Below are 55807 nucleotides of genomic sequence, written 5' to 3'. Positions count from 1 at the left end.
GGCACGGCCGAGTGATTTACCCTCCCCCTTGTGGGGAGGGTCGATCCGCGAAGCGGAGCGGGGTGGGGGCAGCGCGGCAGTTCACCCCACCCCGGCGCTGCGCGCCGACCCTCCCCATCAAGGGGAGGGTGAACCACCGCCGCACCATATCAGGTGGAAAAGACATCTCCCAAAGGCAGCTTATGGGCAAATCTGGCCCTACACGCTACGTCTGGAACCGGCTAACCTCAGTTCATGAACCAGAACGCCAACCTCCGCATCGGCCATTCGGCCTGTCCGCATGATTGCCCGTCGACCTGCGCGCTCGAAGTCGAACTGCTCGACGGCAACCGCATCGGCCGCGTCCATGGCGCCAAGTCCAACAGCTATACGGCAGGTGTCGTCTGCGCCAAGGTCGCGCGCTATGCCGACCGCGTCCATCATCCCGACCGGCTTCTGAAGCCGCTGATCCGCGCCGGTGCCAAGGGCGATGGCGCCTGGAAAGAAGCGAGCTGGGAGGCCGCGCTCGATCTGGTCGCCGAGAAGTTCATCGCATCTGAGGAAAAATTCGGCTCGGAGACGGTCTGGCCTTATTACTATGCCGGCACGATGGGACTGGTGCAGCGCGACGGCATCGACCGGCTGCGCCATGCCAAGAAATATTCCGGCTTCTTCGGTTCGATCTGCACCAATCTGGCCTGGACCGGCTGGATGATGGGGGCAGGCGCGCTGCGTGGTCCCGATCCGCGCGAGATGGCGAAATCCGACTGCGTGGTGATCTGGGGCACCAATGCAGTGGTGACCCAAGTCAACGTCATGACCCACGCCATCAAGGCGCGCAAGGAGCGCGGCGCCAAGATCGTCGTCATAGATGTCTACGAGAACGCGACGATGAAGCAGGCCGATCTCGGCCTGGTGCTGAAGCCGGGCACCGATGGCGCGCTGGCCTGCGCGATCATGCATGTGCTGTTCCGCGACGGCCTCGCTGACCGGGCCTATCTCGAAAAATACACCGACAACCCGAAAGGGCTTGAGGCCCATCTGCGGACGCGCACGCCGGAGTGGGCGTCTGATATCACAGGTTTGACGGTCGCCGAGATCGAGGCCTTCGCCCGGCTCGTCGGCACGACCAAGAAAACCTATTTCCGCCTCGGTTATGGCTTCGCGCGTCAGCGCAATGGCGCCGTCAACATGCATGCCGCATCTTGCATCGCGGCTGTCACCGGCAGCTGGCAATATGAGGGCGGCGGCGCCTTCCATTCCAATTCCGGCATCTTCAAGCTCAACCAGGACGTGCTTGAAGGCACGAAGATGCGCGACCCCTCGATCCGCCATCTCGACCATTCACGCATCGGCCCGGTGTTGACCGGCGCCAGCGATGCGCTTTATGGCGGCCCGCCGGTAACGGCCATGCTGATCCAGAACACCAATCCGGTGAATGTCGCGCCCGAGCAGCGGCTGGTGAAGCAGGGCTTCCTGCGCGACGACCTGTTCACCTGCGTGCATGAGCAATTCATGACCGACACGGCCAAGCTCGCCGATGTCGTGCTGCCGGCGACGATGTTTCTGGAACATGACGACGTCTACAAGGGCGGCGGCAACCAGCACATCACGCTTGGCCCCAAATTGATCGAGCCACCGGAAGGGCCGCACACCAACCATCACGTCATCGAGGAATTGGCTGAGCGCCTCGGGGTCGCCGACCGTCCGGGTTTTGGTCTCACCGAGCAGCAGCATATCGACATCATCCTGGGCAAGCGCGGGCTGGGCAGCTTCGACAGCTTGAAGCAAGACAAATGGGTCGACCTGCAGCCGGATTTCGACACGGCGCATTTCATCAAGGGGTTTGGCCATGCCGATGGAAAATTCCGCTTCCGCGCCGACTGGACCGGGCAGGCGGCACCCAACCGACCGCCGAAAAGCATGGGCCTGTTCGGCCCAGTGGCGCGACTGCCAGAATTTCCCGACCATGTCGACTTGATCGAGGTCGCCGACGAGGCGCATCCGTTCCGGCTGGCGACGTCGCCGGCGCGCAACTTCCTCAACTCCACATTCTCGGAGACGCCGGTGTCGAAGGCCAGGGAAGGCCGGCCGGAACTCTTGTTGCATCCCGACGATGCCGCGGAACATGGGCTGGCCGACGGCGATCGCGTCGAAGTCGGCAATCAGCGTGGAGAAGTCGTGCTGCACGCAAAACTCTTCGAGGGCATCAAGCGAGGCGTGGTCATCGCCGAAGGCATCTGGCCAAACAGCGCGCACGAGCGTGGCGAAGGCATCAATGTGCTGACCGGCGCCGATGCGCCGGCACCCTATGGCGGTGCTGCCTTCCACGACAACAAGGTCTGGCTGCGCGCGGCAGGCTGAGAACTCAGTTCCTCACGCGTCAAATCATACCGGCAGGATTTCAGCCGCCTTCCTTCGGTTTCGTCGGTAGCTGATGTCGTCGGCGATCTGCTCTGCCTCGATCGAGATTTCGCGCAGCAGTCCGGTGACAGGATTGTGAAAGCCGATGAGATAAAGGCCGAGCTCCGAAGCCCTCGCATTGAGGGCGCTGCGGCCCGGCTGGATGCCCGGCTGCAACAATCTGGCATAGCCCGGCCGGAAGCCTGTGGCGAAGATGATCGCATCGAACTCGCAATGCTTGCCGTCGGTAAAAACGGGCGCCTTGGTTGTTGGTACGCTTTTAACGAAGACAATCCCCCGATGACGCTGGGGAAAGACTCAGCTACCTTCTGCTGCGCGGCGGACCTCATTATCCGCTTGGCCGGCGCTCCCTTCCTCCCAAGCGGCGCCGGCCTTCTTCCTCAAGAGCCTGCCGAACTGGAGCGCGAGCTGATGACGACCTCAGCTCCGAGGCCACAGGCGGCATGAGGCAGGACACGAATTTCGCTACGCCAAGTTCCGCCTGCAGTGCTTCGAGAAATGCATCGGAAAGCGCCAGCGAAGCCATCGCCGCCTTCGATCGTTGATCGCGCGTGGATGATCGGCAGGGAACCAAATGCCGTCTCCTCGGTTGGTCCTGCTCCAAAGGAGTGTTGCAACCATGTTCCGTCTGCTTGTTGCCGGCACCTTGGTCTATGTCGCCTATCGCATCGTCAGGAAGATGGTCGAAGACGTGCCCAATACAGTCGACCCGCTGCTGTTGCCGCCGTTGAAATATGATCGCGAGACCTTGCGCCGACAGTCAGCCGCCATGGGCGTCGATCCCCAGCGCTAGCGGTGACACGTTTCCTCGCTCCGTTAGGCTATGTCTGCTTCGCATCAACGTTGCGAACAAAGCAGAAACGATGCTTGATGGGCGATGAACCTCGCCACCGCTGATTCGACCTTCCGGGAACCGACCGTCCAGCCTGCCTATCTCGCCCGGCTGAACGATGCCCAACGCCTGGCCGTCGAGCATGGCGACGGCAAGATCGCCGGCCCGCTGCTGGTCATCGCCGGCGCCGGTTCGGGCAAGACCAACACGCTGGCGCATCGCGTCGCTCATCTGATCGTCAAGGGTGCCGACCCGCGCCGCATCCTGCTGATGACCTTCTCGCGCCGCGCCGCGTCCGAAATGGCCAAGCGCGTCGAACGCATTGCCGGCGAAGTGCTCGGCCGCGATGCCGCGGTCATCACCGATGCGCTGACCTGGGCCGGCACCTTTCACGGCATCGGTGCGCGGCTGCTACGCGACTATGCGCTCGAGATCGGCCTCGACCCAGCCTTCACCATCCATGACCGCGAGGATTCCGCCGACCTGATGAATCTGGTCCGCCACGAACTGGGTTTCTCGAAGACGGAAGCGCGTTTCCCCACCAAGGGCACCTGCCTTGCCATCTATTCCCGTGCCGTCAATGCGCAGGCGCCGCTCAACGAGGTATTGGGGTCTGCCTTTCCCTGGTGCGCCGGCTGGGCGGAGCAACTGAAGCAATTGTTCGCCGGTTATGTCGAGGCCAAGCAGGCGCAGAACGTGCTCGATTACGACGATTTGCTGCTCTACTGGGCGCAGATGGCGGCCGAGCCTGAAATAGCGGCGCATCTGAGCGGACGTTTCGATCATGTGCTGGTCGATGAGTATCAGGACACCAATCGCTTGCAGTCCTCCATCCTGCTGGCGCTGAAACCCGACGGCGCCGGGCTGACGGTGGTGGGCGACGATGCCCAGTCGATCTACTCGTTCCGTGCCGCCGAGGTGCGTAACATCCTCGACTTCCCCAAACAGTTCGCGCAGGCCGCCGACGTGGTGATGCTGGAGCGCAACTACCGCTCGACCGAAACCATTCTCGCCGCAGCCAATGCTGTGATCGGCGAGGCCTCGGAGCGCTTCACCAAAAACCTATGGTCGGAGCGCAAGTCGACCGACAGACCGAGGCTGGTGACCGTGCGCGACGAGGTCGAGCAGGCTAATTTCGTCTGCGATACGATCCTGGCCGAGCGCGAGGCCGGCACGGCGTTGAAATCCCAGGCGGTGCTGTTTCGCACCTCGCATCACAGCGGGCCGCTGGAAATCGAGCTGACCCGTCGCAACATTCCCTTCGTCAAGTTCGGCGGCCTGAAGTTCCTCGATGCCGCTCACGTCAAGGACGTGCTGGCGGTGTTGCGCTTCGCCGAAAATCCGCGCGACCGCGTCGCCGGCTTCCGCGTGCTGCAACTGATGCCGGGCATCGGCCCTTCGGCCGCCGCGCAGATAGTCGAGACAATGACGACGGCGCTCGACGAAGCGATGGGCCTGGCCGGTTGGCGCCCGCCGCAACGCGCGGCCGATGCCTGGCCGGGCTTCGTCTCGCTCTATTCCGGCCTGCGGGCCGGCGAAAAATGGCCGGCCGATCTCGAACAGATCAGGTTGTGGTACGAGCCCCATCTGGAGCGCATCCACGAAGATGCGACGACCAGGCGCGCCGACCTGTTGCAGCTTGAGCAGATCGGTTCGGGCTATGTCTCGCGCGAACGCTTTCTCACCGAACTGACGCTCGACCCGCCCGATGCGACCAGCGACCAGGCCGGCCCGCCGCATCGCGACGAGGACTATCTGATCCTCTCGACCATCCACTCGGCCAAGGGCCAGGAATGGAAGAATGTCTTCGTCCTGAACACGGTCGACGGCTGCATCCCGGCCGATCTCGGCGTCGGCACCAAGGAAGATATCGATGAGGAGCGCCGGCTGCTCTACGTGGCGATGACACGCGCCAAGGACAATCTCAACCTGGTCATGCCGCAACGCTTCTTTCCGCACGGCCAGGCGGCGCGCGGCGACCGCCATCTCTATGCCTCGCGCACGCGCTTCATCCCGGCTTCGATCCTTGCGGCATTCCAACAAGTATCTTGGCCGAGCGCGCAGGCGGCACAGGGCAGGGCGGCCCGGCCGGAGGTCCGCGTCGACATCGGTGCGCGCATGCGGGGCATGTGGAAATAGTCGCGGCAATGCTCCAGCCACCGATCAGGATAGCCCTCGCCGGCGCGCTGGGCCGCATGGGTCGGCAGATGACGGAAGCGGCGCAGGCAGATGCGCGGCTGGCGCTTGCCGCCCGATTCCACCGGCCGGGCATGGTCGGCGAAGGTCTGGTGAGCCGCGACGAGGCGCTTGCCATGGCCGATGTGGTGATCGATTTCACCACGCCGGCTGCGTCCGCCGCGCTCGCCGAAGCCTGCGCCGCGCGTAGCGGGCCAGCACTTGTGATCGGTTCGACCGGGTTCCACGCCGCCGAGCTTGCCGTTATTGCGGCCGCCGCGAAGAGCGTCGCCATCGTGCGCTCCGGCAGCTACTCGCTTGGGCTCAACATGCTGGCCGGATTGGTCGAGCAGGCGGCGAAAGCGCTCGATCCCGACTACTGGGATGTCGAGATTGTCGAGGCGCATCATCGCCACAAGATCGATGCGCCCTCGGGCACCGCCCTGATGCTGGGGCAAGCCGCAGCCGGCGGACGCGGTGTCGATCTGGAGACGGTCGCAAGGCGGGTCCGCAATGGCGTCGTCGGCCCGCGCCCAGCCGGCGAGATCGGCTTTGCGGCGATGCGCGGCGGCAGCATCATTGGCGAACACAGCGTCGGCTTCTGCGCCGAGGGCGAGACCGTGACCCTGTCGCATGCGGCCGGCGACCGCGTCATGTTCGCGCGCGGCGCCATCGCCGCCGCACTCTGGGTGGCGGGGCGCCCACCCGGCGAATATGACATGCGCGACGTGCTGGGACTGGGCGCCCCGGGACGGCATTGCGGCTAATCTTTTTCGCCCAGTGGCTGAAAGCCAGCTGAAAGCTTGGGCGTGCCATGACAGGGTCGCGGTGTCACCGCATGACCGGTCCTCAAGCGGCCGGCGAGGAGGAGAATGCGGCGCAGCTTCACGGCGCGTCGCCCAAGTGGAGGAAGTTTCGTGACCGGTTTCATCTCGAAGTGCGCCTTGCGCACAGCGGCGCTAACCCTTGTCATCGCTGCGACAGGCGCCACGGCGGCATCAGCGGCCGACAAGATCACCATCATCGTCGGCGGTATGGAGAAGCAAATCTATCTGCCGGCCGTGCTCACCCAACAGCTCGGCTACTTCAAGGACCAGGGACTCGATGTCGAACTGGTCAACTCGCGCGCCGGCGTCGAGGCTGAGAACGAACTACTGGCCGGCGCCGTGCAGGGCGTCGTTGGCTTCTACGACCACACCGTCGACCTGCAGTCGAAGGGCAAATACATCCAGTCGATCGTCCAGTTCAGCCAGGCGCCGGGCGAGGTCGAGCTGGTCTCCGCCAAGCATCCCGAAATCAAATCGCCGGCCGACTTCAAGGGCGCCACGCTCGGCGTCACCGGCCTCGGCTCGTCGACCGATTTCCTCAGTCAGTATCTGGCCGTGCGCAACGGCCTGAAGCCCGGCGACTATACGCTGCTGCCAGTCGGCGCCGGCAACACCTTCATTGCCGCCGTCAAGCAGGATCAGATCCAGGCCGGCATGACCACCGAGCCGACGATTGGCCGATTGCTGAAGACCGGTGAGGCCAGTGTCCTGGTCGACATGCGTACCCCTGAAAAGACCAAGGAAGCGCTGGGCGGCCCCTATCCGGCGGCGTCCTTCTACGTCCAGTCCGCCTGGCTCGAAGACCACAAGGATGAGGCACAGAAACTCGCCAATGCCTTCGTCATGACGATGAAGTTCATCGCCACGCATTCGGCCGAGGAGATCGCCGACAAGATGCCGAAGGACTACTACGCTGGCAACAGGGACCTCTACGTGCAGGGGCTGGCCGGCGGCAAGGCGATGTTCACGCCGGACGGCCGCATGCCGGCCGACGGCCCGCCAACCGTGCTCAAGGTCCTCTCGACATTCTCCAAGAGTCTGCAGGGCAAGCAGATCGACCTGTCGAAGACCTATACGACGACGTTCGTCGACGCCGCCAAGTAGCGTCGCCCGACGGGCACGGCTTCCCGTCTCCGCTCGTTGAAGAACAACGGCTTGCGCCGCTTGCTTGAATCTAGCCGGCAGCGGCACGGCCCTTGCCGGACCACCAGGAGACCCGCGGCAGCGTTGCGGGCTCCCTTGCCCATCGCGACAGGAGTGTGTCATGCAACTGCAACCCATGGCGGCCGAGAAGCTGTCTCAGGCCGCACTGCCAGCCGATGCGGCGATCGCCATCGACGACGTGACGTTGCGCTTCGTCACGCCGGACGGCCACATGATGACGGCGATCCGCGATTTCACCATGACGGTGGCGCGCGGCGAATTCGCTTGCGTCGTCGGGCCGACCGGCTGCGGCAAGTCGACGACGCTCAATCTCGTCACCGGGCTGCTGCGGCCGACGACTGGCAATGTCCGTGTCATGGGCAGCCCTGTCACCGATATCAGCCGCGACATCGGCTTCGTCTTCCAGGCTGACGCGCTGTTTCCCTGGCGCAGTGTCATCGACAATGTCGCCGCCGGCCCGCTCTATCGCGGCATGCCAAAGGCGCAGGCCTATGAGCTGGCGCGTGACTGGATCGCCCGTGTCGGCCTCGGCCGCTTCGAAAAGCACTATCCGCACCAGCTGTCCGGCGGCATGCGCAAGCGCGTCGCGCTCGCTCAGACCTTCATCAACCAGCCCAAGATCCTGCTGATGGACGAGCCGTTCAGCGCGCTCGACATGCAGACGCGCACCGCCATGCAGGACGAGCTGCTGGGTCTGTGGTCGCAGCAGAAGTCTTCCGTCGTGTTCGTCACTCACGACCTGGAGGAGGCAGTGGCACTGGCTGACAAGGTTTATGTGCTGACGGCCGGGCCGGGCACGGTCAAGAGCGTCTACCGCATCGACCTGCCGCGTCCGCGCGTCATGGCCGACATTCGCTACGACCCGAAATTCGTCGAGATCGCCAAAGTGATCTGGAACGACCTGCGCGAGGAAGTGCAACTCGGCCAGAGCCGCACCTTGCAAACCGGCCATTAAAGCGGGTCGCCGACCCGCTCTAATGGTTTTGTTTTTCGCAATTCCGGACGGAAAACCGCTTGGCACTTTTCCTGGAATTGCTCTGAGAGGAGACGCTGCCATGACCGCCATATCTCCCACCACTTCCCAAGCCGCCGTCCGCGATGCCTCCATTGCCGTTGCCGAAGGCCGGGCGAAGGCGCGGCTCCGCCGCCGGCATGCGCTGGTCATCGGCCTACGCCTGGCTATCCTGGTCGTCTTCCTCGGCCTATGGGAACTCGGTGCCGACCACAACATCATCGATCCGTTCTTCTTCGCCAGCCCGTCCGGTATCTGGGACCAGATCTGGGTGTGGGTCACCGAGGGCACGTCGCAAGGTCCGCTCTGGGTGCAAATTTATGTGACACTCGAGGAAACCTTCCTCGGCTTCGTCATAGGCGCCGTCGGAGGCATCGCCGCGGGCATCATCCTCGGCCGCAACCGGCTGCTGGCGGACGTCTTTTCGATCTACATCAAGATCGCCAACTCGGTGCCGCGCGTCGTGCTGGGCTCGGTGTTCATCATCGCGCTCGGCCTTGGCATGGCCTCCAAGGTGGCGCTCGCCGTGGTAATGGTGTTCTTCGTCGTTTTCGCCAACGCCTTCCAGGGCGTGCGCGAGGCCGACCGGGCGATGATCGCCAACGCCCAGATCCTCGGCGCTTCGCCGTTCCAGATCACCCGCACCGTCATCATCCCGTCGGCGATGAGCTGGATCCTGGCCAGCCTGCATGTCAGCTTCGGCTTTGCCCTGGTCGGCGCGGTGGTCGGCGAATTCCTCGGCGCCAAGCAAGGCATGGGGCTGCTGATCTCGACGGCGCAGGGCGCCTTCAACGCCAATGGTGTCTTTGCCGCCATGATCATCCTGGCGGTGATGGCGCTGGTGGTGGAGTTCATCATCACCCGCTTCGAGAACTATGTCGTCAAATGGCGGCCGGCGCCGTTCAACGAGCAGGGGACCTGATCCACTTCGGCATGCCGCGATCAGGCCAACGGCAATCTTACCTCAACCACCAGGCCACCGGTCGCGCCATCTCCAAGGGTGACGCGGCCGCCGGCATTTTCGATGACCTCGCGCACGATGGCGAGGCCAAGCCCACTGCCTTCCTCGGTTGAACCGGCAATGCGGTAGAAGCGTTCGAACACATGGTCTCGCTCGTCCGCCGGAATGCCGGGCCCATCATCGGCGACCGTCAGCACCGCTTCGCCGTCTGTGGCCGCCAGTTTCACCGTGACGCTGCCGCCGGCCGCCGAATAGCGAAGCGCATTGTCGACAAGATTGACGATCATCTCGCGCAGCATGGTGCCGTCGCCGATGACCGGTACGGGGCCAGCCTCCTCGAAGCCGAGATCGATCCTGCGAGCGATCGCCGCCGGCGCCTGGGTTTCCAGCACGTGCCGGGCGGCGTCGGTCAGGTCGATGCGGTCGGCGCGCGGCCGCCGGCTACCGGGTTCGGCTCGCGATAAGGTCAGCAACTGTTCGGCCAGCCGCGCCAGCTTGCCGGAGCTTGCCTGCAGCGCCACCAGGGCTTCCTGGCGCGCCTCCGTAGCACTTTCGCGAAGCGCGTAGCTTGCCTGTGTCGACAGCAGCGCCAGCGGTGTGCGCAACTGGTGCGCCGCATTGGCGATGAAGCGGCGTTGGGCCGCCATCTGCGCGCGCACCCGCTCCATGTAGGCGTTCAACGCATCGATCAGCGGCTGAATCTCGCTTTGCGCCCCCGGCACTTCGATCGGATCAAGCTTGCTGCGGCCTGGCGAGCGCACCGCGTCGCGCAACCGGATCAGCGGCGCCAGACCGCGACGCAGCCCGAGCAGCACGAAGATGCCGGCAATGGCCACCAGCGCCAGTTGCTGGGCAAAGGCGCTGAGCCACAGCCGTTTGACCATCGCATCATGCCCGGCCAGCGTGACACCAACGGTGACGGATATTGGCGAGTCAGCGCCGGCGCCGACCACCGCATGATTGAATGTCAGCAGCCGCAGCGCGTGGCCGCGATAGACCCCTTCTGTGCTGGGCTGCCTCGGACCTTCGGGCAGGTCGGGGTAGCCGGTCAGCAAACGCCCGCCAGCCGTCTCGACACGATAATAGACGCTGTCGCGATCGCCGGTGTCGAACATCTCGATCGCCGCCGGCGGCACCGTGGCGTCGAGCACGCCGTCGACGATGGCGACCTGCTCGGCGATGGCGCGTGCGGAACCCAACAGCATCCGGTCCGTGACCAGATCGGCGGTCGCCTGCGCGCCGCGGTGGCTTGTCCACAGGTTAATGGTGGCGAGCCCGGCGAGCGGCAACACCACCCAGGCCAGCAACTGCAAACGGAGGCTGCTAATCCTCATGGCGCCAAATCATCATGACGCAAGAGATAGCCGAGGCCACGCAAGGTGGCGATCTGGACACGAGATCCTTCTAGCTTCTTGCGTACACGGTGCACATAGATCTCGATGGCGCTGGGGTCGGCGTCGGTCTCGAAATCATAGATCGCGGCCAACAACGCCGCCTTGCTCACTGTGCGTCCGGCCTTGACCATCAATTGCTCCAGCACTGCGTGTTCGCGCGGCGTCAGCGCCAATGTCTCGCCAGCGAGCGAAAACAGCCGGGTATTGGTGTCGAAGACGAGATCGCCGCAGGCAACGACAGGCGCGGTGCGGTCATTGGCGCGGCGCAGCTGCACGCGGATGCGAGCCTCCAGCTCCTCGATCTGGAACGGCTTTGCCAGATAGTCGTCGGCGCCTTCATTGAGGCCCTTGACGCGGCCGTCGAGGCTGGCATTGGCGGTCAGCACGATCACCGGCACTCGGTTGCCGCGCGCCCGCAGCATGCGCAGCACTTCCAGCCCACCCATGCGCGGCAGCGCCAAGTCCAGGATGACAAGCGCGTGGTCGCCGGCGGCCAGCGCGTGCTCGACATCCTCGCCGTCATGAACGATGTCGACGACATAATTCGCCTGACGCAGAGTCTTGCCCAGCCAGTCAGCCAGTTCGCGATTGTCCTCGACGAGCAGCAGCCGCATTTCTATCGCTTTCCTGGAAAGCAGGTCACCCGGAATTCCGCCCGTTCTTCGACCGGCACAGCCAAGGTCGCGTCCGATTGATGGTCGTGCACAAGCGATAATATCGATCTGACGCCAAGGCAAATGCACGGCCGACGGGCACCGTGAACCTCAGCCTCCGAACCGACAGATTGGAAGCCGCGAAAACACAGCCGGCTGTCATCCGGCGTAGGTCAGGCCACACAATTGGAACCCTTTCGGCGCTCGGAAGAGAAAGCTTGAACCAGTCGATCCAGACAAATCGAACCGATCGGTTCGTTTTCCGTTGACGGACCGTGCAGCCCTTGGTGAACGACCGGCTCGCTGCACGGTCGCGCCTGCGGTGGTGACGTCTGTTAACAACTTGATTTTGAACGATAAAATTATGATTGCCAAGGCCATTTGTCGAGTTTCAAGGGCCGAAATCTCACAATCTTTGGAACATCTTCGTGATTGGAATCCGCGGCAGGGCAAACCCATCTCGGGGAGGTCCGAGCGACGCGAAATTCCTCCCAAGGGCACGCATTAGACGGACAGAACAGAGAACCATTGGAGTAAATAAGATGACCAAGATCGCACTCACCGCCGCCGCCATTCTCGTTGCCACGGGCACCGCTTTCGCCGGCAGCGACAATTACGGCTCTTACAACGCCAACCAGCCGGTTCCCAACCAGTCGACTTCGAGCCAGTCGATTTCGGGCCAGTCGACTTTCAACATCGACACCACGCGCACCGGCTCGATCCTGAAGCCCTCGAAGGCACAGGGCGACGCCAACGCCAAGGTGCCGGGTGAGTCTGGCCGGGGCATCTGGGGCCGCTAATCCAGGCAAGTCTTGACTACCAAGTCTTGACTACAAAGAGCGGTGGGCTTGGCCCGCCGCTCTTGTTTCTTGCGCAGAGTAGCACCAGTCGGGGGCGCTGCCCCAAGCGGCCAATTTTCGCTGTCGGCAACAAACAGTTCTCGGCCAAAAATAAAATCGGATTGACCGGGGTCCGCTGCATGGCAGGCTTGGTCTGGCGCGCCTGGATTCTAGTCCAGATCCTTCGGCCGCAGACAATGTGTCAGCCGGGCGCAAGACAAGGCCGACCAGTCGCCCTCGAAAACGAAGCGCACGACGGCTGCCGTCGGGAATTTTTCAGCGAGCTTCTTGCGCGCCTTGGCCTCCGACCCTGGCCCGGCAAGCTGGTTGGCCAGATCTTCCAGCCCCGGATTGTGTCCCACCACAAGCACGCTGCCGTCCGACGGATCGACCTGACGAATCTGGCTTAGGATATCCGCCGCCGAAGCATCGTAGAGCGCCTTGGCAAATGCGACCTTGGGATGCGCAGGCAGTTCCGCCGCCACCAGCCGCCAGGTGTCGCGGGTGCGCAAGGCCGGCGACACCAGCGCCAGTTCCGGCAGCCAGTCGCGCGACGCAAGCTCACGGCCCATCAAATGTGCTGCCTTCAATCCGCGGTCGGTGAGTGGACGGTCGAAATCATCGAGATCAGGGTCGTCCCAGCTCGATTTGGCGTGGCGAAGCAGGAGAAGCTGTTTCATCGCCACGCTCTCGACACTCACGGCGTGATGCGCGCCAGATGCTCGAGATCGGCTTCCTCGCGCAGCGGGTCGGGGGCCATCACCACCGAGGTGCTGTTGTCGGCATCGTCGGCAAAGTGGGCAAGCACGGTGCGGCCGGCCTCCATGCGCGCCTTGCCCTCGGCGACCAGCCCCAGCGCCAGCGGATAGAGCCGGTGCTCGGCCTTCAGCACACGGGCAGCCAGCGCGTCCGCGCTGTCGCCGACCATCACCGGCACGGCCGCCTGCGCGATGATCGGGCCGTCATCCATCTCGGAGGTGACGAAATGCACGGTGCAGCCATGGATGCGCATGCCGGCGGCGAGTGCACGCGCATGAGTATCGAGCCCCTTGAAAGCAGGCAGCAGGGCTGGATGGATGTTGATCATGCGGCCCTGCCATTTCTGGACGAAGCCGGGGGTGAGAATGCGCATGTAGCCGGCCAGCGCCACGATCTCGGCGTTGAATGCCGCGAGCGCTGCGTCGATGGCGGCGTCATGCGCCTGCTTGCTGCCATGATCGGCACGCGGAATGACCTGCGTGGCGATGCCGCGCGCCCTGGCGATGCCGAGGCCGGCAGCGTCGGCCTTGTCGGAAATGACGCCGACGATCTCGGCCGGGAAGGCCGGGTCGCTGGCTGCCGCTATCAGCGCGGTCATGTTGGAGCCGCGCCCCGAGATCAGGACGACGGTGCGTTTCCTCTGCGCGCTCATAGGCCGATCGAGCCCCGATAGATGACGCCGGCATCTCGGCGCGGCACGATGCGGCCGATCGGCGTCACCGTCTCGCCGGCCTCCTGCAGCACGGCGGCGACCTGCGCCGCCTGGCCGGACGCGACCGCCAAAATCATGCCGATGCCGCAATTGAAGGTGCGCATCATCTCTTCCGGCGCCACGCCGCCGGTCCTGGCCAGCCACGAGAACACTGGAGGGACGTCGATCGCCTCGAGGTCGAGCTCGGCCGAAAAATCCTTGGGCAGCACGCGCGGAATGTTTTCCGGGAAGCCGCCGCCGGTGATGTGCGCGAGCGCCTTGATGCCATGCGTGTTGCGGATAGCCTTGAGGATCGACTTGACGTAGATGCGGGTCGGCTCAAGCAGCGCCTCTGCAAGCGTGGCTTCGTCGTTGAATGGCGCCGGATCGCCCCACGCCAGGCCGCTGATGGCGACGATGCGGCGCACCAGCGAATATCCATTCGAATGCAGGCCCGAGGAGGCCAGGCCCAGCAGCACGTCGCCTTCGACGATATCGTCGGTGGGCAAGAGCTGGCCGCGTTCTGCCGCGCCCACCGCAAAGCCGGCAAGGTCGTAGTCGTTGCCGTGATACATGCCTGGCATCTCGGCCGTCTCGCCGCCGATCAGCGCGCAGCCGGCCTGGCGGCAGCCCTCGGCAATGCCGCCGACGATCGCGGCGCCCTGATCGGGATCGAGCTTGCCGGTGGCGAAATAGTCGAGGAAGAATAGGGGTTCGGCACCTTGCACGACGATGTCGTTGACGCACATGGCGACCAGATCGATACCGATCGTATCGTGCTTGCCGGCATCGATGGCGATCTTGAGCTTGGTGCCGACGCCGTCATTGGCCGCCACCAGCACCGGATCGATGAAGCCGGCGGCCTTGAGGTCGAACAGGCCGCCAAAACCGCCGATCTCGCCATCGGCGCCCGGCCGGCGCGTAGCGCGCACCAGCGGCTTGATCTTCTCGACCATGAGATTGCCCGCGTCGATATCGACGCCGGCCTCGGCATAGGTGAGCCCGTTGGTGAGCCCGTTCCTGCGCTTGCTCGTTTTGGGCTGGCCCGTTTTGGGCTGGCTTGTGTCGCGCTTGCTCATCGCAATTTTCCTGCTCGTTTGCGGGCTCTTCGCATGAACGGCTGCGCCTCGCAAGGATGACGACAGAATGGTTGGCTTTTGCCCCCGATAAAAGCGAGGCGATGGCGCCCTTGTGCAAAATCTCCTCCACCCTCGTTTCTCATCGGAGGCAAAACCTCGCGTCGCCATTTCGCCTCACCCCTTTGCATCCTTGTAAGTAGTTGTTGTTGGTGCTCTGTTGCCAGGCATCAGGCACCGGGGAACAAGCCATGCTCAATCCTTCGCAACAGATCATGAGGCTAGGCCTCGGATTCGCCGTGTCACAGGCGCTGCGCGTCATTATCGAACTCGGCATCCCCGATCTCCTGGCTGCCAGCGAGCGGTCGGTAGATGAACTGGCGGCTGCCACTCAATCCGATGCTGACTCGCTTTATCGTGTAATGCGACTTCTGGCGCCTGAAGGCGTGTTTAGCGAAGTGCTGCCCCGTCATTTCGAGTTGACGGAGGTTGGTGCGGTGCTGCGCTCCGATCGGCCGGGTCCCCGCGACTTCGTCCGTATGATCAACAGCGAAGCCTATCTTGCCTTCGAGCAGCTCCTGCATTCTGTTCGCACCGGAAAGCCGGCCTTCGACAAGGTTTTCGGGAGCCCAAGGTTTGACTGGCTGTCGGAACATCCGGAGCAGGCTGCCTTGTTTCAGCGTGCCATGGTGGCCTTGAGCCAAGGCAGTAACGAGGCCGTTGCCGAAGCCTATGATTTCAAGCCGTTCACGCGGATCGTCGACGTTGGCGGCGGACATGGCCAGCTTCTCTCGGCGATCCTGGCGCGCAACCCTCACCTGGACGGCGTGCTCTTCGATCTGCCTTCGGGCGTCGCGGCAGCACGCCAGGGTGCCGGAGGCGACCTGCCGCGCACCGAATTTGTCGCCGGTAATTTCTTTGAAAGCGTTCCCACCGGTGACGTCTACATCATCAAGAAGGTCGTTCACGATTGGGATGATGGGCGTGCCGCGGAGATCCTGCGAAATTGCCGCAAGGCAATGCTGCCGAACGGGAAGGTGCTTGTGGCCGAGACGCTCGTGCCGCCAGGTGACGAACCGAACCAGATCAAGGGTATCGACGTGGTCATGCTCGCCGTCACTGGCGGCCTGGAGAGAACGCGGACCCAATATGCAAGCTTGTTCGACGCCGCCGGGCTACGCCTTGAACGAGTGATCCAGACCCGAGGACCCATTTCCATCCTCGAGGCGTCTGCGGTCTGATCAAGCAAAGTGTCGCCGCACCTTTTCCGTGAAGGTTAGGGACATCGCATACGCGAGACTGTCGAGATGGCCGACCGGCAGGCGCAGGGGTGGTTCACACACAGACCTTTGCCATGTCTGGCGCGCTGCTCCCTTGCGATCCTCCTCCGTCTCCATCATGTATCAGAAGCAAACCCGGCAGGCACGCTTTGACCATCCCCAATCTGATCACCATCCTGCGCTTTGTTCTGGTGCCGGCGGTGGTGCTGGCAATGCTGCAGGCAAGCTGGGACTGGGCCTTTGCCGGGTTTCTCGTTGCCGGCATTTCCGACGGCGTCGACGGTTTTATCGCCCGCCGGTTCAACCAGCAGTCAAGGCTCGGCGCCTATCTCGACCCGATGGCCGACAAGCTGCTGCTGGTTTCGGTCTTCGTCGTCATGGGCTTTATCGGGCAATTGCCGCTGTGGCTGGTCATCACCATGGTGTCGCGCGATGCGTTGATCGTCTGCGCGGTCCTATTGTCCTCCGTCATGGCTCATCCGGTCGAGATGAAGCCGCTTTTCGTGTCGAAGGCCAACACCGCCATCCAGATCGTGCTGGCCTCGGTGGTGCTCGGCGAACTTGCCCTGTCGGTTCACCTCGACCCGCTAAGGCCAGTCCTCATATTGCTGTCCGGGGTCTTGACCGTGGCTTCGGCCGCGGCCTATCTCGTGGCTTGGCTGAGGCATATGAGCGGCTATGGCGAAGGCTCCAAACCGGACACCTGACCAGGAATCAATCGAAGCGGCCGCCGAGGCTGCGGCGGCAGGCGAAACTGCGTCTCTGGCGTTTCGCCGCCAGATCCGCTTCTGGTTGATCAGCGCCGTCCTGCTGGCCGTCTTCCTCTACGTCTTCTCAGGCATCCTTTTGCCGTTCGTCGCCGGCATGGTCCTGGCCTACTTCCTCGATCCGGTCGCTGACCGGCTGCAGCGGCTCGGCCTGTCCCGCTTCATGGCGACGGTGGTCATCCTCATCGCCTTCCTCATCGTGCTGGTGCTGGCCTTCGTCATCCTTATTCCGGTGCTGGCGACGCAGATGGCCGATTTCGCCGGCAAATTGCCGGAATACCTGACCCGGCTGCAGAGCCTGATCACGTCTTTCGATCCGAAATGGCTGGAACAAAAATTCGGTGTCAACGCTAATGGCCTGCGCGACGGGCTGAATTCGCTGCTGACCTCCGGCTTCGGCCTGCTCACCACGGTCTTCACCTCGATCTGGAGTTCCGGCGTGGCGCTGGTTTCGGTGGTCAGCCTGTTCGTGGTGACGCCGGTGGTCGCCTTCTACATGCTGCTCGACTGGGACCGCATGGTGGCGGTCATCGACAGCTGGGTGCCGCGCGACAATGTGGCGACGGTGCGCGCCATCGCCAAGGACATCAACACCGCTACCGCCGGCTTCGTGCGCGGCCAGGGCACGCTGTGCCTCGTGCTGGGCGCCATGTATGCCACCGGGCTGACGCTGACCGGGCTGAATTTCGGCATTCTCATCGGTCTGTTCGCCGGGCTGATCTCCTTCATTCCCTATGTCGGGTCGCTCACCGGACTGGTGCTCGCCGTCGGCGTAGCCTTCGTCCAGTTCTGGCCGGACTGGACGATGATCGTCGCCGTCGCGGTGGTGTTCTTCATCGGCCAGTTCATCGAAGGCAACATCCTGCAGCCGCGACTGGTCGGCAAAAGCGTCGGCCTGCATCCGGTGTGGTTGATGTTTTCGCTGTTTGCGTTCGGCGCGCTGTTCGGCTTCGTCGGCTTGTTGATCGCGGTGCCGGCTTCTGCTGCCGTTGCCGTGCTGGTGCGGTTTGCCATCGCCCGCTATCTCGAATCGCCGCTTTACAAGGGCCACGGCGCGGCGCCTGTGCCGAGGCTTCCGGCCGATCGCGGCGGCGGCCACCGCACGCAACCGCGTCGCTGAAGTGACTGCCCCGCCAACCGACCCGCCGCGCCAGTTGCCGCTCGATCTCGGCCATGGCACCGGCTACACGCGCGACGAGCTCGTCGTCTCCGGCACCAACAACCAGGCTGTAGCCTTGGTCGATCGCTGGCCGGACTGGCCTTCGCAGGTGGTGGTGCTGGCCGGTCCCGCCGGTTCGGGCAAGACACATCTGGCCTCCATATGGCGCAAACGCGCCAACGCGGTGGCGGTCGACGCCAAGCGTATCGGTGACAGCATCGCCAATCTCGGCGCCCGCGCGGCACTGATCGACGATGTCGATAAAGGAGCGATTGACGAACAAGGCTTGTTCCATCTGATCAACGCGGTGCGCGGTGCCGGCTCGACACTGCTCCTGACGGCGCGCCGCTTTCCGTCGGCCTGGGGTGTCAGGCTGCCTGACCTTTCCTCACGATTGAAGGCGGCGGCGACGGTCGAGATCCATGAGCCCGACGATCTCTTGCTCGCCGGCGTCATCACCAAGCTGTTCGCCGACCGCCAGGTCCAAGTCGAACCGAATGTCGTGCAGTATCTGGTGCGCCGCATCGAGCGCTCGCTGGCGACAGCGATGCGCGTGGTGGAAAGGCTGGACCGCACCGCGCTCGAGCGCAAGACGCCGATCACGCGCACGCTCGCCGCAGAAACCGTCAATGCCATGGATGAAGGGCAGGGCGAGTTCGAGATTTAGGCTTTTGGGAGGCTGATCTCACAGCATAGGCAAAGTAGGCCGGTCCAACAGCGACACCCAAGCATCGATCCCAAGCATCTGAAATTCCCTGTTTGCCGAAGTTCGATCGGGCAATGGCACCCGCATTGCTGCCCTCAGACTTGCACCGGCAACCTGTTGCGACAAGGCCGACTGCCGGAGTCGGCGTCGGGTGAACACGCATTTGCGCGCGGGGCATTTGCAATTTTTCAGGGAGTGGTCGGAGTGGAGAGATTCGAACTCCCGACCCTCTGGTCCCAAACCAGATGCGCTACCAGGCTGCGCTACACTCCGAACGGTCTGTTGCCTATTCATTTCAGTGCAGCATGGCAAGTGCAAAAACCTTGCCGCCATGCGCATTGCGCAGTAATGACGGTCGAAGGGCGGCGATGCTGCCTTGCACAATAACGAGGTGGCCATGTCCGCGCGCATTTTCAGCCCTGCCAAAACCGCGATGCAGTCCGGCACGGCCAAGACCGGCTACTGGGTGCTGGAATTCGACCCCGAGACGCGCAAGAAGATCGACCCGCTGATGGGCTATACGACGTCGCGAGACATGAGAAGCCAGATCAGGCTCACCTTCGATACGCGCGAAGAGGCGGTGGCTTATGCCGAAAAGGAAGGGCTCGCCTACCGCGTCGAGGAGCCGAAAGAGACCAAGCGCCGCCAGATTTCCTATGCGGAGAATTTCCGCTATGACCGCAGGACGCCCTGGACGCATTGAACGGCAGCCAGGGTCAAGTATCCAGCCGGCCCAACGGCCGGCCAGCGGTCCCGTAGCTCAGCTGGATAGAGCACCGGCCTTCTAAGCCGATGGTCACAGGTTCGAATCCTGTCGGGATCGCCAATAATTTCAAAGACTTGTGCCGGTGATCTGATCTACGCCGCAAGTCCTGTCATCCAGCGACTGCCAGCGCCGCACTCCATGCGGCAGGGAGCCTAGTCTGGGCTTGCAGCCGATTTGGCGCGGCGATGCGGAATTATTTCGTGATCTGGCGGGATTGGAACCTTAGCTCCCATAACGCGTTCGGGGCCTTGTATTCGCGGTGCCTCATAAAAAGGCAATGTGCGGGCCGGCGAATGGGCTGGGGCAAAACGAGCGCGGGTTGGGGTAGGAGAATCCAGGTTATGTCGAAACGTGAAATTGGAACGTCCCCTTCGTTGGGGCGGCGTATCGCTGAACTCAAGGCGAGAATGCGGGATGCGGAAATTTCCGACCATGAGATGAAAACGTTTCACAAGGTCGCCGCCATCATGGGGCCTGGCGACGGCTCCCTACGGCTGGATGCCGACGATCTAATCGCGGCATCCTTCGTCCTCGAGACGCTGGGCGAACAGGCCTCCAACCGCTGACATTTCCCTGCACCAGCCCAAAATTCTTATCGTGAGAGCGAGCGCGGCCGCCGTCGGCGGCCGTTGCCGCCCCGGTATTCAATTGGAGGGAAAGTCTTATCAATTTGTTTGCGTTGGTCCGTCATAGTCGCGTCGACTAACGGAGTTGAACGCGATGAGGATCGATCTGTCGCCGACGAGTTGGGGCAGGGTGATCGCTGTGACCACGGCCGGTACGGCATTCTTCATTGCCGTGGCGTTCTTCGTCGATTCCTTCAATTTCCGCTATCTGTCGCGCGAAGCCGTGTGGCGGGCACAGATGACGGACCTGCTGCTGCCTTTGGTGCTGGGCGGATCCTTCCTGTTTTTCCTCATGTGGAAGATACGCCAGCTGGCTATCGCGCAGCGCGACCTGAGCGTCATTGCCGCGACCGACAGCCTGACGGCGGTGCTGAACCGTGGTGCCTTCTCGATGCTGGTCGAGGCCTATTTGGAGCAGACCCGCAAGGAGGAGCAGACCCGTTCGGGGGCACTGCTGATCATCGACGCCGATCATTTCAAGTTGATCAATGATCGCCTGGGCCACGACTGCGGCGACCAAGCGCTCAAGCTGATAGCGCAAGCGATCAAGGGACAATTGCGTGGCGGCGATATTGTCGGCCGCATCGGCGGCGAAGAGTTCGGCGTGTTTCTTCCCGGCGTGGATCCCTCGCAATCCTGGATGGTTGCCGAAAGCATCCGCCGGCGTATCAGGGAGATGGACTTTTCGCCCGGTGGCAGACCTTGCCCGCTTTCCGTCAGCATCGGCGGCGCGAGTTTCACCGGCCCGATCACCTATGAGGAAATTTTCTCCGCCGCCGACAGAAGGCTTTACACGGCCAAGTCGAACGGGCGCGATCAGGTCAGCTTCGATCCGGCGGGGACCGCTCCGGTGCCTCAACCCAGCGTCACCACCGTGCATTGAGATTAGCCCAATTATGGGTGGTCATCGCAACCTGGAAACCGTCGCGTCGTGTCACAATTGTGGACAAGAACCTCGGACACCCCACTGATTTGTGAAGGCTTCGACGTAGACAGCGCTTTCGCTTTGCCGACATCGCGCTAAAAATAGTGTCCGCAGCCCTGCTGGGGCTGGACGAATCGAGCAGGGCCTCCTTCGCATGACATTGATGAGCGCGGCGGCTCTGCTGATCCTTGTCCTGACTTACGCCGGTGTCGCCGTTGGCCGTATCCCCGGCCTGCGTCTCGACCGTGCGGGGATCGCGTTGCTCGGCGGGGCCGCGATGATCGCCATCGGCGCGCTCAGCATGGAGGACGCCTACCGGGCGATCAATTTCGACACCATCACGCTTCTGCTCGGCATGATGATCGTGGTCGCGCATCTGAAGGTGTCGGGCGCCTTTCGCGGTCTTGGCGCCATCGCCATCGAGCATGCGCATGCGCCCTTCATGCTTTTGGTGATGGTGACGCTGCTGACCGGCGTGCTGTCGGCCTTCCTGGTCAACGACGCCATCTGCCTCGTCATGGCGCCGATCGTCGTCCACGTCACCCGCATCATCAAGCGCAACCCGATCCCCTATCTGATCGCCACCGCCACCGCGTCGAATTGCGGCAGCGTCGCCACCATCACCGGCAATCCGCAAAACATGGTCATCGGCGCGCTGTCGGGCATTTCCTATCCGGCCTTTTCGGCGGCACTCGCTCCGGTCGCCCTGTTCGGCCTCGTCGCGGTGGTTGTCATCATCCGCATCGTCTACCGGGCCGAATTCGCCCGCACGGTCCAACTGGCGCCCGAGGTCTCGCGCGGCCGCATGCATAAGCGGCAGGTGCTGAAGGCGGTGGTGGTCTGCATCGGACTGGCGATTGCCTTCTTCGCCGGCGTGCCCGTCGCCAAGGCCGCGCTCGTCGGCGGCGCCATCCTCTTGCTCACCCGCGCCATCAAGCCGGAACGCATCTACCGCGAGATCGACGGTCCGCTGCTGTTCATGTTCGCCGGCCTGTTCATTGTCGTCGCCGGCGCCGAAAAGACGCTTCTTACCTCAGATATGATTGCCTCGGCGAAGAACCTCGGTCTCGACGATGTCTGGCGCCTGTCCGGTTTCACCGCGGTGCTCTCCAACATCATGAGCAATGTCCCGGCCGTGCTGGCGCTCCGGCCATTCATACCCGGCCTCGCAAATCCCGAGCGCGCCTGGCTGGTTGTCGCCATGAGTTCGACGCTGGCCGGCAATTTCACGCTGCTTGGTTCGGTCGCCAATCTGATCGTCGCCGAACAGGCACGGGCCGCCGGCACGCCGCTGTCGTTCGGCGCCTTCTTCAAGATCGGCTTGCCGCTGACGCTGGTCACGCTTCTGGCTGGAACGGCATGGCTTGCATTGCGTTAAGGCGCCCCTTTCCCGATGCACAATAGGCTTTCCATACCGGAATTTCCGCTTCGACCTTGGGCGTCGCCTTTTCGAGCGCAACAGCCGATGAGGTTGGCCGGCAATCCGAGCCGCAATCGTATGCCCAAAAAGCAAACGCAGGTATATGCTCCGCAAGGCTGGCAGGGCTATCCTGGGGACTAGCTCTCACGCCGTATCCATCCATCCTTGGCAAGGGGGCCCCCAACGGATCGCCTGGTCATCTTGTCCAGCAGCAGATAGATCACCGGCGTCGTGAAAAGCGTCAACACCTGGCTGCCGACAAGGCCGCCGACGATGGCATAGCCTAGCGGCTGGCGCAGCTCCGACCCGGCCCCATGTCCGAGCATCAACGGAACGCCGCCGAGGATCGCCGCCATCGTGGTCATCAGGATTGGCCGGAATCTGAGCAACGCCGCCTGCCGGATGGCGTCTTCCCCCGATAGCCCTTGTTCGGCCTCCGCCTTGATGGCGAAGTCGACCAGCATGATGCCGTTTTTCTTGACGATGCCGATCAGCAGGATGACGCCGATCATCGCCACCAGCCCGAAATCGAAGCCGGCCACCATCAACGTGGCGAGAGCGCCAAGCGCTGCCGAGGGCAGTGTCGACAGGATCGTGATCGGGTGGATGAAGCTTTCGTAGAGAACGCCGAGGATGAGGTAGACGACGACCAGCGAGGCGCCGATCAGCAGCGGTACGGTCGAGAGGGACTCCTCGAACGCCTTGGCGCTGCCCGCAAAGCTTCCCTCCAACGAAGCCGGCGGCTTCAGCGCGGCCATGGCATTTCGCACCGCGGTCGTGGCAGTGCCGAGAGATGCACCAGTCGCAAGATTGAACGACATCGTCACCGCCGGAAACTGGCCTTGATGGTTGATGGAGACAGGCGCCACGCCGCGCGTCGTCCAGTGCGCGACATTGGCCAGCGGCACCAGGGTTCCCGACTGCGATTTGACGGAGAGGCGCTCCAGGGTCTCGACGTCCTGCTGCAGGTTTGGCAGCACCTCGAGAACGACATGGAACGTGTCGGTCTGCGTCGTGTACTGGCCGACCTGCCGCTGGCCAAAGGCGTCGTAGAGCGTTTCGTCGATAGTCTGCGGCAACACGCCGAACAGGGAGGCCGCTGCGCGGTCGACGGTCAGTGTCAGGGTCGGCGCCTGCTGTTGCTGGTCGCTGCCGACATCGGCAAGCTCGGGCAAGCCCTTGAAGGCCGCCAGCACCTTTGGCGCCCAGACGTTCAGTTCTTCGATATCGTTGTCCTCAAGCGTGTACTGGTACTGCGTCTTGGCCGGGCGTGCGCCGATGTTGATATCCTGAGCCGCCTGCATGAACAGGCGAATACCCTGCAGTTTGGCGACCTCCGGCCCGAGGCGGGCGATGACCTGCTGCGCCGAGACATCGCGCTGGCTCCTTGGCTTCAGCGTGATGTTGACATGACCCTGGCTGAGCGCGTTACCGCCATTGCCACCGCCTATGTCCATGAAAACGCTGTAGACGGCAGGATCCTTCATCACGACCGCGCTGACCTGTTCCTGCAATCTGGCCATCTCCGCGTAGGACACATCGGGCGCGGCTTGCGACAGGCCGCCGATAAAGCCCGTATCCTGCTCCGGAAAGAAGCCCTTGGGGATGATGATGAACAGATAGGCGGTTGCGGCCAGCGTCGCGAAGAAGACCGTCAGCGTCGCCCAGGGATGGCGAAGCACGACATCGAGACCTCGTCCATAGGGGGCCCGCAGCGCCTCGAAGGCGCGCTCGCTCCACTTGTAAAGCCGCCCGTGGCGGACGGCCCCGGCTGGCTTGAGCAGCTTTGACGCCATCATCGGCGTCATTGTCAGCGAGACGATTGTCGAAATGGCAATCGCGATGGTGAGCGTCAGGGCGAACTCGCGAAAGAGCCTGCCAACGATGCCGCCCATCGCCAGAACCGGAATAAGCACGGCGACGAGCGACAGGCTGATCGACACGATGGTGAAGCCGACTTCTTTCGACCCCTTGAGCGCTGCCTGGATCGGGCTCTCGCCCGCCTCGATGTGCCGGCTGATGTTTTCCAGCATGACGATGGCGTCGTCGACGACAAAACCGACAGCGACGACCAGCGCCATCAGTGACAGATTGTCGAGGCTGAAGCCGAACAGCCACATCGGCGCCAGCGCACCCAGCAGCGCCAGCGGCAGCGTCGCAGCCGGGATAAGCGTCGCCCGCACATTGCGCAGAAAGACGAATATCACCATGACCACCAGCAGGATGGTGATCAACAGCGTGAACTGGACATCAGACACCGCGGCCCGGATCGTGGTCGTGCGGTCCGTCACCAGCGCCAGCTTGATCGAGGGCGGCAACCCTGCCTGGAGTCGAGGCAGTTCAGCCTTGATGCGTTCCACCACCTGGATGACATTGGCGCCGGGCTGGCGGAAGACATCGACGGCGATGCCGCGTTTGCCGTTCGTCCAATGCGCCATCTTGGCATCCTCGGGACCATCGACGGCCTGGCCAATGTCGCGGATCCTGACCGGGCCGCCGTTGCGATAGGCAACGACCGCATCGCTCCAACCGGCGGCATCGGTGATCTGGTCGTTGTTGTAGATCGGGAAGGTTCGCTTGCCCTCATCGAGATTGCCCTTCGGACCGCTGACGCTCAGGCCCTCAATGGCGGTGCGCACATCCTCGAGCGTTACGCCCGCTGCCCCCAAGCGTCCCGGATCGACGGAAATACGGATCGCCGGCTTCTGCCGGCCACCGATATTGACCTGGGCGACGCCGCTGATCTGGCTGATGCGCTGGGCGACCCGGGTTTCGATGAACTCATCGACGTCCATCAGGGACAAGGTATCGGAGGTGGCAGACAGTTGGAGAACCGGCGCGTCGGCCGGATTGACCTTATGGAACGAAGGCGGCGAAGGCAGATCCTTTGGCAATTGTCCGCTTGCCGCGCTGATCGCCGTCTGGACATCGCTGGCCGCCGCGTCGATATCGCGATCGAGGTCGAACTGAATGGTGATCTGGGTCGTGCCCAGCGAACTCGACGAGGTCATCTCGGTGACGCCGCTGACCTTGGAGAGCTGCGTCTCCAAAGGCTGCGCCACCGACGAGGCCATAGTCTCCGGAGCCCCTCCTGGGAGATTTGCCGAGACCTGGATCGTCGGGAACGCAATCTCTGGTAGCGCCGAGACCGGAAGCCTCGGATAAGCGAAGAGGCCGATCAGCAGGATCCCGGCCATGCCGAGTGTCGTGGCGACCGGATGGCGAACGAAGTGGTCGGAGGGCCCCGCGCTCATGGCGCGGCTGTCGTCGCAACAGGGGTGCCACCACCGATGGCGTTGGCGGGTTGCTTTACGCCACCCGGATTGGCCAGATCCGGATTTGCGGAAACGGCCACCGCCGTCCCATCGCCAACCTGATCGCGTCCGTCAGAGACAATCTTGTCGCCCGCCGCAATCCCCCTGGTCACAAGCGCCATGCCGTCGGTCTCGACGCCGGATTCGACCAGACGCCGGCTGGCCTTGCCATCAGTGCCAACAACATAGGCATAAAGTCCGCCAACGCCGCGCGAAAGCACTTCGTCGGGAACGACAACACCATGCAGCACCGCCGTGGTCAGCCGGGTTGCGACGGGCAGACCGGGCCAGAGTTTTCCGTCCTGATTGTCGAAAGTGGCGCGCAATTTTATCGAGCCGTTGGCGGAATCGACATTGTTGTCCATCAACGTCAGTTTGCCGCGGGCGAGAACCGTTCGCGTGTCCGTAGATAGCGCCTCCACCGTAGCGACGTTGTCCTTCATCGCTTGGCGGATTTCGCCGAAGCGGTCCCCCGGCGCGACGAACACGACGCCAATCGGGTCGAATTGGGTAATCGTTACGATGCCTGTCGAGGAAGCAGTGCTGACTATGCCGCCGATATCGACGGACCGGAAGCCGGTCCGTCCCGTGATGGGCGCCCTGATCGTGGCATAGCCGAGTTGCGTAAGGGCGCTGCTCGCCGCCGCTTCGTCGGATTTTACAGCGGCGTTCAATTGCTCGACCGCCGCCGCCTTCTGGTCCAGCGTCTCGGCGGCGACAATATCTTTCTTGGCAAGCGCCGAATAGCGGGCAAGGTCGTTGCGCGCATTGTCGAGTTGAGACATGTCCTGCGTCTCCTTGGCCTCCGCCACCGCCAGCGCCGCCTGCAACTGTCGGGGGTCGATCTGCACGAGCACGTCGCCCTGGTGGACGACATCGCCTTCGGTAAAAGGCATGCTCAGGATTTCTCCGTCGATCTGGGTTCGAACTGTCACGGTTTGCAGCGGCGCGACTGTGCCGATACCCGCGATGACCTTTTGGACAGTGCCCACGGTCGCCGAAACGACGCTGACGTGAATGGCTGTTGGCCCGCTCGAAGCCTGACCGGCGGTCGTGGACGAAGCCCTTGGCTGAACGATGTCCTGGGCGGTCGACCCATGCATGGCGGCTCCTGCGGCTGCCAACAGGCAGGCAAAGCCGGCCCAAGCCACGAGCTTAGTCCGTATCCCCCACTTTATCATTGGATGCCCCTCTCGCGCGCAAGCACGTTCCGGAAACTGGGCTGGATGAGCACCGTGACCTCCATTCATTTCGGGCAGACGGCCGCTGGCTTACCGGCCGTGATGCCAGGCTCAGCCGGGTACGCCCGGCGCGACGATATCGACGTCACGGCCATGCAGGCGATCGAGCAGGCCGCGCGGACCTGGCCGTGGTGGCTTCAGGCTTTCGGCACGGCCGTCGGCATGGACGATGATGTCGCCGTGGATGAAGCCATCGTCGAAATGGCCCTGTACGGTCAGCGCCTCGCCGGCGGTGACGAGCTTGCCACCCTCGCCGCGCCGACCGGTCTCGACCAGCGCACGGCCGCTGCCGTCGTCGATGACGAACTTGTGCCGAAGATTTCGACGACCTTGCCCTTGACGGAAACGACGCTGTAGGGCGCGAGCGACGAAATGGGTATGGGCTGGATGAGCATGGTGGTGTCGCGGGGCGCGTCCACCGCCATGGCGCCGGCGCCGGCAATAACTCCCAGCGCAACCAGGCCGGCGGCGAAGATGCCGGTCAGATAGGGTCGACGAGCGCGCCGGCTATCGGCCGGCTTGCCGGGTCCGGCCGGATTTGAGCTGCTAGCTGTTTCAGTCATGACATTCGTCTTTCCTTGGCTGTGGTTGAATGGGAGACTTTTACCGCAGGTTCCGCGAATCCAGCCTGAACCAGGTCGTTCAGCTTCAGTTAAGCCGGCGGGCGTAGGACCCGATTCTGAGGCAGGCGTAAGGAAGCCGATTCAATGAAGGTGCTGCTCGTCGAGGACGACCTGTCGATCGCCGGCCAGTTGGCAGAAGCGCTGCGCGGCGAAAACTTCGTCGTCGATATCGCCCGCAATGGCGAGGACGGCCAGCATCTCGGCGACACCGGCGCCTATGATGTCGCCGTTCTCGATCTCGGCCTGCCGAAGATCGAGGGCAAGGCCGTGCTCAAGGCATGGCGGGCAGCGGGGCGCAACCTGCCAGTGCTTATCCTGACGGCGCGCGATGGATGGTCGGAAAAGGTCGAGGGTTTCAAGGCCGGCGCCGACGACTATCTGACAAAACCGTTCCGGACTGAGGAACTGATCATGCGGCTGCGCGCGCTGGTGCGGCGCGCTGCCGGTCATGCCCAGACAAAAGTTACCTGCGGCCCGCTCGCCTTCGACGCGCAACTCGGCACTTTCGAGTTCGATGGCCTGCCGCTGAAGCTGACAGCGCTGGAATGGCGCGTGCTGTCCAGCCTGATGCTGCGCAAGGAAGTGGTGGTGACGCGCGCCGACCTTCTGGAGCGGGTCTATGAAGGAGATTCCGATATCGATTCCAATTCGCTCGAGGTGATCGTTGCCAGGCTGCGCCGCAAGATCGGCCACCGACACATCGAAACCATACGTGGCCTCGGCTATCGGCTGACGGCGGGCGAAACATGAGGTTCATCCCGCGTTCGCTCGCCGGCAGGCTGCGGCTTGCAGCGGCTGCCGCTATCATCGTCGCATTGCTTCTGGCCGGCATCGCCATTGCGCTGATCCTGCAGCGCTTCGTCATCGGCCAGATCGACCAGCGGCTCGACGGCCAGGTCTTCGCCATAGCGGCGGCACTGCAGCACGACGGCGATGGGAAGATGACGGTGACGCCAATGCTCAACGGGCCGCCCTTCGATCGCCCGGGATCTGGCTGGGCATGGCAGGTCACAGGATCGGACGGCGAACTGGTGTCGGCCTCGCTGGCCGGCCTGGGCGCTCTACCGCTGCCGCCGGTCCATGGTAGCCGCTTCCACAATTTCCCAGGATTGTCGAAATTGCTCGGGTCGCTCGATACGTTCGGCCGGCCCGCGCCCGCGGACGGGCCGGGACCGGACGGCCAGGCCCTGCACTGGCGCATCCTTGCCGCGCCTTTCGACAAGCAAACTGTGACCGTGGCTGCGGCCGCGCCTTACCGCGCTATCTATGGGCCGCTGCGCGAAGCCCTGGTGCCGCTGGCGCTGGCGTTGATGGCGCTGGGGCTGTTGCTGTTCGGTGCCATGCTGGCGCAGGTGCGTCTCGGCCTGCGACCGCTAGCCGCTCTGCGAGCCGGCCTTGCCGATATCCGCGCCGGCAGGCGCACGTCGATTTCCACCGACCAGCCGAGCGAAATCCTGCCGCTGGTCGAGGAAGTCAACAGCCTGCTCGCCGACAATGCCGAAGGGCTGGCGCGCGCCAGGCGCCATGTCGCCAACCTTGCGCATGGATTGAAGACGCCGCTGGCAGCGCTTGGTCTCGCACTCGAGCGCCAGTCGACCAAGCCCGCCGACGGCATGATGCGCTCCCAACTCGACCTGATGGACCGGCTGATCCGCCACCACCTTTCACGCGCACGCACCGCAGTTCTATCCGGCCCGGCACGCGCCAGCACCAATGTTGCGGAAAGGTTGGCCGATCTCACCGGCATGATAGCCAACGTGCACCGAGAGCGCGGGCTCAGCTTTCATGTCGATGCTGCGACCGATGTTGCGGTTGCCGCCGAAACGCAGGATTTCGACGAAATCCTCGGCAACCTGCTCGACAATGCCTGCAAATGGGCGCGCTCAAGCGTCACCGTCACGGCAAGGGCCGATGCCGGCCACGTCACGATCGACATCGATGACGATGGCACTGGTCTCGACACGGCGGCGATGCCGGAGGTGATGCGGCCGGGGCGGCGCATCGACGAGGCGACATCAGGCTATGGCTTCGGCCTGCCGATCGCCGCTGAACTCGTGGAGCTTTATGGCGGCAGTCTTGAATTGTCGCGGGCAAATAGCGGCGGGCTGCGGGCGCGGGTGATTTTGCCGCAAGCACTCTGATTATTGAGAGCCAGCTTTCGGACCCTTTTTGCCGGCGCCGCGCCAAGGTTTGAAAAACCCCGAACGGGAGGAACCCGATCTGGGGAAAGGAATTTCGAACAGGGACTTTTGCGAATGACATTGATGAGCGCGGCGGCCCTGCTGATCCTTGTCCTGACTTACGCCGGTGTCGCCGTTGGCCGCATCCCCGGCCTGCGCCTCGACCGTGCGGGGATCGCGCTGCTCGGCGGGGCCGCGATGATCGCCATCGGCGCGCTCAGCATGGAGGACGCCTACCGGGCGATCAATTTCGACACCATCACGCTTCTGCTCGGCATGATGATCGTCGTCGCGCATCTGAAGGTGTCAGGCGCCTTTCGCGGTCTTGGCGCCATCGCCATCGAGCATGCGCATGCGCCCTTCATGCTTTTGGTGATGGTGACGCTGCTGACCGGCGTGCTGTCGGCCTTCCTGGTCAACGACGCCATCTGCCTTGTCATGGCGCCGATCGTCGTCCACGTCACCCGCATCATCAAGCGCAACCCGATCCCCTATCTGATCGCCACCGCCACCGCGTCGAATTGCGGCAGCGTCGCCACCATCACGGGCAATCCGCAAAACATGGTCATCGGCGCGCTGTCGGGCATTTCCTATCCGGCCTTTTCGGCGGCACTCGCTCCGGTCGCGTTGTTCGGCCTCGTCGCGGTGGTCGTCATCATCCGCGTCGTCTACAGGGCCGAATTCGCACGCACGGTCCAACTGACGCCCGAGGTCTCGCGCGGCCGCATGCATAAGGGGCAGGTGCTGAAGGCGGTGGTGGTCTGCATCGGACTGGCAATTGCCTTCTTCGCCGGCGTGCCCGTCGCCAAGGCAGCCCTCGTCGGCGGCGCCATCCTCTTGCTCACCCGTGCCATCAAGCCGGAACGCATCTACCGCGAGATCGACGGTCCGCTGCTGTTCATGTTCGCCGGCCTGTTCATTGTCGTTGCCGGCGCCGAAAAGACGCTTCTTACCTCAGATATGATTGCCTCGGCGAAGAACCTCGGTCTCGACGATGTCTGGCGCCTGTCCGGTTTCACCGCGGTGCTCTCCAACATCATGAGCAATGTCCCGGCCGTGCTGGCGCTGCGGCCCTTCATACCCGGCCTCGAAAATCCCGAGCGCGCCTGGCTGGTCGTCGCCATGAGCTCGACGCTGGCCGGCAATTTCACGCTGCTTGGTTCGGTCGCCAATTTGATCGTCGCCGAACAGGCACGGGCCGCCGGCACGCCGCTGTCGTTCGGCGCCTTCTTCAAGATCGGCTTGCCATTGACGCTGGTCACGCTTGGTATGGGCACGGCATGGCTGGCGTTTGGGTTTTAGGGCGAGAGCTTCCAGTGATCGGCACCAGTCAAGGCGATAGCGACAATCTGATCCGGCGGGCTGTGGCCGCGTTCAATGCCGGCGATCACGGCCAGGCTGTGGATTTGTGTGAATTGGGCCTGAAGCAGCACCCGGGCGATCCGGCGCTTTGCCATCTTCTGGCTGCTGTCTTGTTCGCCAAGGCAGACTTGCCGGCGGCCCGTGCGCGTATCGAAGCGAGTCTCGCCGCTCGTCCCGACAACGTGCCGGCCCTGGTTCTGGCAGGCAGGATTGCCCGGGCCGAAGGCCGCCTGGAAGTGGCGCTGCAGCAACTGGACCGCGCGGCAAGGCTGTCATCGCAGGCCGGAATACTCGTCGAGCGAGCGCGCACCCTGGATCAGGCAGGCGACACCTCGGCGGCGGAAGTGTCCTGGACACTTGTCTTGCAAAAAGATTCGAAATCCGCGGAGGCAATGGCGCGCCTTGGGCGCCTTGCGTGGGAACGCGGTGCGACTTCGGACGCGGAAGCCTTCCTCGAGCGCGCCGTCGCCGGCGACCGGCATCCAACCGCCTGGTTCGATCTAGGGCTGGTGCGTCAGGACATGGGCAAGTTCGGCAGCGCCGCACAGGCCTATCGAAAAGTGCTTGAGATGAGCCCCGACGCTGCGGAGGCAGCAGTCAATCTGGGCGTCGTCCTGCAGGAAACCGGCGACCTCGATGGAGCGATGGCGGCCTATTCATTGGCTTATGGTCTGAACCCGACGACGATGGGCGTCATCGCCATGGCACTTACGTCGGCGCCAAATGGCCGGCTATGGCTGGATGAAGAAGCGCTGCGTCGCTCACTTGCCGATAGCGTGGCCCCGCCTAGCGCGAAACCGCTTGCGGTAGACACCGGGCGTTGACAGGACGTCGGCGACCGTCTGCGTGTAGGCGGCCTGCCGTTTCTCGTCGAACACCTCGTATTCGAGCTGTGGCGCGGCCCGCGGAACCGCGAAGCATTGCGCGACTGGCGTTCCTTTCCGGAGCACGCCGGAGAATTCGGGCTTGGTCCAGACTGCCGGAAAATTGATGCCGCCATCGGTGAATCGGTCGGAATCCACCAAGCCGGTCACCAACCTGAAGGGGAGGTCCTCGCGATTGACCGGATGCGTCGCGAACAACGACCAACCCTCCTCGACCTCGATGGTCCAGAAGCTGTTGAATTTGAGGGCGGCCTGGCCTGGGTTGGCCAATGGGCTGCCGGCCAGTTGCCCCTGCACGTGGAAACTCAGCGGGGCCCTGGGATGGTTTTGGGTGACCGGGTCCGGGATTTTCCAATCCCAGGAAAATGCCCCTTCGTCGACCGCAACGTCGCACGGCAACAGCACCATGAAGCCATAGGTCATTGCGTCGACCACCGGCGGGCACTGCTTGAGCGTACGAATGTCGCGGCCATGGATGGCGGAATATGTGGTGGCGGGCATCGCGCGCAGCCAATCCGGTAGGGCGCCGCGCGCCGGTACAGGTCGTGGTAGATGCTCGACCAGCATTGGATCACATCGGAAAATTACACGCATCGCCGCCCTCCTGGCATCGCGATACCATGGTTGCCAGCCATGCTCCAAGCGCCGACGGCCTGCAGGTCGAAGCCAAGCAGTTCGCCCGCATGGCCTCGACAGCCGATTTGCGCGAAGGGCTCGATGCCTGGATCCAGCGGCGCGAGCCGAGCTATGACGGCTCATGGACGCATGTCGCGCGCCCCGACGAGGCCAGGTGGACCTTGTTGGCGCAGGATCAGGGCGCCACCACCAAGCGGCCTTTCATGTTGGGGTGAAAGCGGCAGAAATAGTCGACCGGTCCCGCCGCCTTCAACGTCAGGCTTGCGGATTTCTTCGGCGGGATCATCACCTCCCAGTCACCTTTCACGGTGGCCGTGTGGGCGAACACATCCTTGTTCACCCACTCGATCGTATCGCCGACCTTCGCCTCGACGGTGGCCGGCGAGAGCACCAGTTTGTCGATGGTGACCTGGATGGTTTCAGCTTGCGCCGGAACGATACCGACGGTCAGCATCAACGCAATCCACGGAGGGCGTTTCGGCATGCACCCGGTCCTTACTTCAGCATGCCGGCGACGTGTTCGGCATGCTGCTCATGGCCCTGGAAAATCTTTAGCCCGGTTTCCAGCAGGCTTTTCAATTCGGCATTCTGCGCCGACGGGATGAGCAGCGTTTCAAGAGCGCCGTCGACCTGCTTGTGATAGGCCACCTCATTGTCGACATAAGCCTTGTCGAAGGCCGCGCCCTTGAGCTTGTCGAGTTTCGCCCGCTCCTCCGCCGCCGCTTTGGTCAACGCCTTGCTGGTAGCGTTGTCTTCCGGCGTGACCTTGAGTTTCTTGACCAGATCGAGCGCCTGCACGTTCACCGCCTCGTGGTCGCGGATCATGTCCTTGGCGAAGTCCACGACTTCCTTGTTCTTGGACTTCTTGATCGCCTGCTTGGCGGCCTCCACGTCGAGCACGCCGGCGGTGTAGGCGATATGGGCGATCTGCGGGTCGGTCGGCTTGTCGGCGGCTTGTGCAAATGGGGCAGTGCCGAGCAGCAGCAGGGCGGCCAGGGCAGCGGTGTTTCGGATTAGCATGGCATCTCCTTCGCCCGGACGCAGGGTCGCGCCGGACAGTGTTTTTCGGTTGACGATCATTGGATGCGGGACGGCGGCAAACGTTCCCGTCAAAATAAACTGAATCCGCCGGAGTCAGCTCTCCAGCCCGAGCCGCCGCATGACCGCGCTGGTAAGCCTTTCGCAACGGCGGCCGGCGAAGGGGAAGGCATCGAGCAGCACCGGCCCGATCTGGTCGTCCAGCGCCTTGCGCACCAGGGCACGGGCGCGGTGCAGCCTTGTCTTGACGGTTTGCGGCCGCACGCCGAGCAGATCGGCGGTCTCTTCGATGCTCAGCCCCTCGATCACACGTGCCACGAACACGGTTCGGTAGACATCGGGAAGGCTGTCGGTGGCCTGTTCGACCAGTTGGAGGATCTGCCGTTGCGCCATCGTCCGTTCCGGATCGTCGCTGGGGTTGAGAGGGAACCGGATGATCTCGGCTTGCGGATTTTCCGGCAGTGCCACCGTTCGGCGCCTCTTGCGCAGGCGGCCGAGCGCCTCGTTGATGACGATGCGCGACAGCCATGTGGCCAGCGAAGAGTCGCCGCGAAAGGCATCGAGATGGGCGAACGCCCTGACATAGGCCTCCTGCACGATGTCCTCGGCCTCGCTGTCATTGCGCACGACGCCACGCGCGATCCTGTAGAGCCGTTGATTGTGCGTCTTGATGATGGTGCGGAAGGCATCGCCGTCGCGCGCCAGCGCCCGTCGTACGAGCTGCATGTCGCCTGGCGCGGTAGAAGACACGGCCGTCAAAACAGCAGGCATGGCCAGTTTCCTCAACCCGATCTCTGGACCGGAACCTCGATTGAGAGATTGGACGCTGTTGCCGGCAAAAGGTTCCCGACGATCTTTCTCCGGGTCCGGTGGGGTTAAGCTACCGCATCCAATGAAGGCTTGTCAGCAGCCTGCAGGCGCGCCGTTGCCGCCAGGAGATCGGTCTGGGTGATCAGCCCAAGAATCCGCTCGTCGTCGTCAACGATGATCACCGCGTGGCTGCGGCCGTCGGTGAGCACCGGCAGCAGGCCCATGGCGGCGAAATCGGCGCCGGCGGTCGCGGCGGGCGATATCACGGATGCAATCGAACCGCAGGCCTGGGTCAGTTCCCGCAATCCCACGGTGCCCGCCAGCCTTGCCTCCGCGTTGACGACCGGCAAGGTGCGGATGTTGTGGTCAAGCAGCAATTGGCGCGCCGCCTCGGCTGAGGTGTGTGCGTCGACCGAAATCACATCGCGCGACATGATGTCCTCGCACAGAACGGTCTTGTGCGCGCGCACCATCGCCTGCAATTCGACTTGCCGCAGCAGGCGGTCGAGATCGTTGCGATCGATATCGAACGTCTCGTCGAGTGCGCCAAGCGCCGCATCGATGTCTTCGGACCGAAAGCCGACGCGCGATTGTGCCGGCGGATCGCCGGTGCCGTGGCTGTTCGTCGGTGCTGCAACCGGCACATGCGGATAACTGCGCCGCGCCAGTCTGTGGAAGCCGTAGCCGAGCGCCACAAGCAGGATCGAATTCAGCGCCACCGGTACGAATGGAAACAGGAAGCCGGCACTGATGACGGCCGGCCCTCCCAGCACCGCGGTCAGGGCGGCCGCTCCGCCCGGCGGATGCAGACAACGCGTGAACGACATGGCGGCGATGGCCAGTGCCACCGCTATGCCGGCGGCAAGGGCGGTTTCGTGGATGAAATGCGCCACGATCACGCCGACCAGTGCCGATATCGTGTTGCCGCCGATGATCGACCATGGCTGCGCCAGCGGGCTGGCGGGCACGGCGAACAGGAGCACGGCCGACGCCCCCATCGGCGCCACCAGCAGCGGCACATGCGGACCGTTGCCGAGCACGAGGCTGGCGATGACACCGGTGAGCGCAATGCCGACCGTCGCGCCGATACAGGCGACGAGGCGTTCGCGCAGCGTCGCGCCGGCAAGAATGGGAACAAAGAGGCGGAACGCCATGACGTCGAAAACTCTGCCGTATTCCAGGGGAAGTAGAAATCGTGCTGATCGCAACGCAATGGCGCGATCTCATGGGATTTGAAAGCCAAATCGATCCGCGAAGTTGCGTTTTGTGGGAATAGAATTCCGTGACTTCTGATCGTTCAGGCTGTCGCCGCGGCGGTCAGGCCGCGCGAAATGTCGGCCTTCAAGTCGTCGACATCCTCGAGGCCGATCTGCAGCCGGATCAACGGGCCCTCATAGGGCGCTTTCGCGACAACACGGTCGCCGAGCCAGACCGGCACCGCGAGGCTCTCATAGCCGCCCCAGGAATAACCGAGGCCGAAGATACGCAGCGCGTCGAGGAAGGCGTGCTGCTGCTTTTGGCCGCCGCCGGCAAGCACGATGGAAAAGATGCCGCTGGAGCCGGAGAAGTCGCGCTTCCACAAAGCGTGGTCCGGGTGGCTGGGAAGGGCAGGGTGGAGCACGCGCGCCACGCCTTCCTGGCCTTCCAGCCAGGAGGCGATGGCGAGTGTGCTGCGCTGATGGTGCTCCAGGCGCACGCCCATGGTGCGCAGGCCGCGCAGCACCTGGTAGACATCGTCGGGCCCGGCGCAGCAGCCAAGCGTGCAGAAGCTTTCATAAAGATGCTTCCAGCAGTTCTCATTGGCCGACACCGTGCCAAGCAGCACGTCGGAATGGCCGGCCGGGTACTTCGTCGCCGCATGGATCGAAATGTCGACGCCATGGTCGAGCGGACGGAAATACAGCGGCGTCGCCCAGGTGTTATCCATCATGACGATCGCGCCTGCGGCGTGTGCCGCCTTGACGATGGCCGGGATGTCCTGCACCTCGAACGTGTTGGACGCCGGCGATTCCGTGAACACCACCTTGGTGTTGGGCTTGATCAACGCCGCGATGCCGGCGCCGACTTCGGGGGCGTAGTACTCGACCTCGACGCCCAGCCGCTTCAGCATCGTGTCGGCGAAGTTGCGGGTCGGGTGATAGACGCTATCGACGATCAGCAGATGGTCGCCAGCCGACACGAAGGCGAGCAGCGGCACGGTTACCGCCGCAAGGCCCGACGGCACCACGATCGTGCCGGCCGAGCCTTCCAGCGCGTCTATAGCGTGGGCAAGGGCATCTGTCGTCGGCGTGCCGCGCGTGCCGTAGGTGTATTTCTGGCTGCGTGCCGCCATCGACGCCGCGTCTCGATAGAGCACGGTCGAGGCATGCACCACCGGCGGATTGACGAAGCCGAAATAGTCATGCGGATTGTTGCCCGAATGGGCAAGCCGCGTGTTGATGCCCATCTCGCCGCTAACGTGCCCGCTGCCGTCTTTCGCCATTCTGCGTCGCCTTGTTTGACAAGCCGCTAGCCATAGTGCGGCGTCATGGACCGTGCAACAGCCACCGGCCGCCAGGGGATGGACTTCGAATATGCCAATTCGTCGCGGCAAAAGGTGGCGATTTGGGTGCGGCGCGCCCCCGCCGGTGCGTTGTCGGCAGATGCGCCGTTCTCCGCCGACAGGGCTACGAACTCGGGTCAACGGGTTCCTTCGGAGCCTTCGCCCGCTGACGGAGCATCAAACGAAAAACCCGCCTGTATGGCGGGTCACTGGCGCAAATCGGCACCATAAATAAATATATACCATAGCTGAGGTCACGAAATCAAGAAAAAATTCCTATCGTGAAAAGTTACCGACACAAAAGCTGCCGACACCGCCCAACTGGCTGTCGTCAGGTCTTTTGCTAACCTGAGTTCGGAGCCCTATCTCCGCCGATCGGCCTATTGTGGGCGGCTGCCAAAGATATATAATTGTCTGCTAATATTAATCGCCGGATTGCTTCGATCAGATGCTGCCGGATGGTTGTTGCCGGTTGACCTTCTGGTCCTCCACGATCTGGATCGCGCTCACGAAGCGTGAGCGCGGCAAGGGGAGGAATGCCATGCCCGACGTCAAATGGACATTGAAGGCACGCGAATTCATCAACTGCAACTGCGCTTATGGCTGCCCGTGCCAGTTCAACGCCATGCCGACATACGGTTTCTGCGAGGCGGTTGCTGGTATGGAAATCGAGAGCGGCCATCACGGCGACACCAAGCTCGACGGATTGCGGTTCGTCGGGATTTTCCGCTGGCCCGGCGCCATACACCAGGGCAGGGGCGAAGCCGCGGTGGTTATCGACGAGAGGGCAACCGAAGCCCAGCGCGGAGCGCTGCTTCGCATATTGGGCGGTATGGACACCGAACCGGGTGCGACGATATTCCAGGTCTTTTCGACCACGCTGGAAAAATTCCACGATCCGATCTTCGCCCCGATCGATTTCAACGTCGACGTCGAGGCGCGAACCGGGCGGTTGCACGTCAAGGGTGTGACCGACGGCCATGGCGAGCCGATCAAGAATCCGGTCACCGGCGCGGAACACCGGGCGCGCATCGACCTGCCGCACGGTTTCGAATACGCGATCGCCGAAGTCGGGCGTGGCTGGACCAAGACGACGGGCCCGATCAAGTTCGAACTGGCCGATTCGCACAGCCATTTCGCCAATCTGCATCTCACGCAGAGCGGCATCGTGCATTGAGCTGATCCGATGACCGACACGGCCCTTGAGGCGGTGCTGCGGCGCGACCGCGCGGTCGTGACGGCCGCGCTCGTCGTGATTGCCGTGCTTGCCTGGGCCTACGTTCTGTGGCTCGCCGCCCACATGGTCTTGCCCGGCTCCCCCTTGCCGGACGGCGCAGGCAGTGACATGTCCGGAGTGGACATGTCGAACATGGGCCGCATGGATATGGGCGCCACCGTGGCGCCCGGTTTCCGGGCTTGGGTACCGGCGGATTTCGCTTTCATCTTCACAATGTGGGCGGTGATGATGGTCGGCATGATGACGCCTTCGGTCGCGCCGATGCTGCTGCTCTATGCCGGCGTCGCTCGCAAGGCGCGGGCGGCCGGCCGGCCCATCGCTTCGACGGGGTGGTTTTTTGCCGGCTACCTCTCTGTCTGGGTCGTGTTCAGCATTGTGGCGACCGGTGCGCAATGGCTGCTCGCCCGTTTTGCCCTGCTCGATACCTCGATGACAACCGACAGCGCGATCCTCGGTGGCTTCGTCCTGATCGCCGCTGGCCTCTATCAATGGACAGCGATGAAGGGCGTCTGCCTGCGTCAATGTCAGGCGCCGATCGCGTTCCTGGCCAGCCATGGCGGGTTCCGCTCCGCTCCGCTCGGCGCGCTTCGGCTCGGCGTCAATCATGGCGCCTATTGTCTGGGTTGCTGCTGGGCGCTGATGGCTCTGCTGTTCGTCGGCGGCGTCATGAACGTGCTGTGGATCGCCGGCATCGCCATCCTTGTCTTGCTGGAGAAAACGGTCCCGACTGGCCAGTTGATCCCGCGCGTTTCCGGCGCGTCGATGGCTGCTATCGGAACCTGGCTCGTTTTTCGGGCGCTTTGAATCGGTCCTTGTCTCAAGGCGGTATTGGCTCGCAACCGCCCAATATGCGTTGGATACCGTTGCGCCGAGTCAGTAACGCCTAGGTATTGCCTGGGATGAATTGCGGCTGCCGCGGCCTGCATTTGCGTCGCATGAGCTTTGCCGGCTTGTTTGCGCTGTTGACTAATTCGCGGGCGCGTTTGTCTGCAATTCAGGCATTTGCGGCAATCGGTTTCAAACTCTTTCAGTTTAGGTCATTTCCCTTGACCTCACAGGAATTATCGCCTTCGATGACATTCGTGAATGGGAGGCGGCGCGTCGGTTACGATGCGGGGTGCCGGGAATGGGCCGGAACGGGAACTGCATTCACACGGGAAAAAAGTCAGGGTTTGCCCTGAAAACAGAGAAAAGGGTCTGTGGGTCATGAAACATATTGCTATCGGCATTCTTGGCGCCGCCACGCTTGGGTTGATGGCGTCGGCCGCGTCGGCGGCCACGCTCGACACCGTCAAGGCGAAGGGTTTCATCCAGTGCGGCGTCTCGACAGGCCTGGCCGGCTTCTCGGCGCCGGACGACAAGGGTGACTGGCAAGGCATCGATGCGGATTTCTGCCGCGCTGTCGCAGCCGCCGTCTTTGGTGACGGCACCAAGGTCAAGTTCACGCCGCTCAGCGCCAAGGAGCGTTTTACAGCGCTGCAGTCAGGCGAGGTCGACATCCTGTCGCGCAACACCACCTGGACCATCAATCGCGACACGGCACTTGGCCTGAATTTCGTCGGTACCACCTACTATGACGGCCAGGGCTTCATGATCAACGCCAAGAAACTGCCCGGCGTCAATTCCGCGCTGCAGCTTTCCGGCGCCGCCGTCTGCGTGCAGAGCGGCACCACCACCGAGCTCAATCTGGCCGACTATTTCAAGGCCAACAAGATGGAGTACAGTCCGGTCGTCTTCGAAAAGCTGGAAGAGGTCAACGCCGCCTATAACGCCGGCCGTTGCGACGTCTACACCACCGACCAGTCGGGCCTCTACGGCATCCGCCTGACGCTGGACTCGCCGGCCGACCACGTCGTGCTGCCCGAGATCATCTCCAAGGAGCCGCTCGGACCGGCCGTGCGCCAGGGTGACGACCAGTGGTACCACATCGTCAAGTGGACCTATTTCGCTCTGTTGCAGGCGGAAGAGCTTGGCATCACCAAGGCCAATGTCGACGAAATGAAGAACTCGCCCAGCCCGGAGATCAAGCGCGTGCTTGGCCAGGAAGCCGATACCAAGATCGGTACCGATCTCGGCGTCTCCAACGACTGGGTCGTCAACATCGTCAAGGCCGTGGGCAATTATGGCGAAATGTTCGACCGCAATGTCGGTTCGGGCAGCCCGCTGAAGATCGCCCGCGGCATCAACGCACTGTGGACCAAGGGCGGCCTGCAGTACTCTCCGCCGATCCGCTGATCGAAATGTGATCCGGGAGGCAGGTCGTCTGCTTCCCGGTTTCTCTTTCCAGGGGACGGTCGAATGGCATCGCAGGAAGTTCTTCGCGAGGAGCCCAGCCGAGGTTCCTTCATCAACGATCCAAGAGTCCGGGGCATATTCTTCCAGGCGGTGGTCGTCGTTGTGTTGGTGGCTGGCGTCTGGTGGATTGCCCATAACGTCATCGACAATCTGACCCGGCTGCGCATCGCGTCGGGCTTCGGCTTCCTCAAGGGCCGCGCCGGCTTCGACATCAGCGAGAGCGCCATCGCCTATTCATCGGATTCGACCTATGGCCGCGCCATCCTGGTCGGTTTCCTCAACACCGTGATCGTCGCCGTCGTCGGCATCATCACCGCGACAATAATCGGCTTCATTGTCGGCATCGGCCGGCTTTCGCAAAACTGGCTGATCAGGAAGATCTGCACGGTCTATGTCGAGGTGTTCCGCAACATCCCGCCGCTGCTGGTCATCTTCTTCTGGTATTCCGGCGTGCTTGCCGTGCTGCCGCCGCCGCGCGAGAGCATCAATTTGCCGTTCGGCTCTTTCCTCAACCAGCGCGGCTTCTATTTTCCGCGCGCCGTGTGGGGCGACGGCTCCTGGCTTATCTTCGTCGCTCTGCTTGTCGGCATCGCCATGGCGTGGTTCGTCGCGCGCAAGGCGCGGCAACGGCAGATGGCGACCGGCCAGCAATTTCCGGTGTTTTGGACGTCCGCTGCGGTGATCGTCGGGCTGCCTCTGCTCGCCTATGCGCTGAGCGGCTTCCCCTTGAGTTTCGATTACCCCAAGCAATCGACCTTCAACCTGACCGGCGGCTTCCAGGTCAGGCCGGAGTTCCTGTCGCTGTATCTGGCGCTGTCCTGCTATACCGCCGCCTTCATTGCCGAGATCGTACGCGCCGGCATCAGGGGCGTCAGCAAGGGCCAGACGGAAGCCGCCGGCGCGTTGGGGTTGCGGCCCGGATCGATCCTGCGGCTGGTCGTCGTGCCGCAAGCCATGCGCATCGTCATTCCGCCGCTGACCAGCCAGTATCTCAACCTGACCAAGAACTCGTCGCTCGCTATCGCCATCGGCTATCCGGACCTGACTGCCACCGCCGGAACGGTGCTGAACCAGACCGGCCAGGCCGTCGAGGGCGTGGTGATCATGATGGTGATCTATCTGGCCATCAGCCTTCTGACCTCGCTTGTGATGAACTGGTTCAACGCCAAGATGGCGCTGGTGGAGAGGTGAGGTAAGGACATGCAGGAACATGACATGTCCTGGGTGCGCACCGAAATGGCGCTGGCTGAGCCAGCACCTGCCGGCGTTGCGGGTTTCCAAGCGTGGGTGCGCAAGAACCTGATCGCTTCTACCGGCGACACCATCATGACCATCGCCGGCATCGCCCTTGTGGTGATGATCCTGCCGCAAATCATCAATTGGGCGTTCATCAATGCTGTGTGGACCGGGCCGGACCGGACCGCATGCGCCACCGTGGCGCAAGGCGGCGTCCAGCCGGAGGGCTGGACTGGCGCCTGCTGGGCTTTCGTCAATGCCAAATTCGGACAGTTCATGGTCGGGCGTTATCCGATCGAGGAGCGCTGGCGGCCGATTCTGGTCGCTATCCTGTTCGTGGCGCTGCTGGTGCCGATGCTCATCCCGAAGGTGCCGCGTAAAGGCCTGAATGCCATTCTGCTGTTCTTTGCACTGCCGATCGTCGCCTTCATCCTGCTGGTCGGCGGCATGTTCGGCCTGCCGCATGTCGAAACCTCGCTGTGGGGCGGGCTGCTGGTGACGCTCAGCCTGTCCTTCGTCGGTATTGCAGTTTCGCTGCCGCTTGGCATCGTGCTTGCGCTCGGCCGTCGGTCCAAGATGCCGATCATCAAGACGCTGTGCGTCATCTTCATCGAGACGGTGCGCGGCATCCCGCTGATCACAGTGCTGTTCTTCGCCAGCGTCATGCTGCCGCTGTTCCTGCCGGAGGGCGTCTCGTTCGACAAATTCCTGCGCGCTTTGATCGGCGTGTCGCTGTTTGCCGCCGCCTATATGGCCGAAGTGGTGCGCGGCGGACTGCAGGCAATCCCCAAGGGCCAGTATGAAGGTGCGGATTCGCTCGGCCTCGGCTATTGGCAAAAGATGTATTTGATCGTCATGCCACAGGCACTGAAACTGGTCATCCCGGGCATCGTCAACACCTTTATCGGCATGTTCAAGGACACCAGCCTGGTCATCATCATCTCGATGTTCGACCTGCTCGGCATTGTGAAGCAGAACTTCTCCGACCCGAACTGGGCAACGGCGCAGACGGCCAGGTCCGGCCTGATCTTCGCCGCCTTCATCTTCTGGCTGTTCTGCTTCGGCATGTCGCGCTATTCAATGTTCACAGAACGTCGGCTCGACACCGGCCACAAACGCTAAACAAAAGAACAAAGGGAACCCGTCATGGCCACCGAAAATGCCGTCAGCGCGGAAGAGATCAAGGTCAACGCCGCCAAGATGCAGATTTCGACCACCGATGTCGCCATAGACATCATCGCCATGCACAAATGGTATGGCGAATTCCATGTGCTGAAGGACATCAATCTGAAAGTGATGCGCGGCGAGCGTATCGTCATCTGTGGCCCTTCGGGCTCCGGCAAATCGACGATGATCCGCTGCATCAACCGTTTGGAAGAGCACCAGAAGGGCAAGATCATCGTCGACGGCAAGGAACTGACCAACGATCTCAAGAAGATCGATGAGGTCCGCCGGGAGGTTGGCATGGTGTTCCAGCACTTCAACCTGTTCCCGCATCTGACCATTCTCGAGAACTGCACGCTGGCGCCGATCTGGGTGCGCAAGACCCCGAAGAAACAGGCCGAGGAAATCGCCATGCATTTCCTCAAGCGCGTCAAGATCCCCGAACAGGCCCATAAATATCCCGGCCAGCTGTCCGGCGGCCAGCAGCAGCGCGTGGCGATCGCCCGCTCGCTGTGCATGAACCCGCGCATCATGCTGTTCGATGAGCCGACTTCGGCGCTCGATCCGGAAATGATCAAGGAGGTGCTGGAGACGATGGTTGGCCTTGCCGAGGAAGGCATGACCATGCTGTGCGTCACCCACGAGATGGGCTTTGCCCGCAAGGTCGCCAACCGCGTGATCTTCATGGACCAGGGCCAGATCGTCGAGCAGAACACGCCGGCCGAGTTCTTCGACCACCCGCGCCACGAGCGCACGAAGCTGTTCCTGTCACAGATACTGCACTGATCGTTTTTCCACGGACGCAAGAAGCCCGGCCGAAACCTTGGCCGGGCTCTTTTTCGTATGGATCGCCAGGAGGTCGGGCAGATGTGTTGCGCAGGAGCGCCATCGCAGGGCTGCCGTCGATGAAGCGGCTCTGGCGATGTCTCGGCCTGGTGGTTGCGGTGGTGACGTTGACGGTTGCGCTGGGTGCGTTGGTGCCGCGGCCGCTATGGCCGCCGGCCGCCGCGGCGGCACCCGCCGCCACCCATCGCATCCTGGTGCTGAAGAACCCGATTCACACCGACATCGCCATTCCGATCGACGATGCCGTGCGCCAGCGCTTCCGCTTCCTGGTCGACGCCGGCATACCCGCCGATAGCCCGGAGGTGCGCTACATCGTCTTCGGCTGGGGTGGCCGCGCCTTCTATCTGGAGACGCCGACATGGTCTGAGTTGAAGGCGGTGCCGATGGTGAAGGCACTGACCGTCGATGCGTCGGTAATGCATGTCGAGGTCGCCGCCGACATCGTCAAGGGTCCTGACATTGCCGGCTTCGACATCGGCGAGGAGCGCTTCGCGGCGCTGCTCGATTTCATCGATGCGAGTTTTCAGCGGGATCCGACGGGTCCGACGCTTGTTCCGGGCGCGACCTATTCCAGGTTCGACGGCTTTTACGAAGCCAATGGCCATTTCAATGCATTGGTCGGCTGCAACACGTGGACGGCGGCTGCCTTGCGCATCGCCGGCTTGCGCACCGGCTGGTGGAACCCGCTGCCCGTATCGCTTGGCCTGTCGATGCGGTTTTATAATTAGACGGGGGTGTGCGGCGCTGTCGAATGCGATCCGCCTCATTCCTTCGCGCCCCCCTCTGTCCTGCCGGACATCTCCCCCACGAGGGGGGAGATTGGCGGTTTCGGCGTCCCGTTCTTTTCTGCAACGTTCGAGATTGGCGAAATCCGCGGTGCCGGCCGATCTCCCCCCAAGTGGGGGAGATGTCCGGTAGGACAGAGGGGGGCGCTGTCCCGCCGGCCTGTCAACGCCTGACAACAGCCTCCGCTGACCACCCATAGAGCCAGTCCAAATCCGCCGCGAGCTTTTCAGGAGAGCGCATCATCAGGAACAGGTTGCGCGCGATCGCCACTGGGCCTGCGGCATGCCAGGCAAGGCGGTTGATGGCGCCGCGGCGTGCGACCCTGGCGACGCGCGGCCGCCGCAGGTTCTCCCAGATTTGCAGGCTTCGTGCCGGCTCGGCAGGGAAGTCGGCAACAACATTTGCTAGCGTCGCCGCGTCCTCGATCGCCATGGCCGCGCCTTGCGCCGCGAACGGCGTCATCGCATGTGCGGCGTCGCCGATCAGCGCGATGCCGTCCGGCATTGTCCAGGGTTGCTTCTGGTCGACCGTATGGAGTGGCCAGGTCAGCCACGGGCCAGCCCCTTCCACCAGTCTTGCAAGGCCAGGCGCGGTGCCGCGCATTGCGCCGGCGAGGATGCCGGGATCGGCATGGCCGGACCAGCCTTCGGCGATGCGTTCGCCCTTGGTGAAGGCGACGAGATTGAAGGCGTCACCCCCGCTGACGGGATAGGCGACCATATGGAAGCCCGGGTGCAGGAAGGTGGTGACGCAGTCCGAGGCGCCGATCGCCGCGAACGCCTGCCCTGCGGCACTCTGCGCGGCAATGGTCGTGCGCCAGGCCAGTTCGCCGGAAAAGCGACTTCTTGGCGAGGCAGCACCCTTGGCCGAATCGACAAGCCCGCGCACCGAGGACCAGACGCCATCGGCGCCGATCAGCAGGAGCCCCCCGGCCGCGATGGATCTGCCATCGATCTCGACCGTCGCGGTGATGCCATGTGTTCCGGTGGCAATGCCGTGGAGGCGGGCGCCAGTGACGATCTTGATGTCGGCGATCTCGCCGGCACGCGCCATCAGTGCACTCTGCAGATCGGCCCTGTGGGCGACGAGATAGGGCACCTGCCAGCGCGTCTCGGCGATTTGCCCCAACGGCACGCGTGCCAGTTCGCGCAGCGTCGCTGCGTCCTTCAAGACCACGGCTTCCGGCCGCACCGCTGTCGGCAGCAGCCGGTCGAGCACGCCAAGCTGGCCAAGGATGCGTGTCGCGTTGGGAGAAAGCTGGAGGCCGGCGCCTACCGCTTCCAGGCGTGGCGCCTGTTCGAACACCTGCACGGAATAGCCGTGTTTGGCGAAAGCAAGCGCTGCGGTCAGCCCGGCGACGCCCGCCCCGGCGATGAGGACTTGCCGGGAACGCATGTCGTTCATCGAGCTTGTCGCGAAAGAATCAGGCAGCCTGGTCGATATAGATGCAGCCGGCCGGCAGCGTTTCCGTCGCCTTCAGCTTGGGCGAATAGCGGTACAGCGTCGAGCAATAGGGGCAGACTTTTTCATTGTCGTCGCCCATGTCGAGAAACACATGCGGATGATCGAAAGGCGGGTTGGCGCCCGTGCACATGAATTCCTTGACGCCGATGTCGATAGCCGGGTAGCCCGCATCGTTCTGGAAGTGGGGAATGGAACCGCCTGCCATCGTCGTCTCCTTAACGCAGTCTCTTCTGCATCTGGATCATAACAGGCGTCTTTGCAAGTTCGATGAAATGAAACTGTCGCAAAAGCCTGTCAGAGGATAAGTTAAGCCGGTTAACGCATGACCCGGAAAACCGACTTCGGTTTTCGGAAGGGATCATGCGTTGCCTTGGAGTGGTTGAGCGTCCTTTGCGCGTCCTGGAGGACGTGCGGCGCCCTAGCCGGCAGACTGTGTGGAAGAGCGGAATATGAATGAACTGAAGCCGGTGCAGAGCGAATTCACCAACGTCGAGGCGGCAAGCCCGGAAGGCGGCAATCCCGATCGTTTCGTCAATCGCGAATTTTCCTGGCTGCAGTTCAACCGGCGCGTTCTCGAAGAATCGCTGAATCTCAATCATCCGCTGCTGGAGCGTGTCCGTTTCCTGTCGATCTCGGCCGCCAATCTCGACGAGTTCTTCATGGTGCGCGTCGCCGGCCTCGCCGGCCAGGTGCGCGAAGGCATCGTGCTGAAAAGTCCTGACGGGCGCACCCCCGAACAGCAGCTGGAACAACTGCTGCGCGAGGTCGAGCGGCTGCAGGAAGACCAGCAGAAGAGCCTGTCTGCGCTCACGGTGCTGCTCAACAAGGAGGGCATCGAGACCATTACCCGCGACGCGCTCACCAAGGACGAGAAAATCTGGCTGGAAGACCATTTCCAGGAGCAGGTGTTTCCGGTGCTGACCCCGCTGTCGATCGACCCGGCGCACCCGTTCCCGTTCATCCCCAATCTCGGCTTCTCGATGGCGCTGCAATTGCGTCATCGCAAGAACGGCGAAGAGATGAGCGCGCTGCTGCGCCTGCCGGTGGCGCTCAAGCGCTTCATCCGTCTGCCGGACCGCAAACGCCATGTCCGCTTCATCCCGCTGGAGGAGGCGGTCGGCCTGTATATCGGCAAGCTCTTCCCTGGCTATGAGGTCAAGGGCTCGGGCACGTTCCGCATCATCCGCGACAGCGATATCGAGGTCGAGGAGGAGTCGGAAGATCTCGTGCGCCTGTTCGAGACGGCACTGAAGCGGCGCCGCCGCGGCTCGGTCATCCGCATCGAGTTCGACATACTGATGCCGGCGGAACTGCGCGATTTCGTCGCTGGCGAGCTTGGTGTCTCGTCGAGCCGCATCAGCGTGCTCACCGGTCCGCTGGCGCTCAGCCAGATCTCCGAAATCGTCGCCGTTCCCCGCGACGATCTCAAATTCACGCCTTACAATCCGCGCTTTCCGGAGCGTATCCGCGAGCATGGCGGCGATTGCTTCGCCGCCATCCGCGAGAAGGACATCGTCGTCCACCATCCGTATGAATCCTTCGACGTGGTGGTGCAGTTCCTGCGTCAGGCGATGGCCGACCCGGAAGTGGTGGCGATCAAGCAGACGCTTTACCGCACCTCCAATGACAGCCCGATCGTGCGCGCGCTGGTCGACGCGGCCGAGGCCGGCAAGTCGGTCACGGCGCTGGTCGAACTCAAGGCCCGCTTCGACGAGGAAGCCAACATCCGCTGGGCGCGCGACCTGGAGCGTGCCGGCGTGCAGGTCGTGTTCGGGTTTCTCGAACTGAAGACACATGCGAAGATGTCGCTGGTGGTGCGGCGCGAGGACGGCAAGTTGCGCAACTATGTGCACCTCGGCACCGGCAACTACCATCCGGTTACGGCCCGCATCTACACCGACCTGTCCTTCTTCACCACCGATCCGACGATTGCCCGCGATGTCGCCCAACTCTTCAATTTCATCACCGGCTATGCCGAGCCGACAGATGAAATGCGTCTGGCGATCTCGCCGTTCACGTTGAGAAGCCGCATCTTGAAGCATATTGCCGACGAGATTGCCTATGCTGTGGAAGGCAAGCCGGCGCGCATCTGGATGAAGATGAATGCGCTCGTCGACCCGATCATCATCGACGCGCTCTACGATGCCAGCCGCGCCGGCGTCGAGATCGACCTCGTCGTGCGCGGCATCTGCTGCCTGCGGCCGCAGGTTCCGGGCCTGTCGGAAAACATTCGTGTAAAATCGATCGTCGGGCGGTTTCTCGAGCACAGCCGCATCTATTGCTTCGGCAACGGTCACGGCCTGCCGTCGGACGAGGCTATCGTCTACATCTCATCGGCGGATCTCATGCCGCGCAATCTCGACCGCCGCGTCGAAACCATGGTGCCGATCACCAACCCAACTGTGCATGAACAGATCCTTGGCCAGATCATGCTTGGCAACATCATGGACAATCAGCAAAGTTTCGACGTATTGGCTGATGGAACTTCCCGGCGCGTGGTGCTGGAGGAGGGCGAGGAACCGTTCAACGCGCAGGAATATTTCATGACCAATCCGAGCCTGTCGGGACGGGGTGACGCGCTGAAGTCGCACGCGCCCAAGCGCATCGCGCAATTCAAGCGCCGCAAGAAGAACGCCGCAGCGTCCGGCTGATGCTGTCTAATTCCCAAGGCCGGTTGCAGGACCGTCGACCGCTGTCCATCATCGACATCGGATCGAATTCGATCCGTCTCGTCGTCTACGAGGGGCTGTCGCGCTCGCCAACCATGCTGTTCAACGAAAAGATGCTCGCCGGTCTCGGCCGAGGCATCGTTTCGACCGGCAAGCTCGACCCCGAGGCGGTGACGCGCTCGATGGAAGAGTTCCGCCGCTTTCGCGCGCTCTCCGACCAGGCCGGCGCCGAACAGATGTATGTGCTGGCCACCGCCGCCGCCCGCGAGGCTATCAACGGTCCCGATTTCATCCACCGCGCCGAAGATGTGCTCAAGACCGAGATCCGTGTGATCAGCGGCCGTCAGGAAGCCTATTATTCGGCGCTCGGCGTCATTTCCGGCTTCCATCCGGCCGATGGCATCGCCGGCGATCTGGGTGGTGGCAGCCTCGAACTGGTCGATGTCAACGGCGAAGCAATCGGCGACGGCATAACGCTGCCGCTGGGCGGCCTGCGCCTGCAGGACATGGCAAAGAACTCGCTGACCCAGGCGGCCAAGATCGCGCGTGACGAACTCGCGAGGGCTAAGCTGTTGAAAGGCGGGCAGGGCAGGCCCTTCTACGCCGTCGGCGGAACCTGGCGAAATCTCGCCCGGCTGCACATGGAAATGACCAACTATCCGCTTGGCGTCATGCACCACTACGAGATATCAGCCGAAAGCGCGTCGAGCTTCCTCAAGCAGGTGGCCAAGGCCGAGATCGAGAAGGTCAAGGGGATCGAAGGCGTTTCCAAGAACCGCCGTTCGCTGCTGCCTTATGGCGCCATCGTGCTGCAGGAGATCATGGCGGCGATGCAGCCGTCGAAGATCATCGTCTCGGCGCTCGGCGTCCGCGAAGGCTTTCTCTATTCGCTGCTCGACAAGGCAGAGCAGAAGGCCGATCCGTTGATTTCGGCCTCGGAGGAACTCGCCCGCCTGCGCTCCCGCTCCGTCACCCATTCGCATGAGCTTGTCGACTGGACCGCAAGGACCTTTGCCGCCTTCGGCATCGACGAGACCGAGGACGAGGCACGCTATCGCCACGCGGCGGCATTGCTCGCCGACATCGGCTGGCGCGCGCATCCCGAATACCGCGGCAAGCAGTCGCTCAACATCATCGCGCACGCGTCGTTCTTCGGTGTCGACCACCCCGGCCGCGCCTTCCTGGCGCTGGCCAACGCCTACCGTCACGACGGCATCTTCAACGAATCCATCGCCCCTGAAATCAAGGCGCTGGCGACGCCGCGCTATCTGGAGCGGGCAAGAGTGCTGGCGGCGATGATGCGCGTCGTCTATCTGCTGACGGCGTCGATGCCGGGCATCATGCCCAGGCTGAAATGGGAACAGCGCGGCAACGGCGCGCTGGCGCTGGTCTTGCCGGCGTCGCTGGCCGACCTTTATGGCGAACGGCCGGCCGGACGCCTGGCGCAACTGGCAAGGATCACCAACCGCCGTCTGGTGCTGGCCGTCGAGGGTGGCCCTAGTGTCTCGGTGAAGTGAACACGGCCTACCAGAGCGTGACTTAACCCACGCGGATATTAGACTAGACCAACTCAATCGCGCCACTTGTCAGCGGCTTCGCGTTTGATGACCGGCTTCCCCCAATCCGTCGCTGCTTCGCAGCGCCACCTTTCCCCCCTCCGGAGGGAAAGGAAGGGAGCCTAGCGTGAGGAGCGTTGGCTAGAATCAGTTCGCGCCCTTCCTCTACCCCGTCGATCGGGGGAGAGGTGGCTCGGCGAAGCCGAGACGGAGTGGGGGTCGACCAACTCGGGCGCGTCTAAGCAAAGATAATCAAACCGCGCCACGCCCGTCGATCGACCATACCCCGGCGCCGGCCATGGCAAGCGCCAGGAAGCCGCCTGATGTGGCGATGTCCTTCATCAGCATCTGCTGGTGCAGGAAGGCGAGCATCGCGTCGCCGCCACCCTGGCCGTAATGGCCGATGAAACCGGCGGCAATGCAGAAGGCGGCGAGCAGCAGCGCCGCAATCCGGGTCTGGAAGCCGACCAGGATGAGCAATCCGGCGATGAGTTCGAACAGTCCCGTGCCCCAGGCGGCCAGCGTCGGCAGCGGCAGGCCGAGGCCGGCGAAATAGCCTGTCGTGCCGGCAATGTCGCTCAGCGCGTGAAAACCGGAGGGCACGAACAGGGCGGCGAGCAGCAGCCGGGAAAGCAGAAGCAGCGCGTTGCGGGGCATGTTCACCTCCGTTGTCGGTCGAGCTGGGCGATTAGGGCCATTCCAAGCCGTGATCATAGCAGGAATCAACCGGCTGAGACGTCTGCACCGACAACGAAAAAGCGGCGCGGAAAATTCCGCGCCGCTTTTTTGTTGAGCTATCGCCAGGCTTGGCTCAGCCGCGCTTGGCGTCGATGGAGTAGGCACCGGCACCCGAGGAAGCCAGCAGCAGGAAGCCGCCAGTGATGGCGAGGTTCTTGAGAAACTGGATCATCTGCATCTGGTCGGCCCAGCCGGTGTGGGCAACCAAGCCGGTGGCGACGGTGAAGACAGCGAGCACCCAGGCCGCGGCCCGGGTCTGGAAGCCGACGAGGATGGCGAGACCACCGAGAAGCTCGATCAAGCCGACGATGATAGCCGTTACGGTCGGCAAGGGCAGGCCGAGGCTGCCGAAATAGCCGGCCGTGCCGGCGATGGCGGTGAGCTTGCCGAAACCTGAAAGCAGGAAGATGACCGCAAGCAGGACGCGGCCGAGGAGGATGGTGGTTGAGGCATTGGATGCGCCGGAACCGGCGACTGAAGTGTTGGTGGACATGGTGGCTCTCTCCGGGAAGGGGTTGATGCCGGTGAGATAAAGCATGCGGACTGTTCACCAAAGCCGTCAGACTGGCGACACATTGTTCACAGCGCTTACATTTCCGTGATCGGACGACCTGAGCAAAATTCGCCTCGGGTCAGGACACGACAGGAGTAAATTCTCCCCTCACAAAATGTCCTAGCCCGGATGCGTCATGTCCTCCGGCCGCACCAGCCGGTCATAGTCGGCTTCGCTGACGAGCCCGGTGGCGAGCGCTTCCTCGCGCAGCGTGGTGCCCTTCTTGTGCGCGGTCTTGGCGATCTTTGCCGCATGGTCGTAGCCGATGGTCGGCGCCAGCGCCGTCACCAGCATCAGCGAGCGGTCGAGTGCCGCCTTGATGTTGTCTTCCCGCGCCTCGATGCCGACGACGCAATTGTCGGTGAAGGAGACCGAAGCGTCGGAGAGCAGCTGCACCGACTGCAGGAAATTGTAGGCCATCAGCGGGTTGTAGACATTGAGCTCGAAATGGCCCTGGCTGCCGGCGAAGGTGAGCGCCGCATTGTTTCCGAACACCTGAACGCAGACCTGCGTCAGCGCCTCGCACTGGGTCGGATTGACCTTGCCCGGCATGATCGACGAGCCCGGCTCGTTTTCCGGCAGCGACAGTTCGCCGAGGCCCGAACGCGGGCCGGAACCGAGGAAGCGGATGTCGTTGGCGATCTTGAACAACGCAGCCGCCGCCGCGTTGATGGCGCCGTGCGAGAACACCATGGAATCATGGGCCGCCAGCGCCTCGAACTTGTTCGGCGCGGTGACGAAGGCGATGCCGGTGATGGCGGCGATGCGATCCGCCACCTTTTCGGCAAAGCCGACCGGCGCGTTGAGGCCGGTGCCGACAGCGGTGCCGCCCTGCGCCAGTTCCTGCAGCCCGGGCAGCGTCAGCTCGATGCGCTTGATCGACGAGGCGACCTGCGCGGCATAGCCCGAAAATTCCTGGCCAAGCGTGAGGGGGGTGGCATCCTGGGTGTGCGTGCGGCCGATCTTGATGATGTGCGCGAAGGCCTTGGTCTTGGCTTCAAGTGCCTTGTGCAGATGTTTCAGCGCCGGCAGCAAATCGTGCACGATGCGCTCGGCGCAGGCGATGTGCATGGCCGTCGGATAGGTATCGTTCGACGACTGGCTCATATTGACGTGATCGTTGGGATGCACCGGCTTCTTCGAGCCCATGACGCCGCCCAGCATCTCGATCGCCCGGTTGGAGATCACCTCATTGGCGTTCATGTTGGACTGCGTGCCCGAGCCGGTCTGCCAGACCACCAGCGGAAAATGGTCGTTGAGCTTGCCGTCTATGACCTCTTGCGCCGCCTCGACAATCGTCTTGCCGATCGAAGGATCAAGCCGCTTCAGCTCCATATTGGCCTCGGCCGCCGCCCGCTTGACGATACCCAGCGCGCGCACGATCGACGCCGGCTGCTTCTCCCAGCCTATCTTGAAGTTGCCGAGAGAACGCTGCGCCTGCGCGCCCCAATAACGGTCGGCGGCGACTTCGATCGGGCCGAACGTGTCGGTTTCGGTTCTGGTCTCTGCAGCGGTCACGGGTCTCTCCTTGTCGAAGTCGGCAACGGCGTATCGCGTTGCACAAACGGCTTCAAGCGGAGATTGCGGGCGGCAATGATGCAAATCGGTTGAAGGTGCGCCTCCGCCTTCTCACGTAAGGAAAAAGGCGGAGGCGCGTGTCGGCTTGCCTCGAATGTCCTGAACGGCCAATCAGGCTAGCGGCGGCCCCACAATGTCGATGCCGTTCTCTGCGCAGAGCTGTACCAGCACCGCGATGATTTCCGGTGTCGGTTCCATCTGCGGCGGCAGCTCTGGCTGTTCGGCGGGACGGCTCGCTTGACGCAGCATCGTCTCGAAGTCGGAGCCGCGCGTGATGGTTAGGGTTCGCGCACCTTTTGGAGATTCGACCCGGTAAGTGTGCGGTAGGCCTTTCGGCGCAATGACGGTTTCGCCGGCGTCTGCAATGCGTTCGTGGCCGTCGATTTCAAAGCGTAATCTCCCGTCCAGGACGTGAAAAACTTCGTCTTCCCTGCGATGCACATGCAGTGGCGGAGAGTCGCCATAGGGCATGCGATGCTCGACGACGCAGATGCCGTCTTCTCCTGCGGCCGCCGAGACGTGGATCGCGACGAGCGTGTTGTTGAACCAGAAGAGCTCCTTGCCTGTGATCGTCCGGGCGGTCATTGTCATGGCTGTCTGATCCTTCTGTTGCTGTGCCGATGACCACCTAACCAAGGACATGCCCACAGCGGAAATCGAATGATCATATGGGGCGAATTGATGCGATGAATTTGAATGCGCTCGACCTCAATCTCGTCAGGGTGTTCGACGCCCTTCTGCGGGAGAGAAGCGTTACGCGTGCCGGCGAGCAGATCGGCCTCAGCCAGCCTGCCGTCAGTGCCGCGCTCAATCGCTTGCGGCATCTCCTCAACGATCAGCTGTTCGTTCGGCGGGGCAATGACATGATGCCGACGCCGCGCGCCGAGAGCTTGGCCGAGCCTTTGCGCGTGGCCCTTCGCGAAATCGAACGCGTCTTCCATTCGGCGAAGGCGTTCGATCCGGCAGAGCTGGAGCGAACCTTCACGTTCATGGGTGCCGATTTCTTTTCCATGCTGCTGATGCCAACCCTGGCGGCACGCATCGCCGGCGCGGCGCCGCGCGTGTCGTTAAGGTTTCTCGATAGCGCGCGCGGCGACGTTTCGCGGCTGCTCCAGGAGGATGAAATCGACGTAGCGCTCGAGCGTCCGCTGGAGGTCTCCGACTGGGTCTCAAGCACGCCTCTATTCCATTCACCATTCGCCATCATCGCCGCGGAAGACAACGCTGCGATCAGGCAGGCGGGTACTGCCGAAGGCGAGCCTTTGCCGATCGAGCTTTTCTGCGAATTGCCCCATATTCTTCGTTCTATTGACGGCTCGATGTCGGGCGCCACCGACGAGGCGCTCCGCAAAATTGGACGAACGCGTCGCGTAAGCCTGACACTGCCGCACTTTCAGGCTGTCGCATTGGCAGTGGCAAATGGAAACCACCTCGCAGCGGTTCCCAGGCAGTTCGCCGTTTGGGCGGCGAGGACCCTGCCGCTCGTCATCTTTGAACCGCCGCTCCCCATTGCCGTTCCTGAAATCAGAATGTACTGGCACGCGCGCCACGACGACGAGTCTCCTCATCGCTGGGTTCGCGATCAGATCCTGGAGGCGGTAGGCGCACTTGGATTTGTGGAAAGCTGCCACTGAAATTTGCCGGCGCCTGGTCTGGCAACCGGACGGATCACCCCGCCGTATATCCCCCATCGATGGAGAAGATGCCGCCACTGGTCCAGGCGGCCTCTTCGCTGGCCAGGTAGACCGCGATGCTGGCTGCGGGCAGCGTCAAGTTTTTCGGTGTCGCGGCCGACGATCAGGACGCCCCCGCCGGCTCTCCGGCAAAGCGCGCTCCGGCAGGTGCCGCACTCGAATCGCCTCAATCATCTCCCAAGTTGCGAACGCGATGTCGGCGAGAGGCGCAAGGTCTCCGTTAGTTTGGTCAGACCGAGCTGCGCCTGCCATGCCGGCGAGGCGGCGAGCGCGGCTTTGTGGAGGACATGCGCCTCGGCGCTGTCAAAGCCAGCGACAGACATGAAGACGTTTTCATCAGCCCGCACCGGCAGGCGCGGAAAACTGTTTTCGGCATGCTCGGTGACGAAAGCACCGAGCAGGTTTGCTCCAGACGCCGTTATCAACGGTGCCATTTCGGCTTCGAAGCGGCTGGCGAAATCAGCCTCCGCGCCGGGCTGGAGATGATGAATCTGGATGACAACGAGGCCAGTCGGCGGCCTGTCTTGAATTGAGTTTTCGTCGGTGGCCAGGCTTGGACGCTGCGCGCCCGTAAGGTCGAAGCCGGCGCCCGGCCACGCGGGCTTCAGCAGCAGCACGTCGTCGGAATCGATCATTGTCGCGTTGGCCGCATGTTTGTGCGCCGCCCAGACCGGGCCGTCATAAAAGGCGGCGAGAGCATTTGTCCGCGCATCCATGCCGTCGAAGCCGCGCATCCAGACGAACATGTCAGGGCGATCGAGATCCCGGAACTGGCCGATGATGGTCATTCCAACGTCCTCCTGGCCCTCGATCAGCTTGCCGTCGAAAATGTCGATAAGCGTGTCGCGCTGTCCGGGCTTCAGCGTGTATTGCCGAAGTTCGACGACAGGCGAGGCGAGCACCGCGGGCATCGGCGAGGCATTCAG

At 63.1% G+C, this 55807-nt stretch carries 53 protein-coding genes, 2 tRNA genes and 1 pseudogene (2 of these 56 cut by a window edge); 34 read left to right on the top strand and 22 right to left on the bottom strand.

Annotation, left to right across the window (positions count from 1 at the left end; genetic code table 11):
• Positions 1 to 15, top strand: partial view of an ABC-F family ATP-binding cassette domain-containing protein gene (locus NKJ89_RS00820; RefSeq protein WP_352599071.1) — the 3' portion only. The gene continues 1863 nt to the left of window position 1, outside the view; only the last 15 of its 1878 coding nucleotides appear in the window; its start codon lies beyond the left edge, outside the window; it ends in the stop codon at positions 13 to 15.
• A gap of 219 nt (positions 16 to 234) precedes the next feature.
• Entirely contained in the window at positions 235 to 2343 is a 2109-nt protein-coding gene (locus tag NKJ89_RS00815) for a molybdopterin-containing oxidoreductase family protein (RefSeq protein ID WP_352599069.1), read from the top strand.
• A gap of 24 nt (positions 2344 to 2367) precedes the next feature.
• On the opposite strand, the gene NKJ89_RS00810 is transcribed toward NKJ89_RS00815, so the two are convergent.
• Positions 2368 to 2562, bottom strand: a complete 195-nt coding sequence (locus tag NKJ89_RS00810) for a hypothetical protein (protein WP_352599067.1) — start codon at positions 2560 to 2562, stop codon at positions 2368 to 2370.
• Between the two features lie 460 nt (positions 2563 to 3022).
• On the opposite strand from NKJ89_RS00810, the gene NKJ89_RS00805 reads away from it, so the two are divergent.
• From NKJ89_RS00805 to NKJ89_RS00780, 6 genes are all read left to right on the top strand, one after another.
• Positions 3023 to 3196 (top strand): hypothetical protein, encoded by a 174-nt coding sequence (locus NKJ89_RS00805; protein ID WP_352599065.1) that lies wholly within the window; start codon positions 3023 to 3025, stop codon positions 3194 to 3196.
• An 84-nt stretch (positions 3197 to 3280) separates the two neighbouring features.
• Entirely contained in the window at positions 3281 to 5374 is a 2094-nt protein-coding gene (locus tag NKJ89_RS00800) for an ATP-dependent helicase (protein ID WP_352599063.1), read from the top strand.
• 8 nt (positions 5375 to 5382) lie between these two features.
• Positions 5383 to 6177: a 4-hydroxy-tetrahydrodipicolinate reductase gene (gene dapB, locus NKJ89_RS00795; protein ID WP_352599061.1), complete on the top strand. Its 795-nt coding sequence runs from the start codon at positions 5383 to 5385 to the stop codon at positions 6175 to 6177.
• 150 nt (positions 6178 to 6327) lie between these two features.
• On the top strand, positions 6328 to 7341 hold the full coding sequence (locus NKJ89_RS00790) for an ABC transporter substrate-binding protein (RefSeq protein ID WP_352599059.1): 1014 nt from the start codon (positions 6328 to 6330) through the stop codon (positions 7339 to 7341).
• A gap of 160 nt (positions 7342 to 7501) precedes the next feature.
• Positions 7502 to 8356: an ABC transporter ATP-binding protein gene (locus NKJ89_RS00785; RefSeq protein WP_023761923.1), complete on the top strand. Its 855-nt coding sequence runs from the start codon at positions 7502 to 7504 to the stop codon at positions 8354 to 8356.
• Positions 8357 to 8456: 100 nt separating this feature from the next.
• Complete coding sequence (locus NKJ89_RS00780) at positions 8457 to 9335, top strand: ABC transporter permease (RefSeq protein WP_023761924.1); 879 nt, start codon at positions 8457 to 8459, stop codon at positions 9333 to 9335.
• Positions 9336 to 9355: 20 nt separating this feature from the next.
• Here NKJ89_RS00780 and NKJ89_RS00775 read toward each other — a convergent pair whose 3' ends face one another.
• Together NKJ89_RS00775 and NKJ89_RS00770 are read right to left on the bottom strand one after the other, a co-directional pair.
• Positions 9356 to 10708 (bottom strand): sensor histidine kinase, encoded by a 1353-nt coding sequence (locus NKJ89_RS00775; protein WP_352599057.1) that lies wholly within the window; start codon positions 10706 to 10708, stop codon positions 9356 to 9358.
• Positions 10705 to 11382, bottom strand: a complete 678-nt coding sequence (locus tag NKJ89_RS00770; protein WP_352599055.1) for a response regulator — start codon at positions 11380 to 11382, stop codon at positions 10705 to 10707. Before NKJ89_RS00770 ends, NKJ89_RS00775 begins: the two co-directional genes overlap by 4 nt.
• A 581-nt stretch (positions 11383 to 11963) precedes the next feature.
• Here NKJ89_RS00770 and NKJ89_RS00765 point away from each other — a divergent pair.
• Positions 11964 to 12221, top strand: coding sequence for a DUF680 domain-containing protein (locus tag NKJ89_RS00765; RefSeq protein WP_352599053.1), 258 nt, complete (start codon positions 11964 to 11966; stop codon positions 12219 to 12221).
• A gap of 209 nt (positions 12222 to 12430) precedes the next feature.
• On the opposite strand, the gene NKJ89_RS00760 is transcribed toward NKJ89_RS00765, so the two are convergent.
• The 3 genes from NKJ89_RS00760 to purM are packed head-to-tail and all read right to left on the bottom strand — an operon-like array spanning position 12431 to position 14789.
• Complete coding sequence (locus NKJ89_RS00760; RefSeq protein WP_352599051.1) at positions 12431 to 12940, bottom strand: SixA phosphatase family protein; 510 nt, start codon at positions 12938 to 12940, stop codon at positions 12431 to 12433.
• Between the two features lie 17 nt (positions 12941 to 12957).
• A complete protein-coding gene (gene purN, locus NKJ89_RS00755) occupies positions 12958 to 13671 on the bottom strand; it encodes a phosphoribosylglycinamide formyltransferase (RefSeq protein ID WP_352599049.1) in 714 nt (237 codons plus the stop codon).
• Entirely contained in the window at positions 13668 to 14789 is a 1122-nt protein-coding gene (gene purM, locus NKJ89_RS00750; protein WP_352599047.1) for a phosphoribosylformylglycinamidine cyclo-ligase, read from the bottom strand. Before purM ends, purN begins: the two co-directional genes overlap by 4 nt.
• Positions 14790 to 15037: 248 nt before the next feature.
• On the opposite strand from purM, the gene NKJ89_RS00745 reads away from it, so the two are divergent.
• The 4 genes from NKJ89_RS00745 (at position 15038) to hdaA (ending at position 18659) form a co-directional block, all read left to right on the top strand.
• Positions 15038 to 16027 carry a methyltransferase gene (locus tag NKJ89_RS00745; RefSeq protein WP_352599045.1) on the top strand — a complete coding sequence of 330 codons (990 nt, stop codon included), beginning with the start codon at positions 15038 to 15040 and terminating at the stop codon, positions 16025 to 16027.
• 188 nt (positions 16028 to 16215) lie between these two features.
• The gene (locus tag NKJ89_RS00740; RefSeq protein ID WP_023761932.1) at positions 16216 to 16773 is read left to right on the top strand and encodes a CDP-alcohol phosphatidyltransferase family protein; all 558 of its coding nucleotides are present in this window, start codon (positions 16216 to 16218) and stop codon (positions 16771 to 16773) included.
• Positions 16745 to 17953: an AI-2E family transporter gene (locus NKJ89_RS00735; RefSeq protein WP_352599043.1), complete on the top strand. Its 1209-nt coding sequence runs from the start codon at positions 16745 to 16747 to the stop codon at positions 17951 to 17953. Before NKJ89_RS00740 ends, NKJ89_RS00735 begins: the two co-directional genes overlap by 29 nt.
• 1 nt (position 17954) lies before the next feature.
• Positions 17955 to 18659, top strand: a complete 705-nt coding sequence (gene hdaA, locus NKJ89_RS00730) for a DnaA regulatory inactivator HdaA (RefSeq protein WP_352599041.1) — start codon at positions 17955 to 17957, stop codon at positions 18657 to 18659.
• Between the two features lie 235 nt (positions 18660 to 18894).
• Here hdaA and NKJ89_RS00725 read toward each other — a convergent pair.
• Positions 18895 to 18971 (bottom strand) — tRNA-Pro (locus tag NKJ89_RS00725).
• Between the two features lie 124 nt (positions 18972 to 19095).
• Here NKJ89_RS00725 and NKJ89_RS00720 point away from each other — a divergent pair.
• The 5 genes from NKJ89_RS00720 (at position 19096) to NKJ89_RS00700 (ending at position 22393) form a co-directional block, all read left to right on the top strand.
• On the top strand, positions 19096 to 19401 hold the full coding sequence (locus NKJ89_RS00720; RefSeq protein WP_352487619.1) for an ETC complex I subunit: 306 nt from the start codon (positions 19096 to 19098) through the stop codon (positions 19399 to 19401).
• A gap of 46 nt (positions 19402 to 19447) precedes the next feature.
• Positions 19448 to 19524 (top strand) — tRNA-Arg (locus NKJ89_RS00715).
• Between the two features lie 281 nt (positions 19525 to 19805).
• On the top strand, positions 19806 to 20030 hold the full coding sequence (locus tag NKJ89_RS00710; protein WP_023761937.1) for a hypothetical protein: 225 nt from the start codon (positions 19806 to 19808) through the stop codon (positions 20028 to 20030).
• A gap of 154 nt (positions 20031 to 20184) precedes the next feature.
• The gene (locus tag NKJ89_RS00705; RefSeq protein ID WP_352599039.1) at positions 20185 to 20973 is read left to right on the top strand and encodes a GGDEF domain-containing protein; all 789 of its coding nucleotides are present in this window, start codon (positions 20185 to 20187) and stop codon (positions 20971 to 20973) included.
• Between the two features lie 196 nt (positions 20974 to 21169).
• Positions 21170 to 22393 carry an anion transporter gene (locus tag NKJ89_RS00700; protein WP_352599037.1) on the top strand — a complete coding sequence of 408 codons (1224 nt, stop codon included), beginning with the start codon at positions 21170 to 21172 and terminating at the stop codon, positions 22391 to 22393.
• Positions 22394 to 22572: 179 nt separating this feature from the next.
• On the opposite strand, the gene NKJ89_RS00695 is transcribed toward NKJ89_RS00700, so the two are convergent.
• Positions 22573 to 25689 carry an efflux RND transporter permease subunit gene (locus NKJ89_RS00695; protein WP_352599035.1) on the bottom strand — a complete coding sequence of 1039 codons (3117 nt, stop codon included), beginning with the start codon at positions 25687 to 25689 and terminating at the stop codon, positions 22573 to 22575.
• Positions 25686 to 26852 carry an efflux RND transporter periplasmic adaptor subunit gene (locus tag NKJ89_RS00690; protein WP_352599033.1) on the bottom strand — a complete coding sequence of 389 codons (1167 nt, stop codon included), beginning with the start codon at positions 26850 to 26852 and terminating at the stop codon, positions 25686 to 25688. The genes NKJ89_RS00695 and NKJ89_RS00690 overlap by 4 nt, the downstream gene beginning before the upstream one ends.
• Before the next feature lie 123 nt (positions 26853 to 26975).
• Here NKJ89_RS00690 and NKJ89_RS00685 point away from each other — a divergent pair, with 123 nt between their 5' ends.
• From NKJ89_RS00685 to NKJ89_RS00665, 5 genes are all read left to right on the top strand, one after another.
• The gene (locus NKJ89_RS00685) at positions 26976 to 27347 is read left to right on the top strand and encodes a hypothetical protein (protein WP_352599031.1); all 372 of its coding nucleotides are present in this window, start codon (positions 26976 to 26978) and stop codon (positions 27345 to 27347) included.
• A 350-nt stretch (positions 27348 to 27697) separates the two neighbouring features.
• The gene (locus NKJ89_RS00680) at positions 27698 to 28363 is read left to right on the top strand and encodes a response regulator transcription factor (RefSeq protein ID WP_023763160.1); all 666 of its coding nucleotides are present in this window, start codon (positions 27698 to 27700) and stop codon (positions 28361 to 28363) included.
• On the top strand, positions 28360 to 29754 hold the full coding sequence (locus NKJ89_RS00675; protein ID WP_352599029.1) for a sensor histidine kinase: 1395 nt from the start codon (positions 28360 to 28362) through the stop codon (positions 29752 to 29754). Before NKJ89_RS00680 ends, NKJ89_RS00675 begins: the two co-directional genes overlap by 4 nt.
• Before the next feature lie 114 nt (positions 29755 to 29868).
• Positions 29869 to 31095 (top strand): anion transporter, encoded by a 1227-nt coding sequence (locus tag NKJ89_RS00670; protein WP_352599027.1) that lies wholly within the window; start codon positions 29869 to 29871, stop codon positions 31093 to 31095.
• Positions 31096 to 31109: 14 nt separating this feature from the next.
• The gene (locus NKJ89_RS00665; RefSeq protein ID WP_352599025.1) at positions 31110 to 31979 is read left to right on the top strand and encodes a tetratricopeptide repeat protein; all 870 of its coding nucleotides are present in this window, start codon (positions 31110 to 31112) and stop codon (positions 31977 to 31979) included.
• Here NKJ89_RS00665 and NKJ89_RS00660 read toward each other — a convergent pair.
• Positions 31917 to 32633 (bottom strand): hypothetical protein, encoded by a 717-nt coding sequence (locus NKJ89_RS00660; RefSeq protein WP_352599023.1) that lies wholly within the window; start codon positions 32631 to 32633, stop codon positions 31917 to 31919. The two genes, NKJ89_RS00665 and NKJ89_RS00660, sit on opposite strands and share 63 nt — an antisense overlap.
• A gap of 50 nt (positions 32634 to 32683) precedes the next feature.
• Here NKJ89_RS00660 and NKJ89_RS00655 point away from each other — a divergent pair.
• Positions 32684 to 32890, top strand: a pseudogene (locus NKJ89_RS00655) (enoyl-CoA hydratase); the annotation flags it as partial.
• On the opposite strand, the gene NKJ89_RS00650 reads toward NKJ89_RS00655, so the two are convergent.
• The 5 genes from NKJ89_RS00650 to NKJ89_RS00630 all read right to left on the bottom strand — a co-directional run bounded on the left by NKJ89_RS00650 (position 32851) and on the right by NKJ89_RS00630 (position 37005).
• Complete coding sequence (locus tag NKJ89_RS00650) at positions 32851 to 33159, bottom strand: cupredoxin domain-containing protein (RefSeq protein WP_352599021.1); 309 nt, start codon at positions 33157 to 33159, stop codon at positions 32851 to 32853. The pseudogene NKJ89_RS00655 and the gene NKJ89_RS00650 sit on opposite strands and share 40 nt — an antisense overlap.
• A gap of 11 nt (positions 33160 to 33170) precedes the next feature.
• Complete coding sequence (locus NKJ89_RS00645) at positions 33171 to 33695, bottom strand: DUF4142 domain-containing protein (protein WP_352599019.1); 525 nt, start codon at positions 33693 to 33695, stop codon at positions 33171 to 33173.
• A gap of 114 nt (positions 33696 to 33809) precedes the next feature.
• Entirely contained in the window at positions 33810 to 34484 is a 675-nt protein-coding gene (locus tag NKJ89_RS00640) for an RNA polymerase sigma factor (protein ID WP_352599017.1), read from the bottom strand.
• 104 nt (positions 34485 to 34588) lie between these two features.
• A complete protein-coding gene (locus NKJ89_RS00635) occupies positions 34589 to 35677 on the bottom strand; it encodes an HPP family protein (RefSeq protein ID WP_352599015.1) in 1089 nt (362 codons plus the stop codon).
• Between the two features lie 143 nt (positions 35678 to 35820).
• A complete protein-coding gene (locus NKJ89_RS00630; protein ID WP_352599013.1) occupies positions 35821 to 37005 on the bottom strand; it encodes a cystathionine beta-lyase in 1185 nt (394 codons plus the stop codon).
• 601 nt (positions 37006 to 37606) lie between these two features.
• On the opposite strand from NKJ89_RS00630, the gene NKJ89_RS00625 reads away from it, so the two are divergent.
• The 7 genes from NKJ89_RS00625 to NKJ89_RS00595 all read left to right on the top strand — a co-directional run bounded on the left by NKJ89_RS00625 (position 37607) and on the right by NKJ89_RS00595 (position 44571).
• Positions 37607 to 38242, top strand: a complete 636-nt coding sequence (locus tag NKJ89_RS00625; RefSeq protein ID WP_352599011.1) for a DUF1326 domain-containing protein — start codon at positions 37607 to 37609, stop codon at positions 38240 to 38242.
• 9 nt (positions 38243 to 38251) lie between these two features.
• Positions 38252 to 39106 (top strand): DUF2182 domain-containing protein, encoded by an 855-nt coding sequence (locus tag NKJ89_RS00620; RefSeq protein WP_352599009.1) that lies wholly within the window; start codon positions 38252 to 38254, stop codon positions 39104 to 39106.
• Between the two features lie 402 nt (positions 39107 to 39508).
• Complete coding sequence (locus tag NKJ89_RS00615) at positions 39509 to 40537, top strand: amino acid ABC transporter substrate-binding protein (RefSeq protein WP_352599007.1); 1029 nt, start codon at positions 39509 to 39511, stop codon at positions 40535 to 40537.
• Between the two features lie 63 nt (positions 40538 to 40600).
• Positions 40601 to 41788 carry an amino acid ABC transporter permease gene (locus NKJ89_RS00610; protein ID WP_352599005.1) on the top strand — a complete coding sequence of 396 codons (1188 nt, stop codon included), beginning with the start codon at positions 40601 to 40603 and terminating at the stop codon, positions 41786 to 41788.
• Between the two features lie 9 nt (positions 41789 to 41797).
• A complete protein-coding gene (locus NKJ89_RS00605) occupies positions 41798 to 42955 on the top strand; it encodes an amino acid ABC transporter permease (RefSeq protein ID WP_352599003.1) in 1158 nt (385 codons plus the stop codon).
• 78 nt (positions 42956 to 43033) lie between these two features.
• Positions 43034 to 43783, top strand: coding sequence for an amino acid ABC transporter ATP-binding protein (locus NKJ89_RS00600; RefSeq protein ID WP_031260969.1), 750 nt, complete (start codon positions 43034 to 43036; stop codon positions 43781 to 43783).
• Between the two features lie 119 nt (positions 43784 to 43902).
• On the top strand, positions 43903 to 44571 hold the full coding sequence (locus NKJ89_RS00595; protein ID WP_352599334.1) for a TIGR02117 family protein: 669 nt from the start codon (positions 43903 to 43905) through the stop codon (positions 44569 to 44571).
• Positions 44572 to 44791: 220 nt separating this feature from the next.
• On the opposite strand, the gene NKJ89_RS00590 is transcribed toward NKJ89_RS00595, so the two are convergent.
• Both NKJ89_RS00590 and NKJ89_RS00585 read right to left on the bottom strand, forming a co-directional pair.
• Positions 44792 to 46033 (bottom strand): FAD-dependent monooxygenase, encoded by a 1242-nt coding sequence (locus tag NKJ89_RS00590; protein ID WP_352599000.1) that lies wholly within the window; start codon positions 46031 to 46033, stop codon positions 44792 to 44794.
• A gap of 19 nt (positions 46034 to 46052) precedes the next feature.
• Complete coding sequence (locus tag NKJ89_RS00585) at positions 46053 to 46298, bottom strand: zinc-finger domain-containing protein (protein WP_023761953.1); 246 nt, start codon at positions 46296 to 46298, stop codon at positions 46053 to 46055.
• Positions 46299 to 46542: 244 nt separating this feature from the next.
• Between NKJ89_RS00585 and NKJ89_RS00580 the strand changes: the two genes are divergently transcribed.
• Entirely contained in the window at positions 46543 to 48744 is a 2202-nt protein-coding gene (locus NKJ89_RS00580; RefSeq protein ID WP_352598998.1) for an RNA degradosome polyphosphate kinase, read from the top strand.
• Entirely contained in the window at positions 48744 to 50279 is a 1536-nt protein-coding gene (gene ppx / locus NKJ89_RS00575) for an exopolyphosphatase (protein WP_352598996.1), read from the top strand. Before NKJ89_RS00580 ends, ppx begins: the two co-directional genes overlap by 1 nt.
• A gap of 291 nt (positions 50280 to 50570) precedes the next feature.
• Here ppx and NKJ89_RS00570 read toward each other — a convergent pair whose 3' ends face one another.
• The 4 genes from NKJ89_RS00570 to NKJ89_RS00555 all read right to left on the bottom strand — a co-directional run bounded on the left by NKJ89_RS00570 (position 50571) and on the right by NKJ89_RS00555 (position 53778).
• Positions 50571 to 50975: a DoxX family protein gene (locus tag NKJ89_RS00570; protein ID WP_352598994.1), complete on the bottom strand. Its 405-nt coding sequence runs from the start codon at positions 50973 to 50975 to the stop codon at positions 50571 to 50573.
• Between the two features lie 154 nt (positions 50976 to 51129).
• Positions 51130 to 51549 carry a DoxX family protein gene (locus NKJ89_RS00565; protein ID WP_352599332.1) on the bottom strand — a complete coding sequence of 140 codons (420 nt, stop codon included), beginning with the start codon at positions 51547 to 51549 and terminating at the stop codon, positions 51130 to 51132.
• A gap of 180 nt (positions 51550 to 51729) precedes the next feature.
• The gene (gene fumC, locus NKJ89_RS00560) at positions 51730 to 53127 is read right to left on the bottom strand and encodes a class II fumarate hydratase (RefSeq protein WP_352598992.1); all 1398 of its coding nucleotides are present in this window, start codon (positions 53125 to 53127) and stop codon (positions 51730 to 51732) included.
• 171 nt (positions 53128 to 53298) lie between these two features.
• Complete coding sequence (locus tag NKJ89_RS00555; RefSeq protein ID WP_352598990.1) at positions 53299 to 53778, bottom strand: cupin domain-containing protein; 480 nt, start codon at positions 53776 to 53778, stop codon at positions 53299 to 53301.
• A gap of 77 nt (positions 53779 to 53855) precedes the next feature.
• On the opposite strand from NKJ89_RS00555, the gene NKJ89_RS00550 reads away from it, so the two are divergent.
• Entirely contained in the window at positions 53856 to 54821 is a 966-nt protein-coding gene (locus NKJ89_RS00550; RefSeq protein WP_352598988.1) for a LysR family transcriptional regulator, read from the top strand.
• 230 nt (positions 54822 to 55051) lie between these two features.
• On the opposite strand, the gene NKJ89_RS00545 is transcribed toward NKJ89_RS00550, so the two are convergent.
• Positions 55052 to 55807, bottom strand: partial view of an NIPSNAP family protein gene (locus NKJ89_RS00545; protein ID WP_352598986.1) — the 3' portion only. It continues 12 nt past the right edge of the window; the window shows 756 of its 768 coding nt (coding positions 13-768); its start codon lies off the right edge, out of view — the gene reads right to left on this strand; its stop codon occupies positions 55052 to 55054.

The organism is Mesorhizobium sp. M0047 (assembly GCF_040323315.1).
Classification (GTDB): domain Bacteria; phylum Pseudomonadota; class Alphaproteobacteria; order Rhizobiales; family Rhizobiaceae; genus Mesorhizobium.
The sequence above is the reverse complement of the archived record's forward strand: the minus strand, read 5'-3'. Positions and strand labels throughout refer to the sequence as shown.

Excerpts from the sequence above, each read along its gene's own strand:
- NKJ89_RS00815 (WP_352599069.1), top strand. The coding sequence starts at position 235 with ATGAACCAGAACGCCAACCTCCGCATCGGCCATTCGGCCTGTCCGCAT.
- NKJ89_RS00805 (WP_352599065.1), top strand. The coding sequence starts at position 3,023 with ATGTTCCGTCTGCTTGTTGCCGGCACCTTGGTCTATGTCGCCTATCGC.
- NKJ89_RS00800 (WP_352599063.1), top strand. The coding sequence starts at position 3,281 with ATGAACCTCGCCACCGCTGATTCGACCTTCCGGGAACCGACCGTCCAG.
- dapB (WP_352599061.1), top strand. The coding sequence starts at position 5,383 with ATGCTCCAGCCACCGATCAGGATAGCCCTCGCCGGCGCGCTGGGCCGC.
- NKJ89_RS00785 (WP_023761923.1), top strand. The coding sequence starts at position 7,502 with ATGCAACTGCAACCCATGGCGGCCGAGAAGCTGTCTCAGGCCGCACTG.
- NKJ89_RS00780 (WP_023761924.1), top strand. The coding sequence starts at position 8,457 with ATGACCGCCATATCTCCCACCACTTCCCAAGCCGCCGTCCGCGATGCC.
- NKJ89_RS00775 (WP_352599057.1), bottom strand. The coding sequence starts at position 10,708 with ATGAGGATTAGCAGCCTCCGTTTGCAGTTGCTGGCCTGGGTGGTGTTG.
- NKJ89_RS00770 (WP_352599055.1), bottom strand. The coding sequence starts at position 11,382 with ATGCGGCTGCTGCTCGTCGAGGACAATCGCGAACTGGCTGACTGGCTG.
- NKJ89_RS00765 (WP_352599053.1), top strand. The coding sequence starts at position 11,964 with ATGACCAAGATCGCACTCACCGCCGCCGCCATTCTCGTTGCCACGGGC.
- NKJ89_RS00760 (WP_352599051.1), bottom strand. The coding sequence starts at position 12,940 with ATGAAACAGCTTCTCCTGCTTCGCCACGCCAAATCGAGCTGGGACGAC.
- purN (WP_352599049.1), bottom strand. The coding sequence starts at position 13,671 with ATGAGCGCGCAGAGGAAACGCACCGTCGTCCTGATCTCGGGGCGCGGC.
- purM (WP_352599047.1), bottom strand. The coding sequence starts at position 14,789 with ATGAGCAAGCGCGACACAAGCCAGCCCAAAACGGGCCAGCCCAAAACG.
- NKJ89_RS00745 (WP_352599045.1), top strand. The coding sequence starts at position 15,038 with ATGCTCAATCCTTCGCAACAGATCATGAGGCTAGGCCTCGGATTCGCC.
- NKJ89_RS00735 (WP_352599043.1), top strand. The coding sequence starts at position 16,745 with ATGGCGAAGGCTCCAAACCGGACACCTGACCAGGAATCAATCGAAGCG.
- NKJ89_RS00720 (WP_352487619.1), top strand. The coding sequence starts at position 19,096 with ATGTCCGCGCGCATTTTCAGCCCTGCCAAAACCGCGATGCAGTCCGGC.
- NKJ89_RS00710 (WP_023761937.1), top strand. The coding sequence starts at position 19,806 with ATGTCGAAACGTGAAATTGGAACGTCCCCTTCGTTGGGGCGGCGTATC.
- NKJ89_RS00705 (WP_352599039.1), top strand. The coding sequence starts at position 20,185 with ATGAGGATCGATCTGTCGCCGACGAGTTGGGGCAGGGTGATCGCTGTG.
- NKJ89_RS00700 (WP_352599037.1), top strand. The coding sequence starts at position 21,170 with ATGACATTGATGAGCGCGGCGGCTCTGCTGATCCTTGTCCTGACTTAC.
- NKJ89_RS00695 (WP_352599035.1), bottom strand. The coding sequence starts at position 25,689 with ATGAGCGCGGGGCCCTCCGACCACTTCGTTCGCCATCCGGTCGCCACG.
- NKJ89_RS00690 (WP_352599033.1), bottom strand. The coding sequence starts at position 26,852 with ATGCATGGGTCGACCGCCCAGGACATCGTTCAGCCAAGGGCTTCGTCC.
- NKJ89_RS00685 (WP_352599031.1), top strand. The coding sequence starts at position 26,976 with ATGAGCACCGTGACCTCCATTCATTTCGGGCAGACGGCCGCTGGCTTA.
- NKJ89_RS00680 (WP_023763160.1), top strand. The coding sequence starts at position 27,698 with ATGAAGGTGCTGCTCGTCGAGGACGACCTGTCGATCGCCGGCCAGTTG.
- NKJ89_RS00675 (WP_352599029.1), top strand. The coding sequence starts at position 28,360 with ATGAGGTTCATCCCGCGTTCGCTCGCCGGCAGGCTGCGGCTTGCAGCG.
- NKJ89_RS00670 (WP_352599027.1), top strand. The coding sequence starts at position 29,869 with ATGACATTGATGAGCGCGGCGGCCCTGCTGATCCTTGTCCTGACTTAC.
- NKJ89_RS00660 (WP_352599023.1), bottom strand. The coding sequence starts at position 32,633 with ATGCGTGTAATTTTCCGATGTGATCCAATGCTGGTCGAGCATCTACCA.
- NKJ89_RS00650 (WP_352599021.1), bottom strand. The coding sequence starts at position 33,159 with ATGCCGAAACGCCCTCCGTGGATTGCGTTGATGCTGACCGTCGGTATC.
- NKJ89_RS00645 (WP_352599019.1), bottom strand. The coding sequence starts at position 33,695 with ATGCTAATCCGAAACACCGCTGCCCTGGCCGCCCTGCTGCTGCTCGGC.
- NKJ89_RS00640 (WP_352599017.1), bottom strand. The coding sequence starts at position 34,484 with ATGCCTGCTGTTTTGACGGCCGTGTCTTCTACCGCGCCAGGCGACATG.
- NKJ89_RS00635 (WP_352599015.1), bottom strand. The coding sequence starts at position 35,677 with ATGGCGTTCCGCCTCTTTGTTCCCATTCTTGCCGGCGCGACGCTGCGC.
- NKJ89_RS00630 (WP_352599013.1), bottom strand. The coding sequence starts at position 37,005 with ATGGCGAAAGACGGCAGCGGGCACGTTAGCGGCGAGATGGGCATCAAC.
- NKJ89_RS00625 (WP_352599011.1), top strand. The coding sequence starts at position 37,607 with ATGCCCGACGTCAAATGGACATTGAAGGCACGCGAATTCATCAACTGC.
- NKJ89_RS00620 (WP_352599009.1), top strand. The coding sequence starts at position 38,252 with ATGACCGACACGGCCCTTGAGGCGGTGCTGCGGCGCGACCGCGCGGTC.
- NKJ89_RS00615 (WP_352599007.1), top strand. The coding sequence starts at position 39,509 with ATGAAACATATTGCTATCGGCATTCTTGGCGCCGCCACGCTTGGGTTG.
- NKJ89_RS00610 (WP_352599005.1), top strand. The coding sequence starts at position 40,601 with ATGGCATCGCAGGAAGTTCTTCGCGAGGAGCCCAGCCGAGGTTCCTTC.
- NKJ89_RS00605 (WP_352599003.1), top strand. The coding sequence starts at position 41,798 with ATGCAGGAACATGACATGTCCTGGGTGCGCACCGAAATGGCGCTGGCT.
- NKJ89_RS00600 (WP_031260969.1), top strand. The coding sequence starts at position 43,034 with ATGCAGATTTCGACCACCGATGTCGCCATAGACATCATCGCCATGCAC.
- NKJ89_RS00595 (WP_352599334.1), top strand. The coding sequence starts at position 43,903 with ATGAAGCGGCTCTGGCGATGTCTCGGCCTGGTGGTTGCGGTGGTGACG.
- NKJ89_RS00590 (WP_352599000.1), bottom strand. The coding sequence starts at position 46,033 with ATGAACGACATGCGTTCCCGGCAAGTCCTCATCGCCGGGGCGGGCGTC.
- NKJ89_RS00585 (WP_023761953.1), bottom strand. The coding sequence starts at position 46,298 with ATGGCAGGCGGTTCCATTCCCCACTTCCAGAACGATGCGGGCTACCCG.
- NKJ89_RS00580 (WP_352598998.1), top strand. The coding sequence starts at position 46,543 with ATGAATGAACTGAAGCCGGTGCAGAGCGAATTCACCAACGTCGAGGCG.
- ppx (WP_352598996.1), top strand. The coding sequence starts at position 48,744 with ATGCTGTCTAATTCCCAAGGCCGGTTGCAGGACCGTCGACCGCTGTCC.
- NKJ89_RS00570 (WP_352598994.1), bottom strand. The coding sequence starts at position 50,975 with ATGCCCCGCAACGCGCTGCTTCTGCTTTCCCGGCTGCTGCTCGCCGCC.
- NKJ89_RS00565 (WP_352599332.1), bottom strand. The coding sequence starts at position 51,549 with ATGTCCACCAACACTTCAGTCGCCGGTTCCGGCGCATCCAATGCCTCA.
- NKJ89_RS00555 (WP_352598990.1), bottom strand. The coding sequence starts at position 53,778 with ATGACAATGACCGCCCGGACGATCACAGGCAAGGAGCTCTTCTGGTTC.
- NKJ89_RS00550 (WP_352598988.1), top strand. The coding sequence starts at position 53,856 with ATGGGGCGAATTGATGCGATGAATTTGAATGCGCTCGACCTCAATCTC.